52 protein-coding genes, 1 pseudogene and 1 riboswitch (1 of these 54 cut by a window edge) are annotated in these 57,429 nt (G+C 59.0%); of the genes and pseudogenes, 13 read left to right on the top strand and 40 right to left on the bottom strand.

The window, feature by feature from the left end; translation table 11 throughout:
• Window positions 1-238: 238 nt before the first annotated feature.
• From HF327_RS11100 to HF327_RS11090, 3 genes and pseudogenes are all read left to right on the top strand, one after another.
• Window positions 239-1,285 (top strand): hypothetical protein, encoded by a 1,047-nt coding sequence (locus HF327_RS11100; protein ID WP_236024142.1) that lies wholly within the window; start codon window positions 239-241, stop codon window positions 1,283-1,285.
• A gap of 120 nt (window positions 1,286-1,405) precedes the next feature.
• A pseudogene (locus tag HF327_RS11095) lies at window positions 1,406-2,456 on the top strand (GGDEF domain-containing response regulator).
• A 193-nt stretch (window positions 2,457-2,649) separates the two neighbouring features.
• The gene (locus HF327_RS11090; RefSeq protein WP_198460468.1) at window positions 2,650-3,294 is read left to right on the top strand and encodes a mechanosensitive ion channel family protein; all 645 of its coding nucleotides are present in this window, start codon (window positions 2,650-2,652) and stop codon (window positions 3,292-3,294) included.
• Between the two features lie 60 nt (window positions 3,295-3,354).
• Here HF327_RS11090 and purT read toward each other — a convergent pair whose 3' ends face one another.
• From purT to HF327_RS10940, 30 genes are all read right to left on the bottom strand, one after another.
• Window positions 3,355-4,572: a formate-dependent phosphoribosylglycinamide formyltransferase gene (gene purT / locus HF327_RS11085; protein WP_169108281.1), complete on the bottom strand. Its 1,218-nt coding sequence runs from the start codon at window positions 4,570-4,572 to the stop codon at window positions 3,355-3,357.
• Window positions 4,573-4,673: 101 nt separating this feature from the next.
• A complete protein-coding gene (locus HF327_RS11080; RefSeq protein WP_169108280.1) occupies window positions 4,674-5,192 on the bottom strand; it encodes a DUF4440 domain-containing protein in 519 nt (172 codons plus the stop codon).
• A 241-nt stretch (window positions 5,193-5,433) separates the two neighbouring features.
• On the bottom strand, window positions 5,434-5,790 hold the full coding sequence (locus HF327_RS11075) for a hypothetical protein (protein WP_169108279.1): 357 nt from the start codon (window positions 5,788-5,790) through the stop codon (window positions 5,434-5,436).
• Window positions 5,783-6,457: a TenA family protein gene (locus HF327_RS11070; RefSeq protein WP_328701783.1), complete on the bottom strand. Its 675-nt coding sequence runs from the start codon at window positions 6,455-6,457 to the stop codon at window positions 5,783-5,785. The genes HF327_RS11075 and HF327_RS11070 overlap by 8 nt, the downstream gene beginning before the upstream one ends.
• A gap of 91 nt (window positions 6,458-6,548) precedes the next feature.
• Complete coding sequence (locus HF327_RS11065) at window positions 6,549-7,019, bottom strand: hypothetical protein (protein WP_169108278.1); 471 nt, start codon at window positions 7,017-7,019, stop codon at window positions 6,549-6,551.
• 54 nt (window positions 7,020-7,073) lie between these two features.
• Window positions 7,074-8,129 carry a 6-phosphofructokinase gene (locus HF327_RS11060; protein WP_169108277.1) on the bottom strand — a complete coding sequence of 352 codons (1,056 nt, stop codon included), beginning with the start codon at window positions 8,127-8,129 and terminating at the stop codon, window positions 7,074-7,076.
• 233 nt (window positions 8,130-8,362) lie between these two features.
• A complete protein-coding gene (locus HF327_RS11055) occupies window positions 8,363-9,742 on the bottom strand; it encodes a c-type cytochrome (RefSeq protein WP_169108276.1) in 1,380 nt (459 codons plus the stop codon).
• Between the two features lie 13 nt (window positions 9,743-9,755).
• Window positions 9,756-11,525, bottom strand: a complete 1,770-nt coding sequence (locus tag HF327_RS11050) for a GMC family oxidoreductase (protein ID WP_169108275.1) — start codon at window positions 11,523-11,525, stop codon at window positions 9,756-9,758.
• Window positions 11,526-11,527: 2 nt separating this feature from the next.
• On the bottom strand, window positions 11,528-12,232 hold the full coding sequence (locus HF327_RS11045; RefSeq protein ID WP_169108274.1) for a gluconate 2-dehydrogenase subunit 3 family protein: 705 nt from the start codon (window positions 12,230-12,232) through the stop codon (window positions 11,528-11,530).
• Window positions 12,233-12,631: 399 nt separating this feature from the next.
• On the bottom strand, window positions 12,632-13,723 hold the full coding sequence (gene nagZ, locus HF327_RS11040; RefSeq protein ID WP_169108273.1) for a beta-N-acetylhexosaminidase: 1,092 nt from the start codon (window positions 13,721-13,723) through the stop codon (window positions 12,632-12,634).
• A 114-nt stretch (window positions 13,724-13,837) separates the two neighbouring features.
• Window positions 13,838-14,239 carry a holo-ACP synthase gene (acpS, locus tag HF327_RS11035; RefSeq protein ID WP_169108272.1) on the bottom strand — a complete coding sequence of 134 codons (402 nt, stop codon included), beginning with the start codon at window positions 14,237-14,239 and terminating at the stop codon, window positions 13,838-13,840.
• A 65-nt stretch (window positions 14,240-14,304) separates the two neighbouring features.
• Complete coding sequence (locus HF327_RS11030; RefSeq protein ID WP_169108271.1) at window positions 14,305-15,078, bottom strand: pyridoxine 5'-phosphate synthase; 774 nt, start codon at window positions 15,076-15,078, stop codon at window positions 14,305-14,307.
• Complete coding sequence (gene recO, locus HF327_RS11025) at window positions 15,075-15,851, bottom strand: DNA repair protein RecO (RefSeq protein ID WP_169108270.1); 777 nt, start codon at window positions 15,849-15,851, stop codon at window positions 15,075-15,077. Before recO ends, HF327_RS11030 begins: the two co-directional genes overlap by 4 nt.
• A 91-nt stretch (window positions 15,852-15,942) precedes the next feature.
• Window positions 15,943-16,884 (bottom strand): GTPase Era, encoded by a 942-nt coding sequence (gene era, locus HF327_RS11020; RefSeq protein WP_236024152.1) that lies wholly within the window; start codon window positions 16,882-16,884, stop codon window positions 15,943-15,945.
• Window positions 16,885-17,042: 158 nt separating this feature from the next.
• Window positions 17,043-17,726: a ribonuclease III gene (rnc, locus tag HF327_RS11015; RefSeq protein WP_169108268.1), complete on the bottom strand. Its 684-nt coding sequence runs from the start codon at window positions 17,724-17,726 to the stop codon at window positions 17,043-17,045.
• A 9-nt stretch (window positions 17,727-17,735) separates the two neighbouring features.
• A complete protein-coding gene (locus tag HF327_RS11010; RefSeq protein WP_169108267.1) occupies window positions 17,736-18,086 on the bottom strand; it encodes a DUF4845 domain-containing protein in 351 nt (116 codons plus the stop codon).
• A gap of 83 nt (window positions 18,087-18,169) precedes the next feature.
• Window positions 18,170-19,147, bottom strand: a complete 978-nt coding sequence (gene lepB, locus HF327_RS11005; RefSeq protein WP_169108266.1) for a signal peptidase I — start codon at window positions 19,145-19,147, stop codon at window positions 18,170-18,172.
• On the bottom strand, window positions 19,147-20,955 hold the full coding sequence (gene lepA / locus HF327_RS11000; RefSeq protein ID WP_169108265.1) for a translation elongation factor 4: 1,809 nt from the start codon (window positions 20,953-20,955) through the stop codon (window positions 19,147-19,149). The genes lepB and lepA overlap by 1 nt, the downstream gene beginning before the upstream one ends.
• Before the next feature lie 425 nt (window positions 20,956-21,380).
• Complete coding sequence (locus HF327_RS10995) at window positions 21,381-22,877, bottom strand: DegQ family serine endoprotease (protein WP_169108264.1); 1,497 nt, start codon at window positions 22,875-22,877, stop codon at window positions 21,381-21,383.
• A gap of 257 nt (window positions 22,878-23,134) precedes the next feature.
• A complete protein-coding gene (locus tag HF327_RS10990) occupies window positions 23,135-23,902 on the bottom strand; it encodes a sigma-E factor negative regulatory protein (protein WP_169108263.1) in 768 nt (255 codons plus the stop codon).
• 27 nt (window positions 23,903-23,929) lie between these two features.
• A complete protein-coding gene (gene rpoE / locus HF327_RS10985; protein ID WP_169108262.1) occupies window positions 23,930-24,559 on the bottom strand; it encodes an RNA polymerase sigma factor RpoE in 630 nt (209 codons plus the stop codon).
• A 38-nt stretch (window positions 24,560-24,597) separates the two neighbouring features.
• Complete coding sequence (locus tag HF327_RS10980) at window positions 24,598-25,089, bottom strand: hypothetical protein (RefSeq protein ID WP_169108261.1); 492 nt, start codon at window positions 25,087-25,089, stop codon at window positions 24,598-24,600.
• A 148-nt stretch (window positions 25,090-25,237) separates the two neighbouring features.
• A complete protein-coding gene (gene fabF, locus HF327_RS10975; RefSeq protein ID WP_169108260.1) occupies window positions 25,238-26,485 on the bottom strand; it encodes a beta-ketoacyl-ACP synthase II in 1,248 nt (415 codons plus the stop codon).
• A gap of 37 nt (window positions 26,486-26,522) precedes the next feature.
• On the bottom strand, window positions 26,523-26,762 hold the full coding sequence (gene acpP / locus HF327_RS10970) for an acyl carrier protein (protein ID WP_003058049.1): 240 nt from the start codon (window positions 26,760-26,762) through the stop codon (window positions 26,523-26,525).
• A 159-nt stretch (window positions 26,763-26,921) separates the two neighbouring features.
• Window positions 26,922-27,665 (bottom strand): 3-oxoacyl-ACP reductase FabG, encoded by a 744-nt coding sequence (gene fabG, locus HF327_RS10965; RefSeq protein WP_169108259.1) that lies wholly within the window; start codon window positions 27,663-27,665, stop codon window positions 26,922-26,924.
• Window positions 27,662-28,606: an ACP S-malonyltransferase gene (fabD, locus tag HF327_RS10960; protein ID WP_169108258.1), complete on the bottom strand. Its 945-nt coding sequence runs from the start codon at window positions 28,604-28,606 to the stop codon at window positions 27,662-27,664. Before fabD ends, fabG begins: the two co-directional genes overlap by 4 nt.
• 51 nt (window positions 28,607-28,657) lie before the next feature.
• A complete protein-coding gene (locus tag HF327_RS10955) occupies window positions 28,658-29,638 on the bottom strand; it encodes a beta-ketoacyl-ACP synthase III (protein WP_169108257.1) in 981 nt (326 codons plus the stop codon).
• 8 nt (window positions 29,639-29,646) lie between these two features.
• Complete coding sequence (gene plsX / locus HF327_RS10950) at window positions 29,647-30,687, bottom strand: phosphate acyltransferase PlsX (protein WP_169108256.1); 1,041 nt, start codon at window positions 30,685-30,687, stop codon at window positions 29,647-29,649.
• 196 nt (window positions 30,688-30,883) lie between these two features.
• Window positions 30,884-31,066 (bottom strand): 50S ribosomal protein L32, encoded by a 183-nt coding sequence (rpmF, locus tag HF327_RS10945; protein ID WP_099738243.1) that lies wholly within the window; start codon window positions 31,064-31,066, stop codon window positions 30,884-30,886.
• 236 nt (window positions 31,067-31,302) lie between these two features.
• Window positions 31,303-31,857: a YceD family protein gene (locus tag HF327_RS10940; RefSeq protein WP_169108255.1), complete on the bottom strand. Its 555-nt coding sequence runs from the start codon at window positions 31,855-31,857 to the stop codon at window positions 31,303-31,305.
• A gap of 25 nt (window positions 31,858-31,882) precedes the next feature.
• Here HF327_RS10940 and HF327_RS10935 point away from each other — a divergent pair, with 25 nt between their 5' ends.
• Together HF327_RS10935 and HF327_RS10930 are read left to right on the top strand one after the other, a co-directional pair.
• A complete protein-coding gene (locus HF327_RS10935) occupies window positions 31,883-32,491 on the top strand; it encodes a Maf family nucleotide pyrophosphatase (protein ID WP_169108254.1) in 609 nt (202 codons plus the stop codon).
• Window positions 32,488-33,276 (top strand): SAM-dependent methyltransferase, encoded by a 789-nt coding sequence (locus HF327_RS10930; protein ID WP_169108253.1) that lies wholly within the window; start codon window positions 32,488-32,490, stop codon window positions 33,274-33,276. Before HF327_RS10935 ends, HF327_RS10930 begins: the two co-directional genes overlap by 4 nt.
• 112 nt (window positions 33,277-33,388) lie before the next feature.
• On the opposite strand, the gene HF327_RS10925 is transcribed toward HF327_RS10930, so the two are convergent.
• Genes HF327_RS10925 through HF327_RS10910 form a run of 4 tightly spaced genes read right to left on the bottom strand, consistent with a single transcriptional unit; the run spans window position 33,389 to window position 36,574 of the window.
• On the bottom strand, window positions 33,389-34,450 hold the full coding sequence (locus tag HF327_RS10925) for a S49 family peptidase (RefSeq protein WP_169108252.1): 1,062 nt from the start codon (window positions 34,448-34,450) through the stop codon (window positions 33,389-33,391).
• Between the two features lies 1 nt (window position 34,451).
• Window positions 34,452-34,817, bottom strand: a complete 366-nt coding sequence (locus HF327_RS10920) for a Rieske (2Fe-2S) protein (protein WP_169108331.1) — start codon at window positions 34,815-34,817, stop codon at window positions 34,452-34,454.
• A 48-nt stretch (window positions 34,818-34,865) separates the two neighbouring features.
• On the bottom strand, window positions 34,866-35,561 hold the full coding sequence (locus HF327_RS10915) for an HAD family hydrolase (protein ID WP_169108251.1): 696 nt from the start codon (window positions 35,559-35,561) through the stop codon (window positions 34,866-34,868).
• An 8-nt stretch (window positions 35,562-35,569) separates the two neighbouring features.
• Window positions 35,570-36,574: an RluA family pseudouridine synthase gene (locus HF327_RS10910; RefSeq protein ID WP_169108330.1), complete on the bottom strand. Its 1,005-nt coding sequence runs from the start codon at window positions 36,572-36,574 to the stop codon at window positions 35,570-35,572.
• Between the two features lie 596 nt (window positions 36,575-37,170).
• Here HF327_RS10910 and HF327_RS10905 point away from each other — a divergent pair.
• From HF327_RS10905 to queF, 4 genes are all read left to right on the top strand, one after another.
• Window positions 37,171-40,278, top strand: coding sequence for an Rne/Rng family ribonuclease (locus HF327_RS10905; protein WP_169108250.1), 3,108 nt, complete (start codon window positions 37,171-37,173; stop codon window positions 40,276-40,278).
• A gap of 104 nt (window positions 40,279-40,382) precedes the next feature.
• Window positions 40,383-41,168: a peroxide stress protein YaaA gene (yaaA, locus tag HF327_RS10900; protein ID WP_169108249.1), complete on the top strand. Its 786-nt coding sequence runs from the start codon at window positions 40,383-40,385 to the stop codon at window positions 41,166-41,168.
• Window positions 41,169-41,210: 42 nt separating this feature from the next.
• On the top strand, window positions 41,211-42,110 hold the full coding sequence (locus HF327_RS10895; protein ID WP_169108248.1) for a 2OG-Fe(II) oxygenase: 900 nt from the start codon (window positions 41,211-41,213) through the stop codon (window positions 42,108-42,110).
• A 74-nt stretch (window positions 42,111-42,184) separates the two neighbouring features.
• Window positions 42,185-43,030: an NADPH-dependent 7-cyano-7-deazaguanine reductase QueF gene (queF, locus tag HF327_RS10890; RefSeq protein WP_169108247.1), complete on the top strand. Its 846-nt coding sequence runs from the start codon at window positions 42,185-42,187 to the stop codon at window positions 43,028-43,030.
• 106 nt (window positions 43,031-43,136) lie between these two features.
• Here queF and HF327_RS10885 read toward each other — a convergent pair whose 3' ends face one another.
• The 4 genes from HF327_RS10885 to HF327_RS10870 form a co-directional block, all read right to left on the bottom strand.
• On the bottom strand, window positions 43,137-45,476 hold the full coding sequence (locus tag HF327_RS10885) for a hypothetical protein (protein WP_169108246.1): 2,340 nt from the start codon (window positions 45,474-45,476) through the stop codon (window positions 43,137-43,139).
• Window positions 45,477-45,560: 84 nt separating this feature from the next.
• Window positions 45,561-47,117 carry a methyl-accepting chemotaxis protein gene (locus tag HF327_RS10880; protein WP_169108245.1) on the bottom strand — a complete coding sequence of 519 codons (1,557 nt, stop codon included), beginning with the start codon at window positions 47,115-47,117 and terminating at the stop codon, window positions 45,561-45,563.
• 134 nt (window positions 47,118-47,251) lie between these two features.
• The gene (dinB, locus tag HF327_RS10875; RefSeq protein WP_169108329.1) at window positions 47,252-48,469 is read right to left on the bottom strand and encodes a DNA polymerase IV; all 1,218 of its coding nucleotides are present in this window, start codon (window positions 48,467-48,469) and stop codon (window positions 47,252-47,254) included.
• Window positions 48,470-48,697: 228 nt separating this feature from the next.
• Window positions 48,698-50,230, bottom strand: a complete 1,533-nt coding sequence (locus HF327_RS10870; protein ID WP_236024141.1) for an amino acid permease — start codon at window positions 50,228-50,230, stop codon at window positions 48,698-48,700.
• 529 nt (window positions 50,231-50,759) lie between these two features.
• Window positions 50,760-50,858: riboswitch (glycine riboswitch) on the top strand.
• Between the two features lie 172 nt (window positions 50,859-51,030).
• On the opposite strand from HF327_RS10870, the gene HF327_RS10865 reads away from it, so the two are divergent.
• Window positions 51,031-52,305: a D-amino acid dehydrogenase gene (locus HF327_RS10865; RefSeq protein WP_169108244.1), complete on the top strand. Its 1,275-nt coding sequence runs from the start codon at window positions 51,031-51,033 to the stop codon at window positions 52,303-52,305.
• Window positions 52,306-52,481: 176 nt separating this feature from the next.
• Here HF327_RS10865 and HF327_RS10860 read toward each other — a convergent pair whose 3' ends face one another.
• Entirely contained in the window at window positions 52,482-53,414 is a 933-nt protein-coding gene (locus HF327_RS10860) for a DMT family transporter (RefSeq protein ID WP_169108243.1), read from the bottom strand.
• A 354-nt stretch (window positions 53,415-53,768) separates the two neighbouring features.
• On the opposite strand from HF327_RS10860, the gene nhaA reads away from it, so the two are divergent.
• The 3 genes from nhaA to HF327_RS10845 all read left to right on the top strand — a co-directional run bounded on the left by nhaA (window position 53,769) and on the right by HF327_RS10845 (window position 57,201).
• On the top strand, window positions 53,769-55,157 hold the full coding sequence (gene nhaA / locus HF327_RS10855; protein WP_169108242.1) for a Na+/H+ antiporter NhaA: 1,389 nt from the start codon (window positions 53,769-53,771) through the stop codon (window positions 55,155-55,157).
• A gap of 387 nt (window positions 55,158-55,544) precedes the next feature.
• Window positions 55,545-56,399, top strand: a complete 855-nt coding sequence (locus tag HF327_RS22300; protein WP_206764400.1) for a tetratricopeptide repeat protein — start codon at window positions 55,545-55,547, stop codon at window positions 56,397-56,399.
• Between the two features lie 43 nt (window positions 56,400-56,442).
• Window positions 56,443-57,201, top strand: coding sequence for a tetratricopeptide repeat protein (locus HF327_RS10845; RefSeq protein ID WP_169108240.1), 759 nt, complete (start codon window positions 56,443-56,445; stop codon window positions 57,199-57,201).
• 71 nt (window positions 57,202-57,272) lie between these two features.
• Here HF327_RS10845 and HF327_RS10840 read toward each other — a convergent pair whose 3' ends face one another.
• Window positions 57,273-57,429, bottom strand: partial view of an alpha-hydroxy acid oxidase gene (locus tag HF327_RS10840; RefSeq protein ID WP_198460466.1) — the 3' end only. It continues 1,022 nt past the right edge of the window; the window shows 157 of its 1,179 coding nt (coding positions 1,023-1,179); its start codon lies off the right edge, out of view; its stop codon occupies window positions 57,273-57,275.

The raw sequence follows: 57,429 nt of genomic DNA, 5'->3' as shown, positions 1-57,429 counted from the left end.
TTGTCGATAACAGCAGCCACGACCTGTACTTTTTTGGTCTGGGGCTCGAAGCCGATGAAACCACGCGTACACAGGCACTGCAATTGAGTAATGCCTTGACTGCGCACTATCACCAAGTCAATGTGATGGGCGTCTACTGACCCAGCCATTGCTCTCAACGCCATAGTAAAAGAGACAAAACACGCCCACTCCCAGTGGCGTGCACCACCCCAGCAGCCCTCTGATTTCAGAAAAGGCCTTGGCTATACTGCCTGACATGCAGATTCCCCAGTACTGGGCGCAAGTGCGACTGCGCCATCAAACAGGTATTCGCCATGGGGTCACCGTCCAGTGCTGGGGCTGGTCTGACCGCAGCGAGCACGATGCACATACTCATGCACAGCAGCGAGCCCAGCAAGCGCTGGATGCAGCGCTCAGTGTCCCCCTAGAGCGCAGCCTGCCCTCAGACTTCGAGCGCATGGAATGGCTGGGGGAATATGGGCTGAACGGCAGCACGCCGATTCGCGAGGAGGTGCTGGAGCGGCGCGGCCCCACCGTGATGACACGCAACAGCTATGGCGCAAAGTGCCTTAATACAGAGCATGTGGCCATTGCGGATCTGGACTTTCCGCACAAAAAAAAGCCTCCCCATTTCCCCGTCATCTCCACAATTTTGCTGGCCATGGCCTTGCCTTGGCTATGGGTCACACCGATAGTCTGGAGTCTGGGTCTGGCGGTGTTGATGCTGATCATTGCCAGCATTGGCCTGATCTTCTGGTCAGGCATGCGCAAGTGGTTTCATGCGCGCCGCCAACTGCGCGCGAATGCCAGCCAACTGTCACCCGCCCAGGCCGCTCTGGCAAAGGTAGAGGCCTTCTCCGCAGCACACCCTGACTGGGGGCTGCGTGTGTATGAGACGCCCAAGGGGCTTCGGGTCATCGTGACCCACACTGCACTCACCTCCAGTTCACCCGAAGTGCAATCCCTTTTCAGCCAGCTAGAAGTTGACCCGCTGTATGCCTTACTCTGCGCCAAGCAACAATGCTTTCGCGCTCGCGTCAGCGGCAAGCCCTGGCGCATGGACTTGAATGGTTTGTCCACTCAGGAGCGCCGCTGGCCCTTGCCTGCAGCCTATCAAGCCGCACGCCAGCAGTGGGTTGATGCTTATGAGGCACAGTCTGCACAATTCGCCGCTTGCCGCTATCTCGCTCAAGTGGGTGCGGCAACTCATTGCGCTGAAGCACAGGCTTTTGTGAGCTGGCATGACGAGGCCTGCAAGGCCCACTCCTCCCTCGCATTAGCCTGAGGTCGCTCAGCAGCTATGCTGAGATTCTTTTTTGAAACTAGCGTATAAAGTAACAAGATATTTCTCACGCTTGCTGACTAATTGACAGATTTGGCCTGACCTCGTTTTATCTTCTGCCACATGACAGCTTTGCCATCCTTCGTTTCACCTGCCATCGAATCCAGTGGTGCGCGCTTTTCCTCTCCGGAATCTGGCGCGCCGTTTTCCGTCCTTGTGGTGGAAGATCAGGCTGTCATGCGCGCTGCGCTGGTCACCGAATTGCATCAGGCAGGCGTCACTCAGGTTCTGGAAGCCGAGAATGGACGCTCGGCCCTGGCACTGTTTCGCAGCGAACGACCCGATCTGGTACTGCTGGACATTCGCCTGCCCGGTGAAGACGGCTACTGGGTCGCCCGTCAGCTGCGCGAAGCCGAGCCCGGCGAATGGACCCCCATTATTTTCCTATCTGGTCTGGACAATGATCTGGACGTCTGGCGCGGCATTGAAGCGGGTGGCGACGACTACCTGGTCAAGCCCGTCAAACCCATTGTGCTGGTTGCCAAACTGCGTGCCATGCGCCGCCTGCTGGACATGCGCCGCCGCCTGGTCACCGTATCCGCAGAGCTTCACCTGGCCAACCAAAAGCTCAATGAAATGGTGGAGCTGGATGCACTGACCGGCCTCGTCAATCGACGCGGACTGGACCGCATGCTGCATGCCGAAATCTCAGCAGCCCGCCGTGAAGGCAAGCCGCTGACCTTGATGCTCTGCGACCTGGATCATTTCAAGCGCTTTAACGACACCTACGGCCACATTCAAGGCGATGAGTGCCTGCGGCAAGTGGGCCGTCTGCTGCGCGAGGTCTGCGTGCGCCCGCGCGATATTGCGGCGCGTTATGGGGGCGAAGAGTTCGCCCTCGTCCTGCCCAATACACCTCGCTCAGGCTCCATGACATTTGCCCGCGCGCTGGGGCAAATGCTCAAGCTGCTCAAGATTCGCCCGGCAGGCTCGGACGAAGAAATTCTGCTGACTCTCTGGCGGCATCACCACCTGCATCCCCGATGAAAACACCAGCGCTGAATCCATGCTGATGCGGGCTGACGAAGCACTGTACGCCGCCAAATCTCAAGGGCGCAACCGCTTCTTCAGCTTTGAGATGCAGATGGATACCATCGAACAAAGGCAGATCTAGCCCCCTAGCCACTTTGCGGCGTCCCCTTGAGGGGAAGAGCACGTCTGCCACAGGGAGGCCCCTGCAGCATGCACCTCACTATGGGCATGCCTGATTGACGTTTACCCGCTTTGCCTTGAAGAAACGCTAGGATCGACGCATTACTTCGTCAGTCCCGCCGGACTGCCCTCTCCCGTTTTTTGAGTGACTGGTTATGCGTCGTTTTCAAATGCACCTGCCCGAATGGATGCAGGACTGGCTTGAAATCCTGATCCCCGGGGTTCAGATTTTCCTCATCATCTTCGTGGCCTGGCTGATCAACTGGCTAATCAAGCGCATCATCTTGCGCGCCGGCAAGGCCTACGATCTGCCGCACGAGCTGCTGATGCCGCTGCGCGGCGTGTTCCGCTGGATCATTATTGCCGCCGCCATTCTGGCCATACTGGAGCGTCTTGGCATGTCTGCCACCGTGCTGTGGACAGCCTTTACCAGCTTCGCCACTGTAGGTGCCGTTGCCTTTTTTGCCGCCTGGAGCGTGCTCTCCAACCTCTTTTGCGCACTACTCATTGTCACCGTCAGCCCGTTCAGGCTGGGCGACTATATCGAGGTGCTCGATACCGCCGAAAAACCCGGAGCCAAGGGGCGTGTGATCGACCTCAACATGCTCTACATCACGCTGCAGGACGACAGCGCCCCTGCGGGTATGCCCAATCTGCTGCAGATTCCCAATTCCCTGATCTTTCAGCGTGTCATCCGCCGCTGGAAAGGCGGCATGCCGGTCGTCACCGAGAGCACGCCAGCGACTAACGATGAAGAAGCCTCTGCGATGGAGATTGCAACACCCAGCAAACCGGCCTGAACGCTTGTTTCATTCATGAAAAAGGGCTTCTGATGAAGCCCTTTTTGCGGTCCAATTGCGTTAGGGCAGTCGCGGCTTGACCTTGCTGGCGGACAACTTCGCATTCACACGCGCCTGCTCCACATCGGCAGCGCGGGCCAGCGCCACGCCCATGCGACGCTTCACAAAGCTCTCGGGTTTGCCAAACAGGCGAATGTCCGTACCGGAAATAGCCAGCGCTTCATCCACACCCTCAAACACCAGACCTTCGGCATCTTGACCGCCATAGATCACAGCGCTGGCACCGGGGTTGCGCAGGCTGGCATCCACCGGCAGACCCAGAATGGCGCGGGCGTGCAACTCAAACTCACTTTGCCATTGGGTCGCAAGTGTGACCAGGCCTGTGTCGTGCGGGCGGGGCGAGACCTCGCTGAACCACACCTGCTCTCCCTTCACAAACAGTTCTACGCCGAACAGGCCCAGCCCCCCCAGGTTATCGGTGACGGCCTTGGAGACCTGGCGTGACTTTTCCAGCGCAGCCGGGTGCATGGGGTGGGGCTGCCAGCTTTCCACATAGTCACCCGCCTGCTGGATGTGACCTACGGGGTCACAGAAATGGGTTTCAATCTGGCCATTAGCGCCTTTGGCACGTACGGTCAGCTGGGTAATTTCGTAGTCAAAGTCGATAAAGCCTTCGACGATGACGCGGCCCTTGGCCACGCGGCCACCGGCCATGGCGTAGTCCCATGCGGCAGAGACATCGGCCGCACCGTCGATCTTGCTCTGCCCCTTGCCAGAGCTGCTCATCACAGGCTTTACCACACAGGGGTAGCCAATGGCAGGCTGCCCATCGCTTCCATCAATGGCGGCTTGCAGCTCGGCCAGCGAATCGCAAAAACGGTAGGGACTGGTGGGCAGGCCCAGTGTTTCCGCAGCCAGACGGCGAATACCTTCACGATCCATGGTCAGTCGCGTGGCACGGGCGGTAGGGATGCAGGTGATGACGCCTGCTGCCTCCAGCTCTTCGAGCATGGGCGTGGCAATGGCTTCAATCTCGGGCACGACCAGATCGGGTTTGACCTCCTCAATCAGTGCTTTGAGCTGGGCCGGGTCGCTCATGGTGATGGTGCGCGCATGGTGGGCTACCTGCTGGCCGGGAGCGTTCTCGTAACGATCCACCGCAATGGTTTCCACGCCCAGGCGCTGCAGCGCAATCAGCACTTCCTTGCCCAGCTCGCCGCTGCCCAGCAGCATGACTTTGGTGGCATTGGGGGAGAGAGGCGTTCCTAAGGTAGTCATCAGGTGTTCCAGCGGGCACAAAGCCTTGAGTGGCGGTCAAAAACACGCCGGGAGCAGAGCCCCAGCGTGCGGCAAGCCCGCCATCATAAAGGTGCGGGGCTTCAATCCTTGCCGGGCATGACCGAGGAATGGTGACTGGTGATCAACCACTGCTGGCCATCCCAGCCATAGGTAAAGCTGTAACGTCCGCTGACCTTGGTACCCGTCTTGGCAAAGCTGAAGGTGTAGAGACCCGCATCCAGCGCCGTGTTGCAGCCGATGTCGACAAAGCGCATGTCAATGCTTCCCACAGGCTGGTTTTCCAGAAAGTGAACAAAGTAGTCCTCCTTCTCGGCAGCGCTCAAGCGCAGCTTGTTGGAAACCGTGGGCAGCAGGATGGAGCGAGCCGCATAGTTCTGCACCACTTTTTCAGCGCGGCCCGTCTTCAGGGACTGGTTCCAGCGGTCGAACAAGGCGGCAACTTCTGGCTCGGTAATCGCCTTGCAAATCGCCGGCGACTGAGCCGAGGCACGTGAAGCGGGAGCCGCCGCAGTGACAGCTGCAAGCTGGGTGCTGTTGCTGGCGCAACCCGTCAATACCGCACAGGCCAGTGCGAACGCGGTCCAAGAAATTTTGCGCATGAGATGCCTCCTGATTTTTGTCAAAAAGAAAAAAGCGCCCGCTGGGCGCTTTCAGTTGTCGGGTCTCGATTCCTCAAGATCCGGCTGACTATAGCTTTTGACATTCATCAAAACTTGATCTGCATTAAGCTGCAGCGGCATTCATGGGTCACAACAGTTTATCGACCTAATTTGTTGCAAATTGCTACTTAATCAATAGCACACTCTGCTTACGCAAAAACGCTTACAAGGCATTCATCCTTTACTTTTGCAAGGGCGAGTAATGCTCAATGCGGCAGGGACCACGATCCTTGCACTCGCCATCCAGATAACGGTAGCGCACCTTCACCGTGGTGCCAGGCTTGGGCCATTGGCGGCGCGGCAGCTCGCTTTGATAGTCAGTAGTCTCGGGCCTGAAGCTCAGCGCTGTCCCCGCCTGCGGACATTCGGCCTGCCCCTTGGCCTGGCTTTCAAGCACGCGGACCTGCAGCGCCTGGCGGTCGGTTTGCTTGTCACGCACCTCGACCTTCAACTCGCAAATCTCCCAGTTGCTCGCCACGGCTGGCGCACTGGCGGCACACAACAAGGCGGCGGCCAGCCCGATTTTTCGTTTATTCATAGACATGATCAAAAAACTGTCGCTCCAGCTTCACTGCCCGCTGAAAGTAATGGGTGGCTTCGGCCTTTTGCGTCTCATCCAGCGTGGGGCCGATGCGGTCCAGCTCGCCGCGCAGCCAGCCTACAAAGCCGCGAAAGAAGTCATTGGCATGCAACACGATCCATTCCGCGTGCTCAAAGCGCTCGGGCATGGGAAGGTGCTTTTTGGCAGGCTGATCGGCCCAGTCCAGATAAATGCCTTCGGCCACGGCCAGCACGGCCATGCAGTTGGCGTAGTTCAGGCTTTGCGCGGCTTCATGCATGAGCTGCTGAAAAGCCTTGGTGGGCGCAGTCAGCTCAGGCGTCAGGCGCTGCTCTTCAGGCACGCCCAGCATGTCAAAGCTGCGCAGAAAATATGTGTTTTCGTCGCTGGTCACCATGCCCGCAAACTGCGACAGCACCACGCGCGGCGCAAACACATCGGCACTGGCAATGGCTGCGCCCAGCAGGGCGACAAAACGGTTGATGAACTGATAGTCCTGCACCAGATATTTGCGCAGCACCGCGTCATCCAGCGAGCCATCAAAAATTTCCTGCACAAAGCGGTGCTGCACGCAGGCATTCCAGTCGGTAATGCATGACTGACGCAGTTGCTCGGCAAAGCCTTGGGATGGATTCAAATCACGCACAGCTGTCTCCAGTTCCTATGAAATCAATAGCTGAATGCGCTTGATGCAAGCGCGCTACAGGCCATTTTCATTAAAAAGAAGGGGATCAGCATCAATGCGTGAGAGCGGCTGTTTTAACGCCGCGTTGCGGAATGCCGCCGCTGTCGAATGCCATGTCTGAAGTCCAGACCGCATCGTCCCAGCCCCAGGGGCTGCTGGCCTGCTCCAGACTCAGCACATGCACGCCGCTCATGTCCTTGACGCGCTCTTTAAGCCAGTCCACCTGGTCGCTGCGCACAAACACCAGACAGGCAATTTCCCAGTCCGGCTGCGTGATGTTCAGGCCGTGCAGCTGCGTCAGCAGTGGCGCATACCACTTCTCAATACGTTCATTGAGACGGTTGACCAGCGCCAGCGGGTAGCCCGAGGCCGAGACTTCCACCACATAGACCTGGCGACGCGCCGGGCGCAGCGCGACAAAGGCCGGGCATTGCCAGCCTTCGGTCAACTCGTATTTGGGGGCCACAAAGGTTTCGCCATTGGCCGTGAGCAACTGCATCACGGCTTCTTCATGTCGGTCCATGCTGTATCTCTCCGGCGCGCGGAAAGTGCGCGCAGGCCCACACCTTAGCGCAGCCTAAGCCTCGCCGAAGCAAATACCGATATCGCGCGCCATGCTCAGCAGCGGGCTGTCCAGGGGCACGGTGCGCTGGGTGTTGGCCACATCGGCAATCGCCACGCTGCCAATGCGCCCGTTTTGCAGCGTGACCATATGGCCCAGCTGGCCGCCCAGCACCAGTTGCGCTGCGTGGTGGCCGAATTGCGTGGCCAGTACGCGATCAAAAGGCGTGGGGTCACCACCGCGCTGCACATGGCCCAACACCGTGGCGCGCACCTCGCTCTTGAGGTGGGGCTGCAGGCGCTCGCGCAGCACATGGCCTACACCGCCAAGACGCACCGGATCGGGGCTGTGCGAAATGCGCTCGCGCACCGTCAGGCTCTGGCCGCTTTCCTTGGCACCTTCGCCAATGCAGATGATGGTGTAGCGCTGACGCTCTTCGCGCTCCTGGCAGACCTTGATGATGGCCTGCAGGTCATAGTCGATCTCGGGTAGCAAGATGATGTCGGCCGCACCGGCAATGCCAGCCTCCAGCGCCAGCCAGCCCGCATGGCGGCCCATGGTCTCCACAATCATCACGCGGTGGTGACTCATGGCCGTGCTCTCGATGCGGCGCAGGCTTTCCGTCACCGTGGCCACCGCCGTGTCAAAGCCAAAGCTGCGCTCGCAGCTGGCAATGTCGTTATCAATGGTTTTTGGCACACCCACACATTGCAGGCCGACCTGCTCCAGCCCATGCGCCAGACTCATGGTGCCGTCACCGCCAATGGCCACCACCACGTCCAGCGCCAGCGCCTTGATATTGAGGCCGACCTGAGCCAGCGTCTGCGCATCGCGCAGCGGGTTGGCGCTGTTGCTGGTGCCCAGAATGGTGCCGCCAATATGCAAAATGCCCGAGACCTCGTCCCAGCCCAGAGGGCGCACGCGTGGCTGCGCGCCCATCAGGCCCTCAAAGCCATCGGCAATGCCCAGCACATCGCACTGGCCGTGGTTGATCAGGGACTTTGTGACCGAGCGGATCACTGCATTCAGGCCGGGGCAATCGCCGCCACCAGTCAGCACACCAACGCGCATGAGAATCTCCTAGTTCTGCCAAACCTGGCCTTGAGCCCTGTTGAGCCCCGCCAAAACAGAATCATCCCACGCCCCATGTGGCTGTTTAGGTAGCGCCCATAAAAAACAGGCCGGACTTTCATCCGGCCTGTTTTGCAGCGCTGATTTTTTACGTGCTCAGTGGCGACGCACTTCTTGCGCAGCTGTCTCAATCAACACTGCGCCTTTCGCAGCCTGATCGATTCACACTGCACTTAATTGGCGCGTTCAGGGGCCGCAGCCGCTTGTACATGCTTGCGTACCTTGCTCACCTGACTTTCGCTAACCTCAGAGGCCTGGTTGCCCCAGCCCTTGCGCAAAAAGGTGGCCAGTGCAGCGACTTCACTATCAGTCAAGCGATCAGCATAGCCTTGCATCACCAGATCCATGGGACGGCGATCCGTCTTCAGCGAAGCGGTGCCATTCAAGATCAGGGCCACCAGTGGACTGGCATCTTTGCCCAGCACCATGGAGTTGCCTTGCAGCTCAGGGAAGATCTCGGGCGAACCCTTGCCGCTCGTAAAGTGGCAAGCTGCGCAGTTGTCGAGATACAGGCGAGCACCCAGAGGCATGTCAGGCGATGCCGACTTCAGCAGCGCAGCTGTTGCTTGACCGGCTTCGTCGGCAGGCAATGGAGCCATGCTGCGAGGACCGGGTGTAGCAAGCTTGGCAGGAACCGCTTCTACCGCCTGACCATCCATGGTCTTCAAGAAGACCGCCATGGCTTTAAGGTCAGAGTCACTCATGTGCTGCAGCGAATGCTCAACGACCGAGGCCATTTCGCCATTCGCCACGGCATGTGCATTACGGCCGGTCGCCATGTAGGCGGCCACTTCTTCCGTACTCCACTTCTGAATGCGCGCATCCTTGCCGCGCAGTGCAGGTGCAGTCCAGTCGTCCACCATGCCGCCGCTCAGGAAGCTCTTGTCGGAAAGACGCGTGCCGTCCTGCGCCATATAGCTGGTGCGGGGACTGTGGCAAGCGGCGCAGTGACCGGCACCTTCGGTCAGGTACTGACCACGGATTTGCTGATCATCCCCGGCCATGGGCTTGAACTGGGACTCACCCGACAGGGCCAGCCAGTTCCAGGCACGGATGCCGAAGCGCATATTGAACGGAAAGCTCAGGCTGGTTGCCGCGACTTCGTTCTTGACGGGCTTCACTTCGGTCTGCAAGTAGTCGAACAGTGCGCGCAGATCGCTTTCCGTCATGTAGCGGTAGTTCTCGTACGGCATGGCAGGGTACAGCTGCTGGCCGTGGCCACCGATGCCGTCCACCATGGCTGCGCGGAACTGATCCATGGTCCAGTTACCAATACCGGTTTCCTTGTCAGGGGTGATGTTAGACGCCCAGATGGTGCCCATGGGGCTTTCAATTCCACGGCTACCAGCCATGGGCTCACCGCCCTTGGCCGTGTGGCAGGCCATGCAGTCACCAACGCGCATCACGGCTTCACCACGGCCGGGCTCGGCCTTCCAGTCGGTGGGAAAGGCCTCGTTTGCGGGTGTGGGCTTGAAAGGCACGTAGATCAGTGCCAGCGCCGCAAGGATGCCGAGAACGATCACTGCAATCAGGATGCTGAGGTATTTTTTCATCGTGTGCTCCTGCTCAGACCAGCGGACGGGGGTTCTTCAGGTACATCGTGCGGATGGCGTGCAGCGTCCAGTACGCAAGACCGCCGACCATGCCAGTAGGGTTGTACTGGGTGTTCTGCACAAAGTTGCCCGCACCGAAGACAAACACGTTGTGCTTGTCCCATGCCTGGCAGTAGCGGTTGACCGCACCTTCGCTGGGCTTGTCGGACATGACATGGCCACCGGTGTTGTGCGTGGTCTGGTAGGGGCGCACGTCAAACTTGGCACCGATGTTCTTGAAGCCGGACTGCAGCAGATCGGGCTTCAAAGCGTTGCCCACTTCCTCGGCCTTGATCTTCTGGTACTGGGTCATCTTGATGTCGTTGTCCTGCCAGTTGAAGGTCATGCGCATCAATGGACGACCATGGGGATCCTTGTAGGTGGGATCCAGATCCAGATGGTTGTTGCGGTAGGACATGTGCGAGCCGTGTGTACCGATGGACATGGAGTGGCCATACCACTCACCAATGCCCTTCTTCCAGCCAGCGCCCCAGCCCGGTGTGCCCTTGGGCAGCGGCATAGAGCGGATAGGCTGTCCGTTCATGGTGCCTACGCGCCAGTAAGCGCCGCCGATGAAGCCCAGCTTGCCGAAGTCGTTCTGGTTGATGCCGAAGTCATCGATACACATGCCGTTGGAGCCGTGACCGATGAAGGGATTGAAGTTTTCCTCCTTGAAGAACAAGGTCACGCCACCGTTCATCTGGTAGGCGTAGTTCTTGCCCGTCACACCGGTGTTGGTCTTGGGGTCGTAAGGCTTGCCAATGCCGGACACCAGCATCAGGTGCACGTTGTTGAGCTGGTAAGACGACAGAATCACCAGGTCTGCAGGCTGGAAGACTTCTTCTTGCTTGATGGCATCAAAGTAAGTCACACCTGTAGCGGTCTTGCCGTCCGCCGAAGTTTCCACGCGCAGCACTTCAGAGTGAGTGCGGTAGCTGAAGTTGGGTTTGCGCTTGAGGGCATCCAGCACGGCCGTCTGGGGCGACGATTTGGAATACTGGTAACAACCAAAGCGCTCGCAGAAACCGCAGAAGTTGCAGGGTGCCATCTGCATGCCATAGGGGTTCACATAAGACGTCGATGCAATACCTGCTGGTGCGGGAAATGGGTGCAGCCCCATATTCTTGGCCGTGGCTGCAAACTTGCTGGAGTCGTAAGTCGTGCCCAGCGCAGGCATGGGGTACTCTTTGGAGCGCCAGCCTTCGAAGGGATTACCGCCTGCCTGAATCTGGCCCTTGAGATTGCCAGCCTTGCCGGAGACACCGGCCACCTCGTCAAACTGGGTGAAGAAGGGCTCCAGCTCGTCATAGCTGACGGGGTAATCCATCAGGTTCATGCCTTCAGGAATGATGGACTCGCCCCATTTTTCCTTCACATAGCTGCGCAGCTTGATTTCTTCGGGCTGAGGGCGCCACAGCAAACCATTCCAGTGCGTACCGGCACCGCCCACGCCATTGGCGGGCAGGAAGGAGCCCATCGAACGGTAAGGCAGAGCGATTTCATTGTCGTCACGACGTACTGTCACCGTTGCCTGGCGCGGGTGCTGCATGTTCTTCAGGCGCACACCGTAAGTCAGTTCGTCGATCTGATTGGGGTACTTGAACTCCGGCACCGTGTTCTGGTCACCGCCACGCTCCAGCGCCACGATTTCCAGGCCTTCAGCGGCCAATTCCATACCTGCGATAGAGCCAGTCCAGCCCAGGCCGACGATCACGACGTCTTTTTTCTTTTCAATGCGTGCCATGGTTATGCTCTCTCGCCTTTGATGGATACAGGGCCCAGGGGGTACTTCTTGTTGTGCTGATCCACCCATTCGGCGTAGCTGGCGCGCGCGCCGGGGAAGCCGATGTATTTCCAGGACTGCATGCCGTGGTTGCCGCCGTGCACAGGGTCGGCAAAGTAGCCTTCCTTGGTATTGGCCAGCAGCGTGGTGAAGAAGAAGCTCAGCTCAGGGTCCAGCTTGATCTCGCCCTTTTGCAGTGCGGTCAGTGCTTCGTCTTGCTGCTTGGGGTCCAGAGCCTTGAATTCCTTGCCAAAGCGCTCTTTGCACACTGCGTTGAACGCAGGGATCGCCTTGCGATAGAGCTGTGCAGGGTTCAGCGGCGACTGCCAGCCCCGATCGGGCGTAGCGGCAGGGTCGTGAGGGCCTTCCATGTACCAGATCTCGGCATTGCCGTAGTAGCCCTGCAACTGGCGGTCGATGAACACCGGCACATGGGCTTCGATAGCGCCTGGGCCGTCGCCATCCGAAGGGATCAGGCGGGCCGTGGCGGCCATCACAAAAGCCCATTCCTCAGGGTTGAGGTACTCAGGCTTGTACTTGTCCAGCGGAACAGGCACCTCCTTGGAGTTGGCATGAAACGTCATGGCAACACCGGTCAGCGCCACGCCGGCACCAGCACCGGAGGCCATCAGAAACGATCTGCGACTGGGTGGGGAAGAGTTAGACATTGTTGATTCCTACATCGTGTAAACAGCGAGATCGGCATGCCAGCCATTCGCTGGGATGCGCTCGTTCAGGACTTGTGACCCTGTGAAATGCGACGAGACGTGCATGCAAAAATTGGCAAAACCCGATAAAAAAGTACGCACACACACCCGGAAAAAGCCTGCACGATGAAGCTTTCTCATACTTTTTAATGTCTCAATAATAGTTACCCATGCAATTAGCTGTATCTTGGAATGAGCACAACTGCCTGCCGGTCGTGGTCTTTTATCTCAGCAAAAACGTGGGGTTTACCATTAGATATAAGACATAAGACTGACCCTCATCAGCATGAAGAGGCGTAAAAAAATCCGCTGCAAACCGAAGCTTGCAGCGGATGTAGGAGTGAGCCTGTTTATCGTGATTTAAGGCAGCAGATTCAGCGCCTCCAAATAAGCGGGCTGACGCATCAGATCGTCCCATGCCTGAGGTTCGGTATCCGGCAACAACGACAGGCGGCGAGATTCGCTGTCTTCGTCAGGCAGCCAGCGGCCATCGCGCAGCGCAGCATCCATGCCGTCCAGTAATTCATCCACATGCTCGCCAAAGCCCAGGCTCTGGTTGCACAGCAGCACCATGTCACAGCCCGCATTCAGCGCAGCCAACGCGGCATCGGTAAAGCTGATCAGCTCACCATTGATACGACGCGCGCCCTCCATGCTCAGGTCATCACTGAAGATGGCACCGTCATAGCGCAGGCGGCTGCGCAGAATGTCCTTGAGCCACTTTTCGCTAAAGCCTGCGGGACGCTTATCCACCTTGGGGTAGATGACGTGGGCCGGCATCACTGCAGTCAGCACGCTGGTCAGCCAAGGGTATGGAGCGGCATCTTCATCAAGGATGGCGCCCAGGCTGCGCTTGTCGACGGGGATATCCACATGTGAATCCGCCTTCACAAAGCCATGACCCGGGAAATGCTTGCCACAGTTGCCCATGCCGGCCTGCAGCAGGCCGTGCATCAGGCTCTTGGCCAGGGTCGCCACCACGCGCGGATCACGGTGGAAGCTGCGGTCGCCAATGACCGAGGATTCGCCGTAGTCCAGATCCAGCACGGGCGTGAAGCTGAAATCCACGCCGCAGGCACGCAGCTCCGTGCCCAGCACATAGCCCGCCGCCGTGGCCGCATTCATGGCGCGCATGGCGCCGCTGCCTTCACGCTGCTTTTTGCCCTTGCCGTCATCCATCCACATCTCGCCAAAGGCGCGCATGGGCGGAATGTGGGTAAAGCCATCGGTACGAAAGCGCTGCACCCGGCCGCCTTCGTGGTCCACGCTGATCAGCAGGTCAGGCTTGATGGCCTTGATGTCAGCGCACAGCTGAACCAGAGCGCTACGGTCTTCCCAGTTGCGCTTGAAGAGGATGATGCCGCCCACCAGCGGATGGGCCAGACGGGCGCGATCCTCATCGGTCAGCGATGTGCCGGCAATGTCAATGATCAGAGGTGCGTGCATGCTCATGAATACTTCTAGAAAAGTGAACTTAAAGGTTTTCCTGACCAAACCCAGAGGCCACCAGCAAGGGCCGCCCCGCAGCAAAGGTGGCCGTCCCCCTGGGGGAAGCCGCGAAGCGGCTCAGGGGGGTGATATTTTTTCCACGACGCAGAAGCTGGCCGCGTAGTCGCTTTCATCCGTGACCGACAGGTGCACGGTCAGATGGTTTTTTTCAAACCATTCTTTGAGTGCGCCATGCAGGCAAATCGCAGGCTGGCCGCTGGGCAGTTTGATGACCTCGCAATGTCGCCAGGTCATGGGCATGACCATGCCCATGCCTATCGCCTTGCTAAACGCCTCTTTGGCCGAAAAGCGCGTGGCCATATAGCGAATGCCGCGCTCGGGCCAGCGCTCGCTGCGGGCCTTCCAGGTAGCCAGTTCGCCATCGGCCAGAATTTTTCTGGCAAAGCGCTCGCCATGCTTTTCCAGACTCTCGCGAATGCGGCGCACGTCGCAGATGTCCGTACCTATGCCGTAGATCATGCTTTACTCCTTATGAGCCAAAAATGGCTCAAGCGCTTATTCATCAAGCGCTGGCAGCTATGGTTTTAGGATTTCTTGAGCGCCATGCCAGCATCGATGCAGGCCTGATACGCCTTCACGGTTTCGGCATAACCCAGCTCCAGCGCATCGGCAATCAGGGCGTGACCAATCGACACTTCGGCTAGGCCGGGCACGCGCGCCACAAAGGCAGCCAGGTTGTCGCGATTCAGATCGTGACCAGCGTTGATACCCAGCCCCGCATCCAGCGCGGCCTGCGCGGCCTTGGCGTAGGTTTGCAGTTGCAGCTCTTGATCAGCCTTGCCCCAGTTAGCGGCAAAGGGCTCGGTATACAGCTCCACGCGGTCGGCACCCACGGCTTTGGCGGCAGCCATTTGTTCAGGGACAGGATCCATGAACAGGCTGACGCGCACGCCCAGCGCCTTGCATTCGGCGATCAGAGGCTTCAAACGCTCGGCATCCTGCGGGAAGGTCCAGCCATGGTCGCTGGTGAACTGCTCTTCGCTGTCAGGCACAAAAGTGGCCTGATGCGGACGCGTCTGACGGATGAAATCCATCAGGTTCTGCGTGGGGTTGCCCTCAATATTGAACTCGGCCTGGGGCCAGCTCTTGAGCAGTTCCTGCAGATCAAACACGTCTTGCGCGCGGATATGGCGCTCGTCAGGACGGGGGTGGATGGTAATGCCCTGCGCCCCGGCTTCCAGACAGATTTGCGCCGCGCGTGTGACCGACGGAATACCCAGATGGCGGGTATTGCGCAGCAGCGCCACCTTGTTGACATTGACTGAAAGCGCGGTGCGTGGGGAGGCAGAGTGGTTCATAGCGATTGCAAATCCATCATCAGCTGGCGGGTGCGCAGCATTGTCGAGCCGCAATGGTATTGCAGAAGATTGCGCAATTGCGGCTTCAGGGCCTGAGCCACTTCGGGCTCGGCCAGCGCCTTGAGGGTGCGGGGAAAGGGCTGATCGGTCTGCAGCGCCAGCTCTATGCTCTGCCACTGTACGCCGGTAAGCGCCGCGCGCTCGTATTCAGAGGCCTGGCGCAACCCGCCATCAGCCACCAGCGTGTAGCGCAAAGCAGTATTGACTTGGCTGAGCGTGGCGCTTTCCTGCGTCAGATCCGGCAGATGGCCCAGCTCACGCAGCAGTACCAATTCAAAAGCGCGCAGCACCGGCTCTATGGCATCGGTAGTGCCGCCATGCTGACCGGCCAGCACGCGTACCACGCCAGCGTAAATATCAAACAGCGCCGCATACGGGTCGTCGCGTGCCAGCAGGCGCAGCAGCAGCTCGTTGAGATACATGCCCGACCACAACGCATCGCCCTGCGGCATGACATGGCCGCCCACCCACTCCGCGCCTTTGAGCGAGTGAATTTCGGCATTCCCCTCTGCACCCAGCGTGTAGTTGAGCTTCAGCGGCTGCAGCGGCAGCAGCACGGGGCGGAAGTTGGAGGTGTGACGCTTGACGCCCTTGGCCGCCAGCGCCACGCGACCACGATGGCGCGTGAACACCTCCAGAATCAGGCTGGATTCGCTCCAGTCGTACTGGTGCAGGATGTATGCGGGTTCGTCGCTGACGCGTTTGGCTGCCACGGAGTGCTTCAGAAAAGAGAAAAGGCCTCAGCAGAGGCCTTGGTTCGGAAATGATAGCTTGCAGCGCAGTATTCACCGAGCCGCAAGGCAATCACTCATAGCCGAAGGATTTGACGCGGGCCTCATCATCCGCCCAGCCAGACTTGACCTTGACCCAGACTTCCAGAAACACCTTGGCGTCCAGAATCTTTTCCAGGTCTTGGCGCGTTTCGGTAGAGATACGCTTGAGGCGCTCGCCACCCTGACCAATCACCATGGCCTTGTGACCGTCGCGCTCAACCACGATGGTGGCGGCGATGCGCATGAAGCGGCCAAACTTGGGGCTGGGCTCTTCCTCGAACTTGTCGATGACGACCGTGGAGGTGTAAGGCAGCTCGTCGCCGGTAAAGCGGAACAGCTTCTCGCGCAGGGTTTCAGACGCCAGGAATTTCTCGCTGCGGTCGGTCAGTTCATCTTCGCCGTAGAACCATTCCTGCTGTGGCAGGTACTTGGAGCAGATACCGAACATGCGTTCGACATCTTTTTTGTTCTTGGCCGACATGGGCACGAACTCAGCAAAAGGATGGCGCTCTTGCATATCCTTGAGCCAAGGTGCCACTTCATGGCGGCGGCCCACGGTGTCCAGCTTGTTGGCAATCAACAGCGTGGGAATACCGGGCTTGAACAGGCTCAGCACCTTGGCATCCGCCGGGGTAAAGCTGCCGGCTTCGACCACGAACAAGATCAGGTCCACATCACCAATCGCGCCCAGAACAGTCTTGTTCAGCGACTTGTTGAGGGCGGTGGAGTGCTTGGTCTGAAAACCGGGCGTATCCACAAAAACGAACTGCGTATCGTCCTTGGTACGGATACCGGTAATGCGGTGACGCGTGGTCTGTGCCTTGCGCGAGGTAATCGAGACCTTCTGGCCGACCAGCGCGTTCATCAACGTGGACTTGCCGACGTTGGGCTTGCCCACAATGGCGATCAGGCCGCAGCGCTGCTCTTCTGGCGCGTAAACGCGCGCAGGCTCAGCCGACTCTTCATCGCGCATCACAGTAGGAGCGCTGCCGGGCTTGGCTGCCGCCAGCATTTCGCTGATGTAGTCCAGGCTAGGGTCGCTGATATCGGTAGAAACGGCCTTAGGCCCTTTCAGGGCCTTAGCGTTCGATGCACCTACGGTGCCTGCTATCTTTTTCTTAGCAGCATCGGTCATGGATTTTTGGCTTTCAATTGATCCAGCACGGCAGCAGCTGCTGCCTGCTCGCCCATACGGCGGGATATTCCCGTCCCCTGGGCTTTGATGTTCCATTCGGCAATGGTGCACGCGACCTTAAAGGTCTGCTTGTGCGCCGCGCCACTGATTTCCACCACATCGTATTGCGGCAGCTTCATGCGCTTGCCTTGCAACAACTCTTGCAGTGCGGTCTTAGGGTCTTTTTCAGCCGCACGCATGTGGGGGTTGATGTCCACGCCTTCAAAAAGGTGATGGACGACTTTCTCGCCTGCGGAAAATCCAGCATCCAGATAGACAGCGCCAATCAGCGCTTCCACGGCATCCGCCAGGATGGAGGGGCGCTGCTTGCCGCCCGACTTGGATTCGCCTTCACCCAGACGCAACAGCCCGGGCAATTGCAGCTGCAGAGCAATTTTGTGCAGCGTGCCTTCTTTGACGAGATTGGCCCGAACGCGCGAGAGATCGCCTTCGGGCATGGATTCCAGCTTGGCATACAACAAGCTGGAGATGGCGAGACTGAGCACCGAGTCACCCAGAAACTCCAGGCGTTCGTTGTTGTCAGCCGAAAAGCTGCGGTGCGTTACCGCACGCTGCAGCAGGGCCAGATTAGAAAATTGGTGTTGCAGTCTTTGCTGCAGTGCGACTAGAGCAGGTTCCACCTGAAAGGACTATTTCTTGAAACGGTAAACAAGGAAGGCAGGGCCTGCCAGAGGAATTTCACGGGAATATTCAAAGCCCACGACGATCTTGTCGTTGACCTTGGTCACATTCAAGTCGTTGCCCGTGACTGACTTGAAGTCATCAATGGCTGCTGAGCGATCAAATGCGGCTTTGACTTCCGCCACGGTATTGCCTTCAGCGGCGGCCTTGTTGGCGGCCTTGGTGATGGCTTGATACTCGAGGAAGACGGGCACTGATTGTGCGCCAATTGCCACCACCGAGACGATGATGGCCACGAGAAACACCAGACCGATAAAGGACAGGCCACGTTGGCGCGAACGAAATGCCAGATTCTTCATTCTTTTCTCCTCTTTAGGCGGGAATGTATCGACCCGCTCATCCCAGAAAATTGTCGAAACAGATGCCAGAGCTTAGCTAGAGCTTAGTGAAAGCGGCCAATACGGCCCAGATCACCAAAGTTCATCCAGACAAAGAAGGCCTTGCCCACGATGTTCTTGTCCGGCACAAAGCCCCAGTAACGAGAATCCAGCGAGTTATCGCGGTTGTCGCCCATCATGAAGTAATGGCCTTCGGGTACTTTGCAGGTCACACCCTCCACGCTGTAGCGGCAGTTTTCCTTAAAGGCGAAATCGCTTGTGCCTTGAATGAAACCGGGCACATCGCTGTTAACGATGATGTTGTGCGGCTTCTCACCCAGGGTCTCTTCAAACTGCTTGAAGTAACGCATCACGTCACGATCAAGAAAATCTGGCAGCTCGCGGGTGGGCAGCTCCTGGCCATTGATGGTAAGGCGCTTGTTGATATAAGCCACCTCATCACCGGGCACGCCCACCACACGCTTGATGTAATCGAGCGTTGGCTGGGGTGGGTAACGGAACACCATCACATCGCCGCGCTGGGGCTTGTTGCCTTCTGTGATCTTCTTGTTGATGACGGGCAGACGGACACCGTAGGTGAACTTGTTCACCAGGATCAGGTCACCCACCATCAGCGTCGGGATCATGGAGCCCGAAGGGATCTTGAAGGGCTCAAACAAGAACGAACGCAGCACGAACACGATGGCAATCACCGGGAACAGGCCTGCGGTCCAGTCCAGCCACCAGGGCTGCATCAAGATGCGGCCCTTGGCCTCTTCCGAGACGTCAAGATCCGTCTTGGCGATGCCCATGCGATCCAGCTCGGCACGACGCTCAATCACCGCCTGCTCCAGCGCGACCGCCGCAGCGCGGCGCTTGGGCCAGAAGTAAAAGCGCTCGGCCAGCCAGTACACGCCAGTCACCACCGTTGCCAAAAACAGCAGTAGCGCGAAGTTGCCTTCGATGGAACCCGTGTACCAGGCAGCGATGTAGCCTACAAACGCCGCCAGGATGGCAGCCGTGATCCACTGAATGACTTGCATCAATCCTCCACTTGCAAAATGGCCAGGAAGGCTTCTTGCGGCACTTCGACCGATCCAATTTGCTTCATACGTTTCTTACCAGCCTTCTGCTTTTCCAGCAGCTTGCGCTTACGCGAAACGTCACCACCGTAGCACTTGGCCAGCACGTTCTTGCGCATGGCCTTGACGGTTTCACGCGCAATGATGTTGGCACCAATGGCGGCCTGAATGGCCACATCAAACATCTGGCGGCTGATGATTTCGCGCATCTTGGCCACCACGGCACGACCACGGAAGGTCGCCTGTGAGCGGTGAACAATGATGGACAGAGCATCGACCTTTTCGCTGTTGAGCAAAATATCGACCTTGACCACATCAGAGGTACGGTACTCCAGGAACTCATAGTCCATGGAGGCATAGCCACGCGAGACCGATTTGAGCTTGTCAAAGAAGTCCAGCACGATTTCGCCCAGAGGCATTTCATAGGTCAGCATGACCTGACGACCGTGATAGGCCATGTTCTTCTGAACACCGCGCTTCTGGTTGGCCAGCGTCATTACCGGGCCCACATAGTCTTGCGGCATGTACAGATGCACGGTCACGATGGGCTCACGGATTTCCTCCATACGACCCTGGTCGGGCATCTTGGATGGGTTCTCCACCTGAATGACTTCGCCGTCGGCCTTGACCACTTCGTACACCACGCTGGGGGCTGTGGTGATCAAGTCCTGATCGAACTCGCGCTCCAGACGTTCCTGCACGATTTCCATGTGCAGCAGACCCAGGAAGCCGCAGCGGAAGCCAAAGCCCAGCGCCTGCGAGACTTCGGGCTCGTATTGCAGCGCAGCATCATTGAGCTGCAGCTTTTCCAGCGCATCGCGCAACTGGTCATATTCCGAGGCTTCGGTGGGGTACAGACCCGCGAACACCTGGGGCTTGACTTCCTTGAAGCCCGGCAGAGCCTTCTCGGCTGGGCCCAGATTGTTGGGCAGCTTTTTTTCCAGAGTGACGGTATCGCCCACCTTGGCGGCCTTCAGCTCCTTGATGCCTGCAATGATGTAGCCCACTTCACCGGCCTTGAGCGCATCGCGCGGCTGGGTGGCTGGGGTGAACACACCGATGTTGTTGGCTTCATAGGCTGCGCCTGTGGCCATCATCTTGAAGCGCTCGCCCTTTTTAAGCTGGCCATCAACCACGCGCACCAGCATCACGACGCCCACATAGGGGTCAAACCAGCTGTCCACAATCATGGCGCGCAGCGGGGCATCAGGGTTGCCCTTGGGGGCAGGCACCTTGGCCACAATGGCTTCCAGGATCTCGTCGATGCCCATGCCGGTCTTGGCCGAGCAGGGAATGGCATCCGTCGCATCAATGCCGATCACGTCTTCGATCTCGGCCTTGGCATTGTCAGGATCGGCGTTGGGCAGATCCATCTTGTTCAGCACGGCAAACACTTCCACGCCCAGGTCGAGCGCGGTGTAGCAGTTAGCCACGGTCTGGGCTTCCACGCCTTGCGAGGCATCAACCACCAGCAGACCGCCTTCGCAGGCGGACAGCGAGCGTGAGACTTCGTACGAGAAGTCCACGTGGCCGGGGGTATCGATGAGGTTCAGGTTGTAGACGTTGCCGTCCTTGGCCTTGTACTGCAGCGCAGCCGTCTGCGCCTTGATGGTGATGCCGCGCTCTTTCTCGATGTCCATCGAGTCCAGCACCTGGGCTTCCATATCGCGGTCAGCGAGACCGCCGCAGCGCTGGATCAGGCGGTCCGCCAGCGTGGACTTGCCATGGTCAATGTGCGCAATGATGGAGAAATTACGGATGTGATTCATCAACGAGAAAGACAGCTTGAATTGAAAAAAGGTGGTTGGCAGACGCAAGAAAAAAGGGCGCGTCCCTCAGCGGCGCGCCCTTAACCAACAATCTCTGGCAACTGCGATAGTTGGGACTTCATTGTAGGCAAAACTGGCCGCAAACCAAGACCCAGCAAGGCTTGACAATTTTCGGTTTGTGATTTTCAACTTCATTTACTAACAGTTTATTCACAATTCAGAAAACGCCGATCACCTTTTAGCAGCCGGAGATTGCAAGGGCTTCTGCACCGCTTAGAAACCGCTTATCAGCGCAGTTTTTTGCGTCCAACCACCATGCATTTGGCATGGATTCTACCCAATGGCATAGGGACACTTGCAGGTGCAGGTCTTGCCACCATTCCAGATCATGAAATGACAGCCAGACCTGCTGCTTTTGGGTGCTCTTATTTAGAGGGGCGAATCAGCACGTACTGCGCCCAGTCGCCTCGGCGCACCAGCACGTTCACGGGCTTGGACTTGTCCGCCTTGGCCCAGGCCGCCTCAAAGCTCTTGAGATCAGTCACTTCGGCATTGGCCAGCTGCAGGATGACATCACCTTCGCGCAGACCTGCACGGGCGGCAGCATCGACCGCAGCCGTCACGCGCACACCGCCCTTGACGGAGAGTTCCTTCTTCTGCGCCGCCGTCAGCTCGCTCAAGCTCAGGCCCAGAGATTTATTTTCCAGCACGCCTTGCGGAGTCTTGCTGCCACCTCTTTCCGCCTTGGTCTTGACCGCTTCGTCAGAGGGCACTTCGGCAATCACCATGCTCAATTCCTTGAGCTTGCCACGGCGCAGCACGGTAATCGTGCTCTTGGTGCCGGGCTTGGTATTGCCCACCATGCGCGGCAGGTCGGACACTTTTTCGATGGCCTTGCCATCGAACTTGGTAATCACGTCACCGGGCTCGACCCCTGCCTTGGCAGATGGCGAGTCAGGCTCAACCGCCGACACCAGTGCGCCTTCGGGCTTGCCAAGGCCAATGGACTCAGCAACCTCCTTGGTCACAGGACCGATTTGCACGCCAATACGACCACGCGTCACTTTGCCGCTGGTACGCAACTGCTCGCTGACGCGAATGGCCTCATCCACGGGAATCGCAAAACTGATCCCCATGAAACCGCCGGAGCGCGAATAAATCTGGCTATTGATGCCCACCACCTCACCACGCATATTGATCAGTGGGCCGCCCGAGTTACCGGGATTAATGGCCACATCCGTCTGAATAAAGGGCAGATAGTCACCCGTGTCGCGCTGTTTGGCCGAGACAATGCCGGCCGTGACCGAGTTCTCCAGCCCGAAGGGTGAGCCAATCGCCATGACCCATTCGCCCACGCGCAGCTTGCTCACATCGCCAATCTTCACGGCGGGCAGGTTTTTGGCATCGATCTTGACCACGGCCACATCGGTGCGCTTGTCGGAGCCCACGATTTTTGCCTTGAACTCCCGCTTATCGGTCAGCGTGACGATCACGTCGTCTGCGCCTTCGACCACGTGAGCATTGGTCATCACATAGCCGTCGGCCGTGAGCACAAAACCCGAGCCTACGCCGCGAGGCTGTTCTTCTTCAGACTGTCCGCCCTTAGGAGCGCGCCCTCCTGGCGCTTTGGGCACGGGCAGACCAAAACGGCGGAAGAACTCCAGCATGTCTTCATCCATGCCCAGTGCTTCGCCAGCATTGTTAGAGACTTTCTCCAGCGTACGAATGTTGACGACAGAAGGGCCGACCTGGTCGACCAGATCCGTAAAGTCCGGCAGGCCTCGCACCGCTGCAGCGCTTTGCGCATGCGCTGCAGAGACGGGTAAAAAGGCCGCCCCTGCCGCAGCGGCCACTGTCAGGGCGCTGGCCAGTGCTGTGGCCGAAACACGGGATTTGAGCGTCATCCAGGCTGGTGTGCGCATCGTTGTTATCCTTGTTCAAGTCGTCTGACGAACCGGGCCTGAAACCAAAATCTCAGACCCATGAAAAAGACAAAGAGTGCCATTCAAACACTCTTTGTAGCAAAAGCCATCAGCCCTCGCAAACGCCTAGCGGCATGAAGGAGGCTGTGGAATATTCCATAGTTACAGGCAAGCCGCACAAAATCAATAGCTGCTTACGCATATCCTGCTTGAGCTTGAAGCCAAAAAGGCTTGAAATCAAGCGCACATTGCTCGCTTCAATGGCGCGTTGCGGTCGCAAAGCTGGCATTGCGCAAAAAGCTGGCCGGCATCTGCAGATTGGGGGCGCTGCTGTATTGAGGGTGAGCGGCCAGCAGCTCATCCAGCCGCGAATCGCGCAACATCACAGTCTGGCCATTGGGGCCAGCAACTGCGACGGCTGTCGAGGACTGCGCTTCAGCATCCAGAGCAGTGGCCACACCCGGCTCTGTCGAAGTGACCGACATCAAGCCATTTGGAGCCACGGGGGCTGCGGAAGCGAGAACTACATTCGGGCTAGCTGCCGCCAGTTGCGCATCGCCCTGATGGCCATTCAAGCCACCAGAGCCTGCCAGCATCACGCCCCAGCCCACCGCAGCAACAGCAGCGACGGAGGCAAAGCCCGCCGCCATCTTCCAGCGAAAGACCGAGGCATTGGCCGCCTGGCGCGCAGGCAAGCTCACCACCTTGGCCTGCGTCTTGCCTTGCTGCTCGGCCGCAGTGACTTGCTCCAGACCATCAGAGGTCAGACCTGACAGGTGAATGCCCTGGACCACTCTCATTGGCTCGCTCGCCATATGGGCGCGCACGCTGCTCAAAATGTCATGCTGACTGTGATGGGCCAGCTCGGGGGAGCGCAGCACATCGCCAATCAAGTGGTACATGCCCCAGGATTGCTGACCTTCGTCGCTTTCCGCAAAAGAAAGCACAGCCTGAATATGGGACGAAGAGGCTTCGCCATCCACCAGGGCCGAGAGCTGTTCGCGCTTGATCAGATCGTCATTCATGAAGTTCACCTGCTCATCTTGCATGTACTACCAACGCTTTCCACCTTGGCGCTCCAGCAGGGGCTTGACCCTTGCCGAAATCGCCTCACGAGCCCGAAAGATGCGCGAGCGCACCGTACCAATGGGACAGTCCATCGCCAGGGCGATTTCCTCGTAACTCAGCCCTTCAATCTCGCGCAGCGTAACCGCCTGGCGTAAATCCTCGGGCAAAGCATCCATGGCGGCATTGACAGCTTGTGCAATTTCTTGCGCCGCCAGCACGGTTTCCGGGGTTTCCTGAGTGATTAGTTCCTGTCTGTGAACAGAAGTTTCATCATCGTCACTACCAGTGTGTAACGCGCTCTCGGAGATCACTGGCGAGCGGCGCATTTCCATCAAGGCCTTCTTGGCGGTATTGACGGCAATGCGGTACAGCCAGGTGTAGAACTGTGCTTCGCCCCGAAACTGGTGCAAGGCCTTGTAGGCACGGATAAAGGTTTCCTGCGCAATATCGGGCACCAGGTCCACATCCCGGACCATGCGCCCCACCAGTCGCTCGATGCGGCGCTGGTACTTGATGACCAGCAGTTCAAATGCCCTGGTGTCGCCAGCATTGGCTCGCTCAACGAGCGCCAGATCACTGTCTGCAGAAGGTGTGGGGAAATCGGGAGGTGTCATGAAGTGCCAAGCGGCGTGCTGCCATAACCGGCAAGGGCCTAACCCTGCTCTGCCAGCGGCACGACTGATGAATATACCGCACGCCGCAAGTCTCCCCATTGCACAGGGCTGTGCTGCTGGCTTATAAAAAGCCATAGCACCTTACGCTTGCTGCTCATAGGCTTGAGCACTAAAACATCTGAAATACACATCCACAGCCAACTGCCGCCATCCAGCCCTATGCGAAGCTGCACGGGCTGTGACTCAGCCACTGACAGCGCCTTGGACTCGATGGACCAATGCTCACCATCCCAGAGCAGCCTTCCCTGCGGCCAGCCTTGCCATTGGCTGCGCAGCAATCCAGCAGCCAGCAGCAGCGCAAACAAAGCCATCCATGCGGTCAACCCTCTACCCCACCCAGTCTGCGGCTGAAGACACCAGACCAGCATGGCCGCCAGTAATGCCAGCCAGACCAGCAGCAGCGCCCACCCCAGCCAAGCCGGGCGAGCAAAGTCATAGGCAACAGCAGGTGCATGGTAGCGGGCATTCATACCTGGCAGTGTGCAAAACCTCTGCAGCGGTCTGGCCTAGGGAAAGCACGAGCAAACTCAAGGTCAGAAACAACAAAGCCCGCAAAGCATGAACTGTGCGGGCTTGTGCAGTCGTGTAGTCGCAAGAACGACCACGACATTGAGTCGTCTAGATACGCTTGAAAACCAACGTACCGTTGGTACCACCAAAGCCAAAGTTATTCTTCACAGCCACTTCCAGCTTGGCATCCCGCGCTGTATTGGCGCAGTAATCCAGATCGCACTCGGGATCCTGGTTGTCCAGGTTGATGGTCGGAGGAATCTTCTGATCGTGCAGCGCCATCACGGTGAACACGCTCTCGATACCGCCAGCACCACCCAGCAGGTGACCTGTCATGGACTTGGTCGAGCTGACCACCAGCCCCTTCTTAGCGTACTCGCCCATGGCCGCCTTGATGGCGTTGGACTCATTCGTATCACCCAGAGGGGTCGATGTGCCGTGCGCATTCAGGTAGTTGACCTGATCCTGGTTCACACCCGCGTTGCGCAAAGCGTTGAGCATGGCTCGGCGGGGGCCGTCCATGCTGGGAGCTGTCATGTGACCCGCATCGGCACTCATGCCAAAGCCAGACAACTCCGCGTAAATCTTGGCACCACGGGCCTTGGCGTGTTCGTACTCTTCGAGCACCAGCACACCGGCACCTTCGCCGAGAACAAAGCCATCGCGGTCCTTGTCCCAGGGGCGCGAGGCAGCCTTGGGGTCGTCGTTGCGCGTAGAAAGCGCACGCATGGCCGCAAAGCCACCGACACCCAGAGGCGACACAGTCGCTTCCGTGCCACCAGCCACGACGATGTCAGCATCGCCGTATTCAATCATGCGTCCGCCTTCGCCGATGCAGTGCAGACCTGTTGTGCAGGCTGTCACGATCGACAGATTCGGCCCCTTGAAGCCAAATCGCATGGACACATGCCCTGCCACCATATTGATGATGGAAGCAGGCACGAAGAACGGCGTAACGCGGCGAGGGCCACGCGCAGCCAGTTCTGCGTGAGTGTTCTCGATCAGCGGCAGACCTCCGATACCCGAGCCGATCACGCAAGCAATGCGTGTGGCCAGGTCTTCGGACAGGGCTTCACCCGTAGGCAGGCCCGCGTCTAAAACGGCTTGCTCCGCAGCCGCGATACCGTAATGAATGAAGCTGTCCATGGTGCGCGCATCTTTCGCGCTCATGTACTTCTCCACATCAAATCCCTTGACCTCACCCGCAATCTTGCAGGAGAAGTTCGACGTATCGAACTTGGTAATGAGATCAATACCGGACTGGCCGGCCAATACATTGGCCCAAGCTTCTCCCACCGTGTTACCCACGGGGGAAATGCAACCTAGACCGGTCACGACAACGCGACGACGGCTCATGCGTTCAAACCTTTAACTGATCGCTGAAAAAAGACCCTTAGGCCTTTTGGTGGGTGTTTGCGTAGTCGATGGCGTTTTGCACCGTCGTGATCTTCTCTGCGTCTTCGTCAGGGATCTCGATGCCGAATTCATCTTCCAGGGCCATCACCAGTTCCACGGTGTCCAGGGAGTCAGCGCCCAGGTCAGCCACGAAGGCCTTTTCGTTGGTTACTTGAGACTCTTCAACGCCGAGTTGTTCAGCAATGATTTTTTTGACACGTGCTTCGATATCGCTCATGGTTTCCCTCAGGGGGTTGTGAATGAACCCGCGATTCTAGCCGCTTCGGGAGAAGCCCCTTGGCGGCAGGCCGTCGCGAGGACACGGCCACTGAACTTGCAAAAGTGTTCAGCTTCTGGCAGTAGGTATGACAAATGCCACTCCAGCTGCCGAAATTTTTTACATGTACATGCCACCGTTGACGTGCAATTCCTGCCCCGTCACATAGCCTGCACCAGTCGAAGCCAAGTAGGCCACGGCATGTGCAATGTCGCTGGGCTGGCCCAGGTCACCCATGGCGATCTGCGCCTTCAGCGCAGCCTTCTGCGCCTCTGGCAGGTCTGCCGTCATATCGGTGGCAATAAAGCCCGGAGCCACGCAGTTTGCGGTGATGCCGCGGCTGCCCAATTCCTTGGCCAAAGCACGCGTCATACCAGCCACGCCAGCCTTGGCTGCAGCGTAGTTGACCTGACCCGCATTACCCGATGCACCAACCACGCTGGTGATGCTGATAATGCGGCCAAAACGTTGCTTCATCATGGGACGAATAGCCGCACGGCTGACTCGGAAAACGGCCTTCAGATTGGTGTCAATCACGGCATCCCAGTCGTCATCCTTCATGCGCATGGCCAAGGTGTCGCGGGTAATACCGGCGTTATTGACCAGTACATGCAAGCCGCCATCGTTTTTCACGATGGAGTCGATCAGCGCGTCCACGGCAGCACCGTCGGTCACATTCAGCATCACGCCACGGCCGCCAAAGGCAGACAAAGCCTGCGTAATTTTTTCAGCACCGGCATCAGAAGTCGCCGTGCCGATCACTTGATAGCCCTTGGAGGCCAGCTCTTGTGCGATGGCAGCGCCAATGCCACGGGTGGCACCGGTCACCAGGGCAACCTGGGGCTTGGTCTGGTTATCAGTCATGCGAGCAATTCTTTCACGTCAGCCAGAGTGGCTGGGTCATACAGTGCGGCACCCGTCAGGTCCGCGTCAATTCGTTTGGTCAGGCCCATCAGCACCTTGCCGGGACCGCATTCCACCAGATGACTCACGCCACGGGCCTTGATGGCCTGTACGCACTCCACCCAGCGCACGGGACCAAATGCCTGACGATACAACGCATCGCGAATCGCATCAGCATCCGTTTGGACGGTCACGTCAATATTGTTGATAACCGGAATCTGGGGCGCAGCAAAGCTCAGATCCGCCAGCGCAGCCTTGAGCTTTTCGGCCGCAGGCTTCATCAGGCTGGAGTGGAAAGGTGCCGATACAGGCAGCGGCAGAGCCCGTTTGGCACCCGCCGCCTTCACCGCCTCACAGGCCTTCTCAACGGCCAGCTTGCTGCCAGCGATCACGGTTTGCGATGGGTCGTTGAAATTCACGGCTTCCACCACTTCAGCACCGCCCAGCTGGGCAGTCACTTCAGCGCAGATGGCTTGCACCTTGAGCGCATCCATACCCAACACAGCAGCCATGCCACCCGTCCCCACAGGCACGGCATCTTGCATGGCTGCAGCGCGCAGGCGCACCAGAGGTGTCGCCTGAGCCAGCGTCAGAACGCCGGAAGCAACCAATGCCGAGTACTCACCCAGAGAGTGACCTGCCACCGCATCAGGCAGCGCACCGCCTTCCGCCTGCCAGACACGCCAAGCAGCCACACCAGCCACCAGCATCACGGGCTGGGTGTTGGTAGTCAGAGCAAGGGCTTCCTTGGGGCCTTCCTTGATCAGTTGACCGACATTCTCACCCAGCGCCTCAGAGGCTTCAGCCACGGTTTGTGCGACCACGGGATGATCAGCCCAGCCGTCCAGCATGCCAACGGACTGCGAACCCTGACCGGGAAATACAAATGCGAATTTCTTCATATTTCTTAGTATTAAATTTGCCTCAAACGCTTACCTAGCTTGCACTGAGCGCTACATCTTGACGAGCACTGCACCCCAGGTGAAGCCACCGCCCACGCCTTCGAGCAATACGGTCTGGCCTTTTTTGACCTGACCGTTGCGAACGCCATGATCCAGTGCCAGCGGAATCGAGGCCGCCGAGGTGTTGCCATGCTGATCGACAGTGACAACCACCTTATCCATGGAAAGCTTGAGCTTGCGCGCTGTACTTTGCATGATGCGGATATTGGCCTGATGAGGAATCAGCCAATCTATATCAGCATCCGTAAGGCCCGCCTTCTCCAGTGCAGAGCGCGCAGCCTTATCCAGCACACTCACTGCCAATTTGAAGACTGCCTGGCCATCCATCTTGAGGACAGGGTCACCCAGCACATTGCCGCCAGACACATGTCCGGGCACGCAAAGAATGCCAACATGGCTGCCGTCGGCGTGCAGCTCGGTTGCCAGAATGCCAGGCTCATCAGAAGCCTCCAGCACCACAGCACCGGCACCATCGCCAAACAGCACACAGGTCGTGCGGTCGTTGAAATCCAGAATGCGACTAAAAACCTCAGAACCGACGACCAGCACGCGCTTGGCCGCGCCCGACTGAATCATGGAATCAGCCACCGTCAGCGCATAGACAAAGCCGCTGCAGACCGCCTGCACATCAAAGGCCGGACAGCCATTGGTAATGCCCAACTTGTTTTGCAAGATGGCTGCGGTCGAGGGAAACACCATGTCCGGCGTGGAGGTGGCAACAATAATCAGGTCAATATCCTGGGCTGCGAGGCCAGCCGCCTCGATCGCTTTGCGGCTGGCTTCCAGAGCCAGGTCACTGCTGGCCACATCAGGCGCAGCAAAGTGGCGCGCACGGATACCAGTGCGCTCAACGATCCACTCATCCGAGGTTTCAAGACCGCGCTGAGCCAGTTCGGCCGCAAGGTCGTTATTAGTCAGGCGTCGGGGAGGCAGGTAACTGCCAGTGCCAGTGATGCGTGCGTAGCGTCTCATGTCTTCTATCAGGGCGTCGAATTTCCAGGTTCCGTATGGGCGGCCAGCAACAAAGGCGCTGCGGCAGCGATACGGCTACGGACACGGTCAAGCAGGTTGTTTTTTGCTGCATCATACGCGCGCTTCAGAGCGAACTCGAAAGCCATCACGTCAGCAGAACCGTGGCTCTTGAAGACCAGACCCCGCAAGCCCAGCAAGGCCGCGCCGTTGTAGCGGCGATGATCCACGCGCTTCATCAGTGCAGATAGCACCGGATAAGAGATAACAGCCGCAAGTTTCGTAAAAATGTTGCGTTTGAATTCAGCCTTCAAAAGGCCCGAGATCATGGAAGCCACGCCCTCGGTCGTCTTGAGAGAAACATTACCAACAAAACCGTCGCAAACCACAATGTCCACCACACCCTTAAAGGTGTCGTTGCCTTCCACGTTGCCGTAGAAGTTCAAGTTACCAGCCTCGCCCGCCGCCCGCAGCAGCTCGCCGGCGCGCTTGATGACTTCGCTACCCTTGATCAGTTCTTCACCAACATTGAGCAGGCCCACGCTAGGCGCATCCGTATTTTTGAGGGCCGAAACCAGCGCTGAGCCCATGACGGCAAACTGCAGCAAATGCTCTGCCGAGCAATCCACATTGGCCCCCAAGTCCAGCATGGTGGTTTCGCCACCGGTGGAATTAGGCAAGCCAGAGGCAATCGCAGGCCGGTCAATGCCATCAAGGGTTTTGAGGACATAGCGGGAGATAGCCATCAATGCACCAGTATTGCCCGCAGAAACAGCCGCCTGAGCAGCACCTTCCTTGACCTGCTGAACGGTCACGCGCATGGACGAATCCTTTTTCTTGCGCAGAGCCACTTCCACAGGGTCATCCATTCGCACTACTTCAGTAGCAGGAACGATGGTGACACGTTCATGCTTGAAATTTTTCAGCTCTTCCACCTTACCTACCAGCAGCAGGTGGGCATCAGGGTGAGTATTCAGAAACTGACGACACGCAGCCAGCGTGACGCGGGGGCCATGATCGCCCCCCATGCAGTCAACAGCCAAAGTAATCATGGGCGACTGATAAGCCCATCGGGGCTTGGGGTAAGAGGTTGTAGGGTCCAGGACCCGAGCAGGAGTTATTTACAAAAACAGCTTGATCATTGTGCGACACGGTGCAACAAGGCTGATTTTGTAAATATCTCCTCGAAAAACAAAAGCCCGTTGCTACAAATAATGTAGCAACGGGCTTTGCGAATGCAGTCGTCGCTTAGGCTTCAGACTTGTTCTTCAGCACTTGGCGGCCACGGTACACGCCGGTAGGGCTGATGTGGTGACGCAGGTGAGTTTCACCAGTAGTCGCTTCAACAGCGATTCCTGGCACATTCAGTGCGTTGTGCGAACGGTGCATGCCGCGCTTGGAGGGAGACTTCTTGTTTTGCTGAACAGCCATGATGGCTCCTGTGTATCTTGAAAGGGTTGGTAACACGACCTACACATAAAGAGCAGACAAAGATTTTTGCCCTTTGACACACCAGTGAGGCGCGTACTTTCTTGTCTGTGTAAGTCCTAAAAAAACGCGATCAGCCCATTAAAGACACGAGGGGGTTTCGCGCGAAGCTCACGATTATAGCGCAAACGCATTTCGTGACTCACGCAAAATCAAATCCCATCGCGTTCTTATCGGGGTCAGTCTGCAGATTTGCCTACATTGAGGGATTGCAGCACGGCAAAAGGATTTTTTTTCTCCTCGCTTGCCTGCTCGAAGTCGGGATCAACAACTTCCAGCTTGACCGGCACCGGGCAGACCTCGTGGCGTGGCACCACGGGGACTTCCATCAGTAGCTCGTCTTCAATCAGCTCCAGCAGATTGAATTCGCTGCTCATTGCCAGCACATCCTCATCGCTGTCGTCATCTTCCAATTCTGCCGTTGCTTCGTCTGTAACGAAGCGGAATGACCGATCCACATAAAGGGGAATATGGGCCTCAGTCAGGCAGCGCTGACAAGTCATTGGTAGCTCTACCTCAGCGGACAGGTGCAGCCAGACATGGCCTGCGCCGCCGGTTTCCTCAACCAGCTCGCCTTCAGCCTCCCAGTGCACCAATGGTTGCTCGCCTTTAATAGCCAGCGCATCCGCTGCCAGACGCTTGAAGTCCGACAATGGCGCTTGACCATGCAAATGACCATCGGCTTGCGCGAAGTTACGCACTTCAAGCCGGGTCGCAGAAAAATCCTTGCTCATGTAGCGAGTGTAAGAGAATCCCGCAATGCCTGACTTATTGATTACCGGACGCCTTGAGCGCCCATTGGTTCTCGGCTCCACCTCCCGCTATCGGCGTGAGCTGCTCAGCCGCCTGCAACTGCCGTTTGAAACAGTCTCGCCCGAGGTGGATGAAACCCCTTTGAGCGACGAGACTCCTTATGACCTCAGCCTGCGCCTGGCAAGGGCCAAGGCCCAGGCCGTGGCTCAGCTCCATCCCGGCTCCATCGTGATCGGCTCTGACCAGGTGCCAGAGCTGGATGGACAGCCGCTGTCCAAGCCCGGCACGCACGAGCGCGCTACCGAGCAGCTGCGCCAAATGAGTGGCCGCCAGATGAATTTCCACACAGGCGTCTGCGTGACTTGCGCGGAAACGGGCTTCATGGAATCCAGCGTGGTGACGGTGCAAGTACGCTTTCGCGAGCTAAATGATGCCGAGATTGAACGCTATCTGCGTGCCGAACAACCCTATGACTGCGCTGGCTCCGCCAAGAGCGAAGGCCTGGGCATTGCTTTGCTCGACGCCATCGTCAGCGACGATCCCACGGCCTTGATCGGCTTGCCGCTGATTCGCACTTGCCAGTTGCTACGCGCTGCGGGAGTGGTTCTGCCATGAGCAACACTCCTAAAAACAAAGCAGGCACCCTTTATCTGGTGCCAGCTCCACTCGATTTTGGCTGCGATAGCCAGACCGCGCTGACCGAAGTGCTGCCCGAAGGTACGCTGCGCCGTGCCGCGTCGCTGACGAACTGGATCAGCGAGAACGCCAAGACGGCCCGCGCCTACCTCAAGCGTATTGATGCACTGTTTCCGCTGGCAGCTCCGCTGCAAGCCCAGAACATTGCCGAACTGCCCCGTGAAGCCCATAAAAAAGGGGACCACGGCAACAAAGGTGCAGCCGTGTTTGACCCCAAGCCCCTGCTGGCGGCAGCCCTTGCAGGCGAGGACATGGGACTGATCAGCGAAGCCGGCATGCCCGCCGTGGCCGACCCAGGCAGCTCCATCGTACGCGCCGCGCATGACTTGGGTATTCGCGTTGTGCCGCTGATTGGCCCAGTTTCACTATTGCTGGGTCTGGCTGCCAGCGGCCTGAACGGTCAGAACTTTGCCTTTGTGGGATATGTGCCGCAGGATGGCGCCGAGCGCACTGCTCGCCTCAAGGAACTGGAAAGCCTGGCCCTGCGCCATGGTCAGACCCAGCAATTCATCGAGACGCCCTACCGCAACGCAGCGCTGTGGCAGGCGCTGCTGCAGACCTTGCAGCCCAATACCCGTCTGGCACTGGCCAGCGGCTTGACACTGGAGACTGCGCGCATTGAAAGCCATCTGGTGCGCGAATGGAAGCAGCGCAACGCGCCGCCCGACAACCGCACGCCGGTGGTGTTCTCTATCGGCCGATAAAGCAGCCAAAGCCTGAGCAACAAAAAAGCCCGCTGTATTTGCAGCGGGCTTTTTCAATATTGATAGCTGATTGCGCTTTATACATAAGCGCAAGCAGCACTTTTCATCACTATCAGCGAATTGCAGGCACCAGACCACGCACGGCCTGCACCGAGCCAGATCCAATCGATGCACCAAATTTCTTGACCAGACGTTCAGCCACGTTGTCACGGCGGGTGTAGTCGATGACCTCTTCGGCCTTGACCACTTCACGCGCCACGTAGTCGAGGCTACCCAGCTTGTCGGCGAGACCCAGCTCTACGGCCTGCTGACCTGTCCAAAACAGACCGCTGAACATTTCAGGGGTTTCTTTGAGCTTGTCGCCACGCCCCGCCTTCACCACGCCGATGAATTGCAGATGGATTTGCTCCAGCATCTCTTTGGCAAATTCTTTTTGCTGTGCCGACATGGGGCTGAACGGATCAAGGAAACCCTTGTTCTCGCCCGCAGTCAGCAAGCGGCGCTCCACCCCCAGCTTGTCCATCACGCCGGTAAAGCCAAAGCCATCCATCAGCACGCCGATGCTGCCCACGATGCTGGCTTTGTCTACAAAAATCTCATCCGCTCCGGCGGCAATGTAATAAGCGGCAGAGGCGCAAGACTCTTCCACCACGGCATACAAAGGCTTGTTGTACTTGGCCTTGAGACGCACCATCTCGTCATTGATGATGCCCGCCTGCACGGGGCTGCCACCGGGCGAGTTAATCAACAGCACCACTGCGCGTGAGCCTGAGTCTTCAAAAGCGCTACGCATGGCCGCAACCACAAACTCGGCGCTGGCATCAGCACCCGAGGCAATCTCACCCTTGATTTCAACAACGGCCGTATGGGGCGTCGTGCTGGTCTTGGTAGCGGTGTCTTTGAAAAACACCACCCACAGCACCAGCAGCACGACCACCGACCACAGCAGGCGGCTGAAAAAGCGCCAGCGACGCGAGGCACGCTGCTCCTTGATGGATGCGAAAACCAGCTTTTCCAGCACATCGCGCTCCCAACCCGTGCCCCCAGAGGCCTTGGCTGCAGAAGGCGCCTCAGCGGACGCAGCTGGCGCAGCGGACGCTTTGGACCAAAGGTCCGCGCCCGGCGTTACATGCGGCTGGGAGTCATTGTTATCAGGAGTATTTGGGGAGCTCATCTCAAAACTTTAAAGGTTTTAGTTGTGGGGCAGTATGCCAGCGCACCATGCCGCCGCTTTCGCTCAAGGCAATTTTCACCAATCCCCCCCGGCAAGGCCCGCTTGAACAGGCCCCGCTGTCAGGTTCATAGGCCGCACCGTGGGTAGAACACAACAGCCAGCGACCCGAGTCATCGAAAAGCTGACCGTCCTGGTAGTCCATTTCCACAGGGATATGACTGCAGCGATTCAGGTATGCATGAACTTGCCCCTGATAGCGGATGGCGAAGGCACGGCTGCTCTGACCCGCATACAGCACATCAAAGCCAAAGGCCCGCCCACCATCGACGAGATCGGCGCTGGGGCACAGTTCCACGATCTCTGTCATGTCCATCGGCGTCATATCCATCCCCGTCATGCTCATCCTCCCGCCTGATCAGGCGCTGGCCAGCAGCCATTCACGCAGCTGCGCCGCCGAATCTGCCACAAACAGCGGGTTGAACTGGGCAAAGCTGTCTGGCGCATGGGCACCGTAGGACACACCTACACAGGGGCAACCGGCGTTCACCGCCATCTGCAAGTCGTGGGTGGTATCGCCAATCATCAGCGTGCGCTCCGGCTCCACACCAAACTCGGCCATCAGCTCATGGAGCATCAGCGGACTGGGCTTGCCGGCGGTTTCATCGGCCGTGCGCGAGCCATCAAACAAGCCTTTGAACTGCGGGTCTTGCAACGCATGATTCAAGCCCATGCGGCTTTTGCCTGTGGCCACGGTCAGCCAGTGGCCGCGCGCACGCAAATCAGCGAGCAGCGGCAAGATACCGTCAAACACACAGATATCGTCCTGGCGCTTGAAGAAGTGAAAACGATAGCGGTTGGCCAGCTCCTGATATTTTTCAGGTGGCACATCGGGGGCGGCTCTGGCCAGCGCTGGCATCAGCGCCATGCCGATCACATAGGCGGCCTGCTCATCGCTGGGCACGGTGCCGCCCACATCGCGCACCGCATCTTGAATGCTGCGACTGATGATGGCCGTGGAGTCAGCCACGGTACCATCCCAGTCAAATGCGAGCAAATCGAAGCGGCGTGGGCGCTGTTTGCTATAGTTTTCGCTATGATTTTCAGTAGTCATGCAGGCTTTTAGTTCACAAAATCCGCCAGCTCCGGCGGCAGCTCGGCACGCAGCTCCACTCGCTCACCGCTGGCGGGATGATTGAACTGTAGCCGCCAGGCGTGCAGAAACATGCGTTTAAGGCCCTGCTTTTGCACACGACGGTTGAGATCAAAATCGCCATATTTATCGTCACCCACAATCGGATGACCTTGCGACGAGAGGTGCACGCGAATCTGGTGAGTACGCCCTGTCTTGATGGTGACTTCCAGCAGGCTCATGGCGGGCAGGCCCTGCATGGGCCTGGCCTCCATCACCTTACGCACCTTGACCAAAGTGATGGAACGCATGCCCTCGGGGTCATCCACCGTCGTCACGCGCACGCGACGCTCGCCGTCCGCCTGCAAGTATTTGTGCAGCGGCTGGTCAATCACCTTTTTGTTGGCAGGCCATGCACCCTGCACCAGAGCCAGATAGGTCTTTCCCGTCTCACGCTCACGGAACTGGTCCTGCAGATGGATGAGCGCAGACCGCTTCTTGGCCACCAACAAAATGCCTGAGGTTTCGCGGTCGAGGCGGTGCACCAGCTCCAGAAACTTGGATTCGGGCCGCGCTTGACGCATTTGCTCGATGACACCAAAGCTCACGCCCGAGCCGCCGTGCACGGCCACGCCCGCAGGCTTGGACAGCGCAACCATGTATTCGTCTTCCAGCAGAGCGGGAAAATCCTTAGCAGGCGCTGGGCGCTCTGCTTTTTCGGCCACTTTTTCGGAAATCCGGACCGGAGGAAGTCGCACCATATCGCCCGTCTGAACACGGGTCTCAGCGCTCACGCGCCCTTTGTTGATGCGGACTTCGCCACTGCGAATGATCCGGTAGACATGGGTCTTGGGCACCCCCTTGAGGTGACGCATGAGAAAGTTATCAAGACGCTGTCCTGCGGAGTCTTCATCGACCTCCAGGAGGCGTACTGAAGCGGCGGTCGTATTCTGGGACCGGTCCTGCGCCGGTTTGCCCTCTATAATGTGTTTCACCTGTGCCGAGCTTACTTGTAAGTGGTTGATTCTCATGGAGTTTAGTCCATACAGCCATTCCCTACCGCACAGGCAGGTCGATGCCCGCCAGTTTTGCACACGCAAATTGCAGTCAAGAAGCGCTGCAGCAGTCTGTGAAAGCCTGGCAAAGGCTGACGAATTGAAACACTGATACGGAATCTCACCCCGGCAGTTGACTCAGGCAAAAGCAGCCTGCAACTACCGGTGATCACAACGAGCATGTGGATCTTCTGGACATTGCTGATCAACTTCTGGGGCAAGGCACAGCCGGCCCTTGAGGGATGCTGTGCCCTGAAGAAACCACCCACCTCCCTAGCACGCGCCTCGGCTTCTTTTACTCCTCGATTGCATGCGCGTCCGCTCCCGCTCGTCCCCCGGCCTGTACCTCCGCTGCTGACTTGAGATCAAGCCAGTAGCGCAGTCCTGTACCGCCCCAGATTCCTCATTCGTTTCAACGCGTTCGTCTGGCATCACGGCTCCTGTAGAGCCTGTCTTTGATTACCAGTCAAGGTACGTTGGTCCGTGGCAAAAGCCCATGACCAACGTGCCCAGAAAACGAATAAAGGAAACGCATCATGAAACGGATGCTGATTAACGCAACGCAGTCTGAAGAACGCCGTCTGGCCATTGTTGATGGTCAAAAACTGCTGGACTACGAAATCGAAATCGAAGGCCGCGAACAGCGCAAGGGCAACATCTACAAAGCCGTAGTGACCCGCGTTGAGCCATCTCTTGAAGCCTGCTTTGTGGATTACGGCGAAGACCGCCACGGCTTCCTGCCCTTCAAGGAAATCTCCAAGCAATTCTTTGCTGAAGGCGTCTCCCCCAGCCAGGCTCGCATCAACGATGTGATCCGCGAAGGCCAGGAACTGATCGTTCAGGTCGAAAAAGAAGAACGTGGTAACAAGGGCGCAGCCCTGACCACCTTCATCTCGCTGGCTGGCCGCTATGTGGTGCTGATGCCCAACAACCCCCGTGGTGGTGGTGTGTCGCGCCGCATCGAAGGCGAAGACCGCGCCGAACTCAAAGAAGCCATGGACCAGCTGGAATACCCCAAGGGTATGTCCATCATTGCGCGTACCGCCGGTATCGGCCGCACCGCACCTGAGTTGCAGTGGGACTTGAACTATCTGCTCAAGCTGTGGAACGCCATTGACGGTGCCGCCAAGGGTGCCAAGGGCGCTTTCCTGATCTATCAGGAATCCAGCCTGGTGATTCGCGCTATCCGCGACTATTTCAACAATGACATCGGCGACATCCTGATCGACACCGATGACATCTATGAGCAGGCCCAGCAGTTCATGGCCCATGTGATGCCTGAACATGCCGCCCGCGTAAAGCGCTACCGCGACGACGCCCCCCTGTTCTCGCGCTTCCAGATCGAGCACCAGATCGAGTCGGCTTACTCACGCACCGTGACCCTGCCATCGGGCGGTGCCATCGTGATCGACCACACCGAAGCACTGGTGTCGGTGGACGTGAACTCGGCCCGCGCCATCAAGGGCGGCGACATCGAAGAAACCGCCACCCGCACCAACCTGGAAGCCGCTGACGAAGTGGCCCGCCAGATGCGTCTGCGCGATCTGGGCGGCCTGATCGTCATCGACTTCATCGACATGGAAGAGTCGAAGAACCGCCGCGAAGTGGAAAACCGCCTGCGCGACGCGCTGCGTCAAGACCGCGCCCGCGTGCAGTTCGGCACCATCAGCAAGTTCGGTCTCATGGAAATGAGCCGCCAGCGCCTCAAGCCTGCCCTGTCTGAAGGCGCGCACATCAACTGCCCACGTTGCAGCGGCTCCGGCCATATCCGCGATACCGAATCGTCGGCACTGCAAATCCTGCGCATCATTCAAGAAGAGTCCATGAAGGACAACACGGCTGCCGTGCACTGCCAGGTGCCCGTGGAAGTGGCCTCCTTCCTGCTCAACGAAAAGCGCGCGGAAATCACCAAGATCGAGCTCAAGCAGCGCGTTAACGTGCTCATGGTGCCCAACAAGTCCATGGACACGCCGCACTACAAGCTCGAGCGCCTGAAGCACGACGACGCCCGCCTGGAAACCATGGAAGCCAGCTACAAACTGGCCGATGAGCCCGAAGATGTGACAACCGTCACACGCCGCTCGCAGGAACCCACCAACAAGCAGACTCCCGTCATCAAGGGTGTGTTGCCTGATGCGCCAGCGCCGATTGCCGAGCCCCGCGCTCCACGTCAGCCCCGTACAGGTGCAGCAGGTGCGCCAGCTGCAACGCCTACCCCGGCCGCGGCCCGCCCACCCGTGCGTGAGCAAGGCTTCTTCGCCTGGCTCAAGAACCTGCTCGGCTTTGGTGCCCCCGCTCCTGTGGCTGCCCCAGCCCCTGTCGCCGAGGCGCCCGCACCGGTGGTCCGCGAAGGCAACCGTGATGGCCGCCGAGGCGAAGGCCGTGGTGGCGACCGCAACCGCCGCAACGGTGGTGACCGCAACGAGCGCAATGAACGTGGCGGCGACCGCAACAATGGCGAACGCGCAGAGCGCGGTGGTGATCGCAACAACGCCCGTCGCAATGCCCCCGGCCGTGATGCTGAACAGCAGCAGCGCAACGAGCGCCCTGAGCAGCAACAGCAGCGTCAAGATCGCCCTGAGCGCGGCAACCGCCGCAATGGCGAGCGTGGTGAACGCAACGAACGCCGTGACGAGCGCCAGCCACAAGTGGCCGATGCAGCTCTGAACGCCAGCGAAGAGTTCAACACCCAGGCCGCACCCAAGGCCGAGCGCACCCGCCAGGAGCGTGGTGACCGTGCTGAGCGCGGCGAACGCGGTGAGCGTGGAGAAGGCCGCCGTGAGCGCCAGAACCGCAACCCCGAAGCACAGCCCGCCATGCAGCCTGTGCCCGATGAAGCAGCAATGACTTCTGAGCCCGTTACGCAAGCGGAAGGCATTGAAGCGCAAGGTCAGGACGGACAGGGTGATTCCACACGTGAGCCCCGTCAGCGCCGCTCGCGTGACCGCTATGGCCGCGACCGTCGCGACCGCGCGCCTCGTGAAACTCAAGCCGACGGTCAGACTGCGGAGATGTTTGCACCTTCCGACGTGCAAGCGCCTGTGACTGCTCCTGCTGCACCCGCAGTGGCAGACGCTGGCGAGCAGCCCGCACGCCGCAGCTACTTTGACACTGCTGCGGCTCAAACCCAGACAGAGCAAGCGCCTGCTGCTACACAAGTGCAAGCACCTGTGGCTGCAGCACCCGTTACAGCTCCAGCACCTGCACCGGCTATTGCACCCGTAGAAGCCGCCGTGGCTGCACCTGTTGCAGCTCCAGCACCTGTGGCTCAGGCTGTGGTTGCTGAAGTGGTGGCTTCACCTGTGGTGCAAGCGCCCGTCGCAGCACCTGTGCCCGCACCTGCGGTGGTGGCTGCTCCAGCCCCTGCGACAGCCAAGGCCGAGGCTTATGACCTGCCCATTCCCGCACTGCAAGCTCTGGCTGCAGCCTCCGGTCTGCAATGGATTAACTCCGACGCTGAGAAAATCGCTGCTGTGCAAGCCGCGATTGCTGCTGAGCCCAAGCCTGTGCGCGTTCCCCGCGAGCGCCCAGCGCCCGTGGTGCACGATGAAGGCCCGCTGATTCTGGTTGAAACCCGCAAGGATCTGAGCCTGATGCAGCTGCCATTTGAAAAGGAAGAACAGGCTGCCGGCCACAACGCCTAAGCAGACTGCCTTCCGGCATCACAGGGCCAAGGGCACTGTCCACTCCGGTGGATGGGCCCCTGGCCCTTTTTCATTGATCGTCTTCTGATTTTTAGTGTCAAGCCATGCTGTTTCTGATCTCTCCGGCCAAATCACTGGACTACGAAAGCCCTGTCCCCGCCGACCTGCCGCACACGCTGCCGGTCTTCAAAAAGCAGCCGCTTGAACTGATTGACGTGCTTCGCGAAAAATCGCCCCAGCAGCTCTCACAACTGATGAGCATCAGCGACAAGCTGGCCTTACTCAATGTGGGTCGCTACGAGGCCTTCAGCCCCAAATTCACGCCCAAAAACTCTCGCCAGGCGGTGCTGGCCTTCAATGGCGATGTGTATGAGGGGCTGGATGCCGCCAGCCTCAAACCCAAGGAACTGGACTGGGCCCAGGACCATGTGGTGATTCTCAGCGGTCTTTATGGCGCGCTGCGCCCACTGGACCTGCTACAGCCCTATCGCCTTGAAATGGGCACCAGGCTTGAAAACGCCAAGGGCAGCAATCTCTATCAATTCTGGGGTACGCAGATTTCGGACTACCTGAACGAGCGCTGCGGCGAGCAACCCGAAGCCGAGCGCATCGTGATCAACCTCGCATCACAGGAATACTTCAAATCAGTCGATCTGAAAGCACTCAAAGCCCCTGTGGTGGAGTGCGCGTTCGAGGACTTCAAGGGCGGTAAGTACAAAATCATCAGCTTCCACGCCAAGCGTGCACGCGGCCTGATGGTCCGCTGGGCTGTTCAGCACAAGGCAAAAAAGATCTCTGACCTGCGCAAATTCGATCTGGACGGCTATGCACTGGCCGAACAGGCCAGCACGCCCCATAAGCTGGTGTTCCGCCGAAAGCGCGAAGACTGACGCTGATTGAAATTGAGCGCAGTGCGCACTAGCATAGTCACCATGAGCACATCCACCCCAGATCAGTTCGCCACCCCGCCCGGCTTGACCCCTGAGTTGATGCAATGGGTGCGCACGCAAAGCGCAGCCGGTGTGCCGCTGCCATCGCTGCTTCACTCCATGCGCACGGCAGGCTGGGCCGAGCATCTGGCCCGCCGCGCCCTGGCTTTGCCTGAGGCAGGTCACCTGCCCCACCCTTTCGACGCAGTCAAACCGCAGAGCGATGGTCAGCAGTCCGCGCTTGATAGGCATCTGCCCGATCCCGATCTGCAAACCGACCCGTGCTGCATTGATGCGGGCGACCGTCAGGTTCATGTGCTCATGAGCATGCGCCACCCGCGCGTGGTGGTATTCGGCAATCTGCTTTCCGATGAGGAGTGCGAGGCCATCATTGCCGCTGCCAGCCCCCGCATGCAGCGATCACTGACGGTGGACAACCAGAGCGGCGGCGAAGCCGTCAATGACGACCGGACCAGCAATGGCATGTTCTTCCAGCGCGGCGAGCTCGATCTCATCAGCCGCATCGAAGCACGTATTGCTCGTCTGCTGGGCTGGCCCACTGAAAATGGCGAAGGTCTGCAGGTGCTGCACTACCGTCCCGGTGCCGAATACAAGCCGCATTACGACTACTTTGCCCCCAACGAACCCGGCACGCCCACCATCCTCAAACGTGGCGGCCAGCGCGTGGGCACTCTGGTCATGTATTTGAACGAGCCTGCACGCGGCGGCGGCACCACCTTCCCTGACGTGGGTTTGCAGATCGTGCCCCGCCGAGGCAATGCCGTATTCTTCAGCTACGACAGGCCCGACCCGGCCACCAAAACCCTACACGGCGGCGCGCCCGTACTGGAGGGAGAGAAGTGGATTGCCACCAAATGGCTGCGAGAACGCGAGTTCAAGTAAGAATCGGCCAAACCCCTTACGAATAAATCGCCAGCAGCTATTGTTTTTGCTGCTGGCAAATCTGTTTTTCCATCATGCAAACACCTGAACAATCGCAGCTGGGCAAAAGCTCGGCCTATGTGGACCAGTACGACGCGTCCCTGCTCTTTCCCCTGCCCCGCCTGACCAAGCGCGAAGAAATCGGCGCGGGCAGCAACCCGCCCTTTTTTGGTGCCGACCTCTGGACCGCTTTCGAGCTGTCCTGGCTCAACCTGCGCGGCAAGCCCCAGGTGGCGCTGATGCACTTCACCATTCCCTGCGAGACGCCGAACCTGATCGAGAGCAAGTCTTTCAAGCTCTATCTCAACAGCTTCAACAACACCCGCTTTGCCGATGCCAGCGAAGTGCTGGCCCTGCTGCGCACCGACCTGGCAGAGGCGGCCTGGCGCGGCAGCGAAAGCAAGGGCAGCGTAGGCGTACGCCTGCTGGAGGCAGAGCAATTCGAGGCCCAGAAAGTGCATGAGCTGGACGGCCTGCTGCTGGACCGCCTTGATGTGGAATGCACACAGTACACGCCCGCTCCCGAGCTGCTGACCGCCAAACAGGACGAGCCACCCGTGACCGAGTCCCTGGTCAGCCACCTGCTCAAGAGCAACTGCCTGGTGACCGGCCAGCCCGACTGGGGCAGCGTGCAGATTCAGTACAGCGGCGGACAAATCGACCAGGAAGGCCTGCTGCAGTATCTGGTGAGCTTTCGCAACCACAACGAATTCCATGAGCAATGCGTGGAGCGCATCTTCATGGACATCTGGGCCCGCTGCAAACCCATCAAACTCTCGGTCTATGCCCGCTACACCCGCCGCGGCGGTCTGGACATCAACCCCTTCCGCACCAGCCACCCCGGTGCGCTGCCCGCCAACGTGCGTACCGCACGCCAGTAAGCGTCAATACAGGGGCAAGCTAACGCAAGTGGGCAGGGAGCAAGAGGCCGCATCGCGGCAATGCTGCCGTCCCTTGAGGGAAGGTGCAAAGCGCCTCAGGGGGGCGTCAGTTTCTCCAGGGACAATCATCCTGCCCAAGCAAAGTCTCCGCATAGCGCAGATCCTGCTTGCGCAGCCACAGCCCGCCCGCACCTTGGCGCAACGGCTCCACATCAGACCGGTTCCACATCGATAGCGTCACCAGTTGCGGCGCAATCACTGCTCGCTTTTCTCCATCGTCTTCTTCAGGTGCCAGATCAGCCCAGTGCAGGCCCTGTGTGTCCCAACCCTTGAGCTGGGGCATATTGACCGCCAGCTCCAGCGTGCGCACTTCTTTTTCAACCGGGTTAAGCCAGTGCAGCTTCCACTGATCCGGCTTGCCATAGCGGCGCTCCCCATACTCCAAGACAGCCCAGCCTTCCCCAGCGGGGTGCGGGCAAGCGCCAGGCCCGGTACCGCATAGCGCAAGACCGCTCTGCGTCATGCTCACGCCTTCGATGCGGCATTCCTCCTCACTCCAGTAACTGTTGATGCGCTCGTTCTGCCCGCCCCACCACCACAGGGCATCGCCACGCACGGCATCGCGCCAGACATAGTCGCCGTCGGCGCAAGGGTGCTGAATTTGCTTTGCCTCACGCCAGCGTGGCAGCAGACGCCAGTGGCCTTGGGCATCCGGGGCCATTTCACGGCGCTGGTAAAGCGCACGCCAGTCCGGGCGCGAAAGATGGCTGGACGAAACCGAATGCATATTCCAGCGCCAGCTGCCCGTGCTGGGATTCCAGTCCTTTTCGTCCAGGCAGGCTGTCAGCGCAATCATCTCCACGCGCATTGCCATGCTGCCATCCAGCGCAGGCAACGGACACAGGCGCATCACCGGCCAAGGCAAATCCACCGTCTGCAGGCGTTCACCGTCCCAGATTTGAATCTGCCCCGCGCCGCCACGCTCCGGCGCGCGCCCAAAAGGCATGAGCACAGCCCAGCGGCCCTTGACGATCACATGCTCCAGCGCCCAGCTACCGCTCAGGTGCTTGTCGCCCCATTGCAGATTCCAGGCCGATGTCTCACCCTGCTCATCCCTGGCTTCCTTGCTCAGCGTCCAGATCAACGGCTTGCCCATAACCGGCTCGCTCTGCGCACGCCAAACATCGGACTGAGCCGGGTCCCGCAGCCAGCAGAAGGTGGTGACGGGTTGAGCCCTGAGCTGCACTTGCCCGTCTGCCGCATGCCCCGCACAGGTTTCAGTGCGGCTGGTCACGCAGCTGAGGCTTGTACCCTCATGCAGCCGCTCAAGATCAGCGGTATCGACCTGCACGCGCTGCAGCAACACCGCACCACTCCATTGCAGCGGTGCACGCGAGTCCACTTCATCGGGCCAGAAATGCTCTACGGCCCAGGACTTGCGATCGGCAGGCAGGGGCTGCGGCCATTGCTGCCAGTTCTGCTCTGCCGTCCAGACCAGCAGCCGACGCAGATAACCGTCCTCCCCTTGATCAGGGATGGCATACAAGGCCAGACCCTGCCCATCATCACGCCAGACCATGGCGGGATCCTGATCCAGCAGCCAGCCCGTGGGCTTGCCATTCATGCTCAGCGCCCAGCTGGCCTGTCGCAGGGGTTGCAGCGGGTCAGTCAATCTGCGCAGCGATGCTGGCCAGTGGCGCTCCACCGTCAACTCGGGCGCGGCCACATTGGGGGCCGGCGTTTTCCCATCTTCTCGCAGTACTGGCGGCGCCACAGGCAAGTGCGGCTGCAGGTCGCCCGCTTCTGCAGGCACGCATTCCAGCGGCACCCAGATATCGCGCAGAGCCACCAGCGGCTGGGCCGTGGCATCCACATGCTCAGCCAGCCAGGCTTCAAAACTGGCATCGGACATGACCACATGCGCATCGTCTGCAATGCCGCTTTCATTCAAGGTCTCGCCACTCCAGCGCGGTACGCGCCAGTGCACGGCGTCCAGCACTTCAGCGTCGCTCTTTGAAATCAGCCAGCTGCGGCGTGATTTGCGGTCCACCAGATGTGCGGTTTCGCTGTCGTAAAAGCCCGTGCGCAGCCAGCGCCCGTCGTACGAGGTGTGCAGATCACCCTCCCAGACATGGGGCAGGTAAACACCGTCAGCACACATCACATCGCCAAAGATCGGCCCGCCCATGCCGCGCTCGCCTTGCATGCGAAAGCTCACATCCTTATTGACCTCTGGCGTTTTATCTGCTTGCGCTGGCAGCTCTTTATTTGATAGTGATGCCTGCGGCTGCGCCTGCGAATTGACCGCAGCCACCGGTTTTTCAGCTGCTGATACAGGCTTTGAAAACGACGAAGGTCTGGAGTCATCGCGCAAACGCGAGAGCAACCAGACCAGTAAACACAGGGCCAGCGCCGCAACGGCAATCAAGATCAGCACAACACTCATGTCGCAATCCTACCGAAAGCAGGCACAAAAAAGGCAGCATCTGCAGCTGCCTTTGGGATTTAAAGAGGCAGGGAATCTACGACTTCAAAGATGGAACACATCTACCGAACGCTCCAGCGTTCTGGCACTCTGGCGCAGCGATTGAGCGGAACTGGTGGACTGCTCCACCAGCGCGGCGTTCTGCTGCGTCACGGAGTCAAGCTGGGCAACGGCCTCGTTGACCTGAGAGATGCCAATCGACTGCTCGCGGGTGGCAATGCTGATCTGATGCACCAGTGAGCCCACCTTGTCCACGGCCTGCACCATGCCATCAATCGTCTGACCTGCAGAGCGCATGCGGGCGTTGCCATCGTTGATGCCATCCACCGTGCGGTTGATGAGCACGCTGATTTCCTTGGCCGCCTCGGCACTGCGCTGGGCCAGCGCCCGCACTTCGCCCGCCACCACGGCAAAACCACGACCTTGTTCACCCGCACGCGCGGCTTCCACGGCCGCGTTCAGCGCCAGCAGATTGGTCTGAAAGGCAATACTTTCAATCACGCCAATGATCTCGCTCATGCGGGTCGATGAGCCACGAATACGCTCCATGGCCTGCCCCACCTCGCTGATGGCCGCGCCGCTGCGGCTGGCAACTTTGCTGCTTTCATCGCTGGCACCCGCCATGTACTGTGCGGTGTCTGCCGTCTGCGAAACCGTGCCAGAGATCTCCTCCATCGATGCTGCTGTCTGCTGCAGGTTGCTGGCCTGCGACTCGGTGCGACCCGCAAGATCAAGGCTGCTCTGGGCAATTTCATGGGCAGTCTGAGCAAAGCCCTGCACCTCGGTTCGCACATCACCCACCACGGCACGCAAATTGATCTGAATTTGCTGCAACCTCAGCATCAACGCGCCCATGGCACCGTTGTAGCTCTGATTGGACTCGGTGCTCAGATTGCAAGCCGCCACATCGGCCGCAAAGCGGCTGGCTTCTTCAAGCCCGGCCACGCAGCGGCGATGAAAGCGCCACAGCACAAACACGCTGCCCGCCACCAGACTGGCTGCGCGCCAGCCCCAGGCGGCCGCGCCCTGCCAGCCCAGCATGTCGGGCAGCAAAACCAGCAGCGCCAGCACCGCCAGCAACCACGCCATGCGTGCAACCAGGCCCACATCCTTGCGGCTATCCCAGAGGCCCATCAGACCAAGGCGGCGTACCTCACCGGCACGCAGGCGAAAGCTGGACTGACCTGACTTTTCTTCCGTGCGCATGCGTGCGTACAGGACTTCGGCCTCGGCCACTTCCTTGGCTGAAGGCTTGGTGCGCACCGACAGATAGCCACGCGGCTTTCCACCTTCCATGATGGGCGTGACATTGGCACGCACCCAGTAATGGTCGCCATTTTTGCGGCGGTTCTTGACCAGCGCCGTCCACGGGTAACCATGGGCAATGGTGCGCCACATGTCCTTGAAGGCTGCGGCGGGCATGTCAGGATGGCGAATCAGGTTATGCGGCTGACCAATCAACTCCTCATAGGTAAAGCCGCTGACCCGCACGAACGCCGGGTTGCAATGCGTGATCTCGCCCTTGGTGTTGGTGCTGGAGACCAGCAGCTCATCGCCGGGAAAGTTGTAGTTTTGTTGGGATACCGGCAGGTTCATGCGCATGGCTTGCACTCCTCGAAAGAGCCTGTTTTTTAATGAGAGAGTGAGCGATCAGGCATTCCGGCGATGCTGGTTAACCAGATACACAAATTCACACTTCAGATCATCGCACAGCAAAGATGCTGGAGTAACGACTCTCAGAACAGAGATGCTGTGTAGGGGTCCAGGTTCTTGATGGAAGTCAAAACCTGCGGCCTCAGCAATGACTCCCGCGCCACAGGGTCGTCAGCACTGGCCTGCCAGGCCTGCGCTGAAATCAGGCCCGAGACCTTGACCCCCAACAGCCGCATGCGCTTGCCCAGTGGCACTCGCTTCAGGCATTGTCCTGCGGCCTGGCGAATGGCCGCAGCATCTTGCACCGGCAGGGCCAGAGTCTGATCGCGCGTCGCAATCTTGAAGTCGTCATAGCGCAGCTTGATGCCCACGGTGCGGCCCACATAGCCTTTGCGCTGCAAGTCCTCCGCCACCCGCTCACACAGGTCAGTGAAGATGGCCCCCAGTTCAGCCCTGTCGTGTACGGCATGCAAGTCGCGCTCAAACGTGGTTTCGCGGCTCATGGACACCGGCTCACTCTCGGTCACCACCGCCCGCTCATCGCGGCCCCATGCGGATTCATGCAGCCAGTGCCCATAGGACTTGCCAAACCATTGCAGCAGCTGCGGCAAGCTTTTGGCGGCCAGATCGCCAATGGTTTCTATGCCCAGTTTTTTGAGCTTTTCATCGGCCTTGGGTCCTATGCCGTTGACCTTACGGCAAGCCAGCGGCCAGATCAGGGTTTGCAAATCTTCAACCTGAACAATGGAGATGCCGTTGGGCTTGTTGAACTCGCTGGCCATCTTGGCCAGCAGCTTGTTGGGCGCCACGCCCACCGAGCAGGTCAGACCCGTGGCTTCAAAAATGGTTTTCTGAAGCAAGCGCGCCAGCACGCGGCCGCCTTCGCGCTGGCCGCCTGCAACGTCGCTGAAGTCTATATAGACCTCGTCCACGCCCCGGTTCTCCATGACCGGGGCAATGGAGAGGATCACCTCTTTGAAAGCTCTGGAAAAGCGCCGGTATTCGGCAAAGTCCACCGGCAGCAAAACCGCCTGCGGGCACAGCTTGGCTGCCTTCATCAAGCCCATGGCCGAGCCCACACCGAATTGCCGCGCCGCATAGGTGGCCGTGGTGATGACGCCGCGCCCCGTGTAATCCTTGAGCAGGGGAAAATCCGCCACCGGAATCTGGCACAGCGGCAAATGCGCATACCGCGCCAGCAGCTCGTCATCCGGCGCACGGCGTCCGCCGCCAATCACCACGGGCAGGCCCTTGAGCTGGGGATAACGCAGCAGCTCCACAGATGCGTAGAACGCATCCATGTCCAGATGGGCAATGCGCCTGGGAAAATCGGAGGAAGGGGCGAAAGAATCACTCACGCTGCCGATTTTGCCTGCGCTGGCAAGAATCAGCAGCCATGCTTAAAACAGACATGCTCCAAGCAAGTAACAGCAAGCAAGGGCCGCCCCTTACGCTCCGCTGTTGTCCCCTCCCGCGAAGCGAGAGAGGGGGCGCCCGGCCAGGGGAAGGCGCAAAGCGCCTCAGGGGAGTTACTTCCCTGCCGCTTCCCGCTTGATTTCGTCCAGCTCATCAAAACGCATGTCGGCATAGCTGACCCAGGTCTTGCGCTTGACCAGCCAGTAGCCCAGCCAGAACACCAGGAACAGCGGAATGCCCAGATAGGTCGAGACCACGCCACCCCAGTCAATACGGTCTTCCAGAAAGGCTTGATAGTTCTGGCCCAGCGTCACCACCAGACACAGCACAAACGCAAAGATCGGGCCGAAGGGGAAGGCTCCGGCCTTATAGGGCAGCAGGCTCACATCGTGGCCATGCATCACATAACCACGGCGAAAACGATAGTGGCTGACGGCAATGCCCAGCCAGACGATGAACTCCGTCATGCCCGCCAGATTCAGCAACCAGATATAGACGGCCTGCGGGCTGTACAGCGATGAGAACAGGCACAGGCTGGCAATCAGCGTGCTGCCGATCAGCGCATACAGCGGCACGCCGTTCTTGGTCAATTGAGAGAATATGCGCGGCGCATTGCCCTCGGTCGCCATATTGAAGAGCATGCGCGTGGCCGCATACATGCCGGAGTTACCGGCGGACAGCACCGAGGTCAGAATCACCGCATTCATCACCGTGGCCGCCGACAGCAGACCGGCGTGCTGGAACACCAGCGTGAACGGGCTCACCGCAATGTCGGCCACATCGGTGCGCAGCAGTTGCGGGTCGGTATAGGGAATCAGAAAACCGATGACGATGATGGCCAGTACATAGAACAGCAGAATGCGCCAGAACACCTGGCGAATGGCCCGTGGCACGTTCTCGCGCGGGTTCTCGGATTCGCCAGCCGCCACACCGACCAGCTCGGTGCCCTGGAAAGAATAGGCCACGATCATGGCCACGCCCACAAAGGTGGCGAAGTTGCCCACAAACGGCGCATCGCCTGTGGTCCAGTTCTCGAAGCCGGGCGCATGGCCGTTGCTGATGATGCCAAACAGAATCAGCACGCCGGTGATCAGAAAGGCCACCACAGCCACCACTTTGATCAGCGCAAACCAGTATTCGGCCTCGGCAAAACCTCGGGCAGAAAAAGCATTCAGGCCCACCATCAGCAGCAGAAATATTCCGCTCCAGATGATGCCCGGCACATCGGGCAGCCAATAAGCCATCACCAGCTGTGAGGCCACCAGATCGACCGCCACCACCACGGCCCAGCTGAACCAGAAGTTCCAGCCCAACGCAAAGCCAAAGCCGCGGTCCACATAGCGCGAGGCATAAGTCGAGAAAGAACCTGCCACCGGCATGAACGCTGCCAGCTCGCCCAGGCTGGTCATGATGTAGTACACCATGATGCCGATGAGCAGATAAGTCAGCACTGCGCCGCCTGGGCCGACCTGCGAAATAGCCGAGCCAGAGGCCACGAAAAGACCCGTGCCGATGGCTCCGCCAATGGCAATCATGCTCAGGTGGCGCTGCTTGAGCACCCGGTGCAACTGGGGTTTCGCGTTGCCACTGCTGCCAGTCGCCAGCGTGGCCTGCGCGGGTTGCTGGCTTGAGTTGGGTTGGGACATAAATGTCTTGTTGTATTGGTTTGCGCCCATCTGCACAAAACACCCAACCATCCCGCAGGCGTTGCAGCAAGCAACGCAAAAAAGCGACCAATGCGATCGCAGACAACAAGGACACAGGAACGAAGCCATGAAGCAGAACACCGAGGCCGATAAGCCCGTCGCATCCTGTATCGGCAGCCACCCCAGTCGGGCGCTTCAGTGGCAAAGCGGTGATATCGCTAGGCCAGTTGACAGGCAAAGATGACATTTTGCCCAAAACCTTCAAACGCCATACCCGACGGCACCAATGCAGGGGCTGGCTCTGGGGCTGCTCAAACCCACTTGACAGCTGTTAGCGCTATGAAATTGGAAGCCTTTTGCGCTGACCTTTAAAGCACTTTCGCATGATCAAGCATCAGAACCCATCAACAAAAGGCGCAAGCTGCTATCTATTTTTCAGATGCCTGAACGCCAGCAAAGCCAACAACTCTAGAAAACCCGTATACCCAACAACCCGACTTTTTCCTACATTCGCCATCAGGCTCTCAGCCTAGTGATGCCGAGAGAGACTGTAGCGACAACTTTCGTAAGCAGCGCCGAAGGAGCAACCGCCCCGGAAACTCTCAGGCAAAAGGATCGGCATCACTGCTTCAACACTCTGAAGAATGTCCAGACGTCATCGTCCGCCGGGCATACCGAAGGAGCAAGCGAACATCGCCCCTAGCGCTGCTTCGTGAATCTCTCAGGTCCAGAACAGAGGGGGCGTCCGCTGCGCATGTTGCGCACGGACTCCACCCCTGACGTTTGCTGGAATCTGAATCATGAAGACAATCGCCGTTATCGGTGGTGGCATCACGGGCGTGACCACCGCCTACGCCTTGGCTCGCCGGGGCTTTTCCGTCACCTTGTTCGAAAAGCAGCGCTACGCGGCCATGGAAACCTCATTTGCCAATGGCGGGCAGCTATCGGCGTCGAACGCCGAGGTCTGGAACCACTGGTCCACCCTTCTCAAGGGCCTCAAGTGGATGCTCAAAAGCGATGCGCCGTTGCTACTGAACCCCAAGCCCAGCTGGCACAAGATTTCGTGGTTTTGCGAATTCCTGGCCGCCATTCCTCACTACGAGAAAAACACCGCAGAAACCGCCCGCCTCGCCATTGCGGCACGCGAGCATCTGTTTGACTGGGCCACACGTGAGGGCATTGATTTCGACCTGAAGAAGAAAGGCATTCTTCACATCTACCGCCATCAGGCCGGCTTTGAGCATGCAGGCCGGGTGTCAAAACTGCTAGCCCGGGGCGGTCTGGAGCGCCGCGCCGTGACACCACAGGAGATGCGAGCCATCGAGCCCACCCTGTCCGGCAGCTACTACGGCGGCTATTACACCGAGAGCGATGCCACCGGCGATATTCACAAGTTCACCAGCGGCCTGGTTGCCGCCTGCTCACGCCTGGGCGTGCACTGCCGGTACGAGCAGGAAATTCTGTCCGTCAATGCCCATGGCAAGCAGGTTAGCGTAACGACTCGCCAGGGACAGGAAGCCAGCACTACAAGCTTTGACGGTATCGTCGTCTGCGCAGGCACGGCCAGTCGCACGCTGGCATCGCAGCTGGGTGACCGTGTCAACATCTATCCCGTCAAGGGCTACTCCATCACGGTCAACTTGCTTGATGAGGTCAGCCGCTCGGCAGCGCCCGTCGTCAGCCTGCTTGACGATGAAACCAAGCTGGTCACCAGCCGTCTGGGCGATGACCGCTTCCGCGTGGCGGGCACGGCAGAATTCAATGGCTACAACAAGGACATTCGGGCCGACCGTATTCGTCCGATCATTGAATGGGTGCAGCAATGCTTCCCGGGCGTCAGCACCCGCAGCGTCGTGCCGTGGGCGGGACTGCGCCCCATGATGCCGGACATGCTGCCCCGCGTGGGTCGAGGCAATCAACCCTGCGTGTTCTACAACACCGGCCACGGCCACGGCCACCTGGGCTGGACGCTGTCCGCCATCACGGCCGACATGATTGGAGACATCGTTCAGCAGTCTCTGGGCAGCGTGGCAGTGGCACCAATGCCCGCGTCCCTGACGCCAGCCAGAGCCTGATTCACGCCTCTCATTCCTGATAGCGCTTAAACCAATTAGCAAGCGCAGTACCAAATCTTTACAGGTGTTGCGCTGTTTTGCTATTGGTCCAAGAGCTGCCTGTGCCCATCTAATAAGCATTTCATGCACGAATCAATGCGGAAGTGAAGTAGAACATGCACAGGCAGCTCTCCAATTCAGAGCTGCAAACAAATCAATACCAGCCCCAGCATCATTAGCGCCATGCCCAGCTTTTCCGTCAACGACAACTGCTCGCTAAACACGCGGCGCGAGACGAGGTAGCTGAACACCACCTCCACCATGCCCAGCGTGCGCACCGCCGCTGCGCCTTGCATGGCATAGGCGGTAAACCACGCCAGCGATGCCGCCGCGCCCATGCTGCCTGCCAGCAGCGAGATGCGCCAGGCCTTGAAGATGGGGCGCAGGCCCTGCTCATGGGTCTTCGCAATCCAGACGCCCAAGACCAATGACTGCATGCTCTGTGCAATCAGCACGCCCCATGCACCAGATAGCCAGGGCGAATCCACACCCAGGCGCGCAATCTCTACCGCGCCGCCACGAAAGCCAATCGTGGCCAGTGCAAAACAGGCTCCGCAAATCAGTCCATACATCGACGACTTGCTTGCCCATGCCGACAGCGTAAGAATCTGCCCGCGCGGTGGCAAGGACAACATGAGCACACCCATAGTGGCCAGCACCATGGCCAGCAGCGCCCAACGCGTAGGCAACTCATGCAAAAACATGGCGGCAAACAAGGCCACCTGCAACACCTCGGTTTTGGACAACGTGACTGCCACGGCAAAGTTGCGCTCCTTCATGGCAATCAGCAAAGCTGCCGTGGCCGCGACCTGAAACGCCGCACCCATCGCAATCCAGCCCAGATACGTGGCGCTGAACTGCGGCAGCGCCCGTGACTGATCGCCAAAGCCATACAGCGCCAGCAGATAGACGGCTGCAAACGGCAAGCCGTAGAGAAAGCGCACCAGCGTGGCAGGCATGGTGCCGACCTGCGCTGTCAGCGAGCGCTGGGCCGTGTTGCGCACCGTCTGCGCAGCAGCCGCAAACAGCACCACGATCACCCACACATATTCCGTTCCAATGCCCGACATGACTTGCCTTCCCTCTTGTTGCCGCACCAGCATAGCGCCACCCAATCACGACTGCTGACGCCATTCATGCAGCCCGCCTGCTTAAGCCAAGGTGACGTGAAATGCGAATGGATACAGGACTGATCACGACAGCCGCATCAAAGACAAATATCCTCAAATCAAAGCCAATCAAACAGCTTTAGCTACAATTCACACCGGGTGCCCGCCACATACGGTGGTGATGGCAGGTGAATCTTCATGCGCAGGTCGGGCCGCCAGCGCGCCAGTCGTTTGCAGCGTTTGATGCAGCAATGAGGCATTGCCTCGTGCCTTTACGCATCTCGGGCAGAGGACTTCAGACACCTGAATCGATAGATGGACCCACAGACTCTTGTGCAGGCCCCTGCGCCTTCTGCACCCCCAAACCCTCCTCGCATCCCCGCCCTGCAAACTGCGACCGAGCGCGTGCAGGCAAAAATGGCTCATCTGCTGCATATCGAATCCTTTGCCGGCATGGTGCTCATGCTGGCTGCGGCTGCAGCGCTGATCTGGGCCAACTCCAGCAACGCTGAAAGCTATTTCGCCCTGTGGCATGCCCCCGTCGCCATGACACTGGGGCCCTGGAGCTTCAGCACCGACCTGCATTTCATCGTCAACGATGTGCTGATGACCGCCTTCTTTTTGGTCGTAGGCATGGAAATCCGGCGCGAGCTGCACAACGGCGCGCTGGCCAGCCTGCGCCAGGCCAGTCTGCCGCTGATGGCCGCCATGGGCGGCGTAGCCGTACCCGCGCTCATCTATGTGGCGCTGGCGGGCAGCAACCAGACTTTGCTCAACGGCTGGGCCATTCCCACGGCAACCGACATTGCGTTTGCCGTGGGCGTACTGGCTCTGCTGGGTCGCAACATCCCATCCTCGCTGCGCATCTTTTTGCTGGCGCTGGCCATCATTGATGACATCGTGGCCGTACTCATCATTGCCTTCTTCTACTCCGGCGGTCTGCAGGCCATGGGCTTTGTGATTGCCGGTGCGGGCGTGCTGCTGGTGCTGCTGTTCAACCGCATGGGCATTGCCGCTGCGCCGCTGTATCTGCTGCCCGGCGCGGTGCTGTGGTTTGGTCTGCTCAAGACCGGTGCCCACCCCACACTGGCCGGCGTGGTGCTGGGCCTGATGACGCCGGTGTTCGCGCGCCCTGCCAAACAGCCACCGCTTATCACTGCGCAAGCCGCCATGCGCAAGGCCAGCGAGCAAGTGCACACTGGCCAGCCCGATCCGCAGCACCTGCTGCAAGACCTGCGTACCGCACAATCTGCCCAGCGTGATCTGCTGCCACCCGCTTTGCGCCTGCCTATGATTCTTCACCCCTGGGTTGCGTTTGGTGTCATGCCCATTTTTGCGCTGGCCAATGCGGGCGTGCAGTTTTCCGGCATCGACCTGAGCGCTGCAGCCCCGCAAACCACGGCCATAGCCGTGCTGATAGCGCTGGTGCTGGGCAAGCCTCTGGGCGTCTTTCTCTGCACCTGGCTGGCCGTGAAAAGCGGCCTTTGCAGCCTGCCAAAGAGCCTGAACTGGCACGGTGTGTTGCTGGTAGGTCTGCTGGCGGGGATCGGCTTCACCATGTCGATCTTTGTCGGTGGTCTGGCCTTTGAAGATGCCGCATTACTGGGTGCCTCCAAGCTTGGCATTCTGGCGGGATCGGCGATTGCAGCAGTGTTGGGCCTGAGCTATGGCTTTGCCGTGCGCAAGCGCTTGCAGCGCAATTAAGAGCCCACCGGTCACGACGCGCAGTCAGGCCAACACGCCTTGATCAATAAGGCTTCGCCGCCAATCGATGGAGCCGACTTGGCGGCAATCAAGTCCGCGACGTGACTAGAATGCCTGCTCGCTGCTGCTCGCCGTCTATGCATCAGGAGCCCATCAAACCAGTCACTGTCACTGGCACGTCACAAGCGCTCAGTCCATGAAAAAGCGTGAGCATGATCTGGTCTGCCACAGGCTGCTTGCGCCCGACGAATTGCTTCACGCTGACCTGGTTCGATCTCTCATGGGAAAAGGCCTCGGAAGCTGCCTGAAGCCATATCGAGCTTTGCCGCAGCAGGCCGGACACGGCGCATCTATCGCAGGAATATCAGGAAAAAAATGAAGAAACACATGGCCCCCCTTTACTCCGCTGCGGCATTGCTGCTTGCCAGCACCTTGGCAGTGGCACAACCCGCAGATCTGGTGCGCAAAGCGCAGGCGGGCGATGCCCAGGCTCAGCTTGACCTCGGACAGATATATGTAGAGGGCCGTGGAGTGGCGCAAAACGATGAGAAAGCCGCGCAATGGTTCGGCCTGGCGGCGGCACAAGGCAATGCCTTGAGCCAGAGCAATCTCGGCTTGATGTACGACCAGGGCCGTGGCGTGGCAAAGAGCGATGTGGAAGCCGTCAAATGGTATCGCCTCTCGGCGGCGCAGGGTGAAGCCAACGGCCAGTTCAATCTGGGTGTGATGTACGAAGATGGCCGCGGTGTGGAGCAAAGCGATCAGGAAGCCATCAAGTGGTATCGACTCGCGGCAGCACAGAACGTTCTCGACGCCCAATACAACCTGGGGCTGATGTATGTCAGTGGCCGCGGTGTGGAGCAAAACGATAAGGAAGCTGCAAAATGGTTTGGCATGACGGCAGCCAAGGGCCATGACTCGGGCCAGGTCAATCTAGCCGTGATGTATGCCACCGGCCGCGGCGTGCCGCTCAATGAGAAGGAAGCCGCCAGACTGCTGGGCCTGGCCGCAGAGCAAGGCAATGCAACGGCGCAGGTCAACCTTGGAACGATGTTTGAAGAAGGACGCGGCGTCAAACGCAGCCTGTCCCAGGCCTATTTCTGGTATGCCTTGGCAGCCGCTCAGGACCTCGAAGACACGGAGTCACTGCGCGATGCCGCAGCCCAGAAGCTCAAGCCTGCAGAGCGTGCAGCACTGGACAAGAAGATCAGCGCCTGGAAACCCAAGACAACAAATCGTTGAGTTTGCACGCTCGAAACCACCACTCTTTATCGACAAGCACGCCATGAAAAAGCAATTCAGCCATTTCCTCTGCGCAGCCGCACTACTGCTCTCCAGCCCTTTGGTCATCGCGCAATCGGCGGACCTACTTCAAAAAGCCCAGGCTGGCGATGCACAGGCCCAGTTCAAGCTCGCCGCCGTCTATATCACAGGTCGTGGCGGGCCCAAAAATGATGATGAAGCCGCCAAGTGGTTCATGCTTGCGGCAAAGCAGGGCCATGCGGAAAGCCAAGCCAATATTGGCCTGATGTACGGCCGCGGGCGTGGTGTGCCGCAAAGCGATGAAGAGGCGGTCAAATGGTATCGCCTGTCCGCAGAACAAGGCGATATCGATGGCATTTTCAACCTCGCCGTGATGTATGACGATGGCCGTGGCGTGGCAGAAAACCAGGAAGAGGCCGTCAGGTTGTACCGCCTTGGGGTGGCGCAAAACCATGTCTCGAGTCAGAGCAATCTCGGCTACATGTACGACCATGGCCGGGGCGTGGCACAAGACAGCAAAGAGGCCTTCAAGTGGTACATGATTGCCGCAGAACAAGGCGATGCCAACAGCCAGTTCAACGTGGGCTCCATGTACGCCTTGGGCCGCGGTGTCAAGCAAAGCTGGCCCCAGGCGTATTTCTGGGCGCTGCTGGCAGCCAGAGATGGCGAAAAGGATTCGGCCAAGCAGCAGGAAATCATCGCCAAGAAATTGAAGCCTGCGCAGCGCTCCAAAATCCAGCAACAGGTGCTGGAATGGGAACCCAAAGCTGGCAATTCCTGAACGCCAGTCTGAGATCGCGGCGGCTTGCAGCGCAGCAAGCCGCCAGCCGCCAGCCGCCAGCCGCCAGCAGATCAGATCACTTCAAACGGTTTGGGGTAGGTGCCGGGCAACAGGATTTCGCGGCCTACCTTGTTGATATTGGTGTGACCGCAAAAAGCCATGGTGGTATCCAGCTCCTTGTGGATGATTTGCAGTGCCTTGGTCACACCCTCCTGGCCGTAAGCACCC

The organism is Comamonas suwonensis (assembly GCF_012844455.2).
GTDB lineage: Bacteria > Pseudomonadota > Gammaproteobacteria > Burkholderiales > Burkholderiaceae_C > Comamonas > Comamonas suwonensis.
This window is presented reverse-complemented; position numbering and strand designations above follow the sequence as displayed.

Excerpts from the sequence above, each read along its gene's own strand:
- HF327_RS10885 (WP_169108246.1), bottom strand. The coding sequence starts at position 45,476 with ATGAGTGTTGTGCTGATCTTGATTGCCGTTGCGGCGCTGGCCCTGTGT.
- HF327_RS10860 (WP_169108243.1), bottom strand. The coding sequence starts at position 53,414 with ATGTCGGGCATTGGAACGGAATATGTGTGGGTGATCGTGGTGCTGTTT.
- fabG (WP_169108259.1), bottom strand. The coding sequence starts at position 27,665 with ATGACTGATAACCAGACCAAGCCCCAGGTTGCCCTGGTGACCGGTGCC.
- HF327_RS10880 (WP_169108245.1), bottom strand. The coding sequence starts at position 47,117 with ATGCGCATGAACCTGCCGGTATCCCAACAAAACTACAACTTTCCCGGC.
- HF327_RS10955 (WP_169108257.1), bottom strand. The coding sequence starts at position 29,638 with ATGAGACGCTACGCACGCATCACTGGCACTGGCAGTTACCTGCCTCCC.
- HF327_RS11060 (WP_169108277.1), bottom strand. The coding sequence starts at position 8,129 with ATGCGCGTTGGTGTGCTGACTGGTGGCGGCGATTGCCCCGGCCTGAAT.
- HF327_RS22300 (WP_206764400.1), top strand. The coding sequence starts at position 55,545 with ATGGCCCCCCTTTACTCCGCTGCGGCATTGCTGCTTGCCAGCACCTTG.
- HF327_RS10920 (WP_169108331.1), bottom strand. The coding sequence starts at position 34,817 with ATGACAGAGATCGTGGAACTGTGCCCCAGCGCCGATCTCGTCGATGGT.
- HF327_RS10980 (WP_169108261.1), bottom strand. The coding sequence starts at position 25,089 with ATGAATGCCCGCTACCATGCACCTGCTGTTGCCTATGACTTTGCTCGC.
- HF327_RS10895 (WP_169108248.1), top strand. The coding sequence starts at position 41,211 with ATGAGCACATCCACCCCAGATCAGTTCGCCACCCCGCCCGGCTTGACC.
- nagZ (WP_169108273.1), bottom strand. The coding sequence starts at position 13,723 with ATGAGCATGCACGCACCTCTGATCATTGACATTGCCGGCACATCGCTG.
- HF327_RS10845 (WP_169108240.1), top strand. The coding sequence starts at position 56,443 with ATGAAAAAGCAATTCAGCCATTTCCTCTGCGCAGCCGCACTACTGCTC.
- HF327_RS11075 (WP_169108279.1), bottom strand. The coding sequence starts at position 5,790 with ATGAATAAACGAAAAATCGGGCTGGCCGCCGCCTTGTTGTGTGCCGCC.
- HF327_RS10935 (WP_169108254.1), top strand. The coding sequence starts at position 31,883 with ATGCCTGACTTATTGATTACCGGACGCCTTGAGCGCCCATTGGTTCTC.
- rpoE (WP_169108262.1), bottom strand. The coding sequence starts at position 24,559 with ATGACACCTCCCGATTTCCCCACACCTTCTGCAGACAGTGATCTGGCG.
- acpP (WP_003058049.1), bottom strand. The coding sequence starts at position 26,762 with ATGAGCGATATCGAAGCACGTGTCAAAAAAATCATTGCTGAACAACTC.
- fabF (WP_169108260.1), bottom strand. The coding sequence starts at position 26,485 with ATGAGCCGTCGTCGCGTTGTCGTGACCGGTCTAGGTTGCATTTCCCCC.
- HF327_RS11030 (WP_169108271.1), bottom strand. The coding sequence starts at position 15,078 with ATGAACCACTCTGCCTCCCCACGCACCGCGCTTTCAGTCAATGTCAAC.
- purT (WP_169108281.1), bottom strand. The coding sequence starts at position 4,572 with ATGACTACCTTAGGAACGCCTCTCTCCCCCAATGCCACCAAAGTCATG.
- HF327_RS10865 (WP_169108244.1), top strand. The coding sequence starts at position 51,031 with ATGAAGACAATCGCCGTTATCGGTGGTGGCATCACGGGCGTGACCACC.
- dinB (WP_169108329.1), bottom strand. The coding sequence starts at position 48,469 with ATGGATGCGTTCTACGCATCTGTGGAGCTGCTGCGTTATCCCCAGCTC.
- HF327_RS10905 (WP_169108250.1), top strand. The coding sequence starts at position 37,171 with ATGAAACGGATGCTGATTAACGCAACGCAGTCTGAAGAACGCCGTCTG.
- fabD (WP_169108258.1), bottom strand. The coding sequence starts at position 28,606 with ATGAAGAAATTCGCATTTGTATTTCCCGGTCAGGGTTCGCAGTCCGTT.
- HF327_RS11050 (WP_169108275.1), bottom strand. The coding sequence starts at position 11,525 with ATGGCACGCATTGAAAAGAAAAAAGACGTCGTGATCGTCGGCCTGGGC.
- HF327_RS10940 (WP_169108255.1), bottom strand. The coding sequence starts at position 31,857 with ATGAGCAAGGATTTTTCTGCGACCCGGCTTGAAGTGCGTAACTTCGCG.
- rpmF (WP_099738243.1), bottom strand. The coding sequence starts at position 31,066 with ATGGCTGTTCAGCAAAACAAGAAGTCTCCCTCCAAGCGCGGCATGCAC.
- HF327_RS11045 (WP_169108274.1), bottom strand. The coding sequence starts at position 12,232 with ATGTCTAACTCTTCCCCACCCAGTCGCAGATCGTTTCTGATGGCCTCC.
- HF327_RS10990 (WP_169108263.1), bottom strand. The coding sequence starts at position 23,902 with ATGAATGACGATCTGATCAAGCGCGAACAGCTCTCGGCCCTGGTGGAT.
- yaaA (WP_169108249.1), top strand. The coding sequence starts at position 40,383 with ATGCTGTTTCTGATCTCTCCGGCCAAATCACTGGACTACGAAAGCCCT.
- HF327_RS11055 (WP_169108276.1), bottom strand. The coding sequence starts at position 9,742 with ATGAAAAAATACCTCAGCATCCTGATTGCAGTGATCGTTCTCGGCATC.
- plsX (WP_169108256.1), bottom strand. The coding sequence starts at position 30,687 with ATGATTACTTTGGCTGTTGACTGCATGGGGGGCGATCATGGCCCCCGC.
- HF327_RS10925 (WP_169108252.1), bottom strand. The coding sequence starts at position 34,450 with ATGAGCTCCCCAAATACTCCTGATAACAATGACTCCCAGCCGCATGTA.
- HF327_RS10870 (WP_236024141.1), bottom strand. The coding sequence starts at position 50,230 with ATGTCCCAACCCAACTCAAGCCAGCAACCCGCGCAGGCCACGCTGGCG.
- HF327_RS11080 (WP_169108280.1), bottom strand. The coding sequence starts at position 5,192 with ATGCGCAAAATTTCTTGGACCGCGTTCGCACTGGCCTGTGCGGTATTG.
- queF (WP_169108247.1), top strand. The coding sequence starts at position 42,185 with ATGCAAACACCTGAACAATCGCAGCTGGGCAAAAGCTCGGCCTATGTG.
- HF327_RS11010 (WP_169108267.1), bottom strand. The coding sequence starts at position 18,086 with ATGAAGAATCTGGCATTTCGTTCGCGCCAACGTGGCCTGTCCTTTATC.
- nhaA (WP_169108242.1), top strand. The coding sequence starts at position 53,769 with ATGGACCCACAGACTCTTGTGCAGGCCCCTGCGCCTTCTGCACCCCCA.
- lepA (WP_169108265.1), bottom strand. The coding sequence starts at position 20,955 with ATGAATCACATCCGTAATTTCTCCATCATTGCGCACATTGACCATGGC.
- HF327_RS10930 (WP_169108253.1), top strand. The coding sequence starts at position 32,488 with ATGAGCAACACTCCTAAAAACAAAGCAGGCACCCTTTATCTGGTGCCA.
- HF327_RS11090 (WP_198460468.1), top strand. The coding sequence starts at position 2,650 with ATGCGTCGTTTTCAAATGCACCTGCCCGAATGGATGCAGGACTGGCTT.
- era (WP_236024152.1), bottom strand. The coding sequence starts at position 16,884 with ATGCGCGATGAAGAGTCGGCTGAGCCTGCGCGCGTTTACGCGCCAGAA.
- lepB (WP_169108266.1), bottom strand. The coding sequence starts at position 19,147 with ATGCAAGTCATTCAGTGGATCACGGCTGCCATCCTGGCGGCGTTTGTA.
- acpS (WP_169108272.1), bottom strand. The coding sequence starts at position 14,239 with ATGATCTACGGCATAGGTACGGACATCTGCGACGTGCGCCGCATTCGC.
- HF327_RS11065 (WP_169108278.1), bottom strand. The coding sequence starts at position 7,019 with ATGGACCGACATGAAGAAGCCGTGATGCAGTTGCTCACGGCCAATGGC.
- HF327_RS10995 (WP_169108264.1), bottom strand. The coding sequence starts at position 22,877 with ATGCGCACACCAGCCTGGATGACGCTCAAATCCCGTGTTTCGGCCACA.
- HF327_RS10915 (WP_169108251.1), bottom strand. The coding sequence starts at position 35,561 with ATGACTACTGAAAATCATAGCGAAAACTATAGCAAACAGCGCCCACGC.